Below are 57084 nucleotides of genomic sequence, written 5' to 3' on the forward strand. Positions count from 1 at the left end.
AACCAGCGCTTGTGTCTGTAGCGCTCGATAGAGCGACCCAGCAGCCAGTTCAGTACCGAGCCCAGTACATTACCCGTGGTGGCGACCGCCAGCAGCGCCCAGACCGCATAGCGGTCAGTCAGCAGCAACCCGACCAGCACCGCCTCCGACTGCATGGGTAGCAACGTGGCAGCACCGAAGGCAGCGAGGAACAGGCCGAAATAACCGGATAACTCCCACATCGGCTAGGCGTTCAGGCCGATCCAGCCGTGGAAGCCGACGTAAACCCCCACACCAATGATCAGTAGGCTGGACAGGTAAGGAGCGCGACGGGCCACAGCACCCAGCCAGGGCCAACGATTGGATGCCTGGCGTGCGCCGATAGCAGCGGCTGCACCAACGGTAACCAGAGTTATAGCCAGACCGATGCTGAAACACAGCACCAGGACGGCACCCAGGGTGACTTCTTTCACTTGCAGGCAGAGCAGCAGCACGGTGATCGCTGCCGGGCAGGGAATCAGTCCGCCAGTCAGACCGAACAGGATGATCTGGCCGGTGGTGACATTGCGATTGCTGAAGCGTTTACGGATGTCGTTGGCATGCGCTCGCTCATGGGCATCCTGGTAGCCCTCCAGCGACAGCTCTAGCCCCTCCAGCTCGGAATGATCATGCTCATGACGGTGGCTTTGCTCGCGGAACTCCAGGTCATAGTCGTGGGAGTGATCAGCATGGCCGAGGCTCAGGCGCGCAGTGAACTCATGGGGCTCGGGAATATCGTCCAGTGACTCTAGGTAGTCACACCGGTCGACGAAGCGAAACTGCTGGGCCAGGCCATCGGGGCGAGTCGTCAGCAAGCTTACTTCAGCAGCCGGCCAGGCATGACCACTCAAGGTCTTCAGCCGCCAGCGCGGAGGGGCGCCTTCTTCGAAGATCGACAGCTCGATACGCCCGTGCCCTGTGTCGATACGCTGCGTTTCATCGTGGTGGTGATGGTCGTGTTGATGCTCATCACCTTCCTCGAAGCGCCACATCTGCTCGCCACGCCAGGTGCGCCAGAGCATCCACAGGGCGATGGTGATAATGATTACGGCGGACGCTAGCTGGAAATAAGGCTCGGTAGTTTCGGCATCCAAATTCTGCCCCAGGTACATGCCGCCCATGGCCACCAGCCAGACTACGGCGGTGTGCGAAAGCGTTGCGGCAAGGCCTAGCAGAATGGCCTGCTTCACCGTGCCACGAATGGCCACGATAAACGCCGCCATCATGGTCTTCGAGTGCCCAGGCTCCAAGCCGTGCAAAGCACCCAGCAGAATGGCGCTGGGGAAGTACAGCCAGGCCTGCGAGCCCCCCTGTTGCAGCAATTCGGCGAAACTCGACATGGGAGGGGCCTAGAGGTACTTGGTGATTTGCTTGAAGTCTTCGAGTGAAGCGCGCTCGCCTACCGCAAGTGCTTCGACTGTATGTTCCAGACAGTGGTCGATATGGTCTTGGATAAGCACACGCTTGGCCTGGCAGACGGCTTTTTCCACGGCATGTAGCTGCTGAGCAATGTCGACGCAGGCCCGGCTGTCTTCAATCATGGTGACGATGCTGCGCAGGTGGCCCTCCGCACGCTTCAACCTTTTGATGATGTCGCCATGACTTTGGTGCTGGTGGCCGTGTTCGTGATCGCTCATGCCTTGAGTCTCGTGCGTCGATGAATTACGCTCCCATGCTATCCCCCTGGGGGGGATATGGTCAAACCGGCTACCTCTCCATAAAAGCCACTCGCTTAGGCATCGAAAGAACCACAACATGCTCAGCAATCCCATTAGCACCAAGGTGATTTTTGCCCTTGCTCTCGCCATATTGCTGGCTTGGGCCGGGCATACCTCTGCGCTGTTTATGGGATCGAGCCAGCCTTCCTTGAGTGGAAATGACAGTGCTCATTCGCATGCGCATGGTGATGAGACGCAGGCCTGTGCTGCGTACGGGGATCACTGCCACTCGCCGCTGACAGCCGACCACTTGCATGAAACACCGCATCTGACCGCGCTGCTGAGAATAAGCACGCTGCCAGAACGTGCGCAGCCGATACTCGCCCCTCGCTACTCCATTCCTCCAAGCCCGATCTTCCTGATCGAGCGGCCACCGCGCGCCACATTCGTGCTCTGACACAGGCCGCTGTGCGGCCCAAGCCCCCTTTAATTTAGGACTCAACCATGCATTCGCTATCTATGGGCGCAATGGACTCATCTGTCGTGCGTCCGAATCGCTCGTTACTACTGTTGCTGCTTTTCACGGCATTGCTGTTTCTAGGCATGCCTGAGGCGCTGGCCCACGCCGTTGCCGAGGGCGACAAGGGCTTTATTCAGGAAAGCTCCGGGGTGATGGTGCTGCCGTTTATCTACATGGGCGCTAAGCACATGATCACCGGCTACGACCACCTGCTGTTCCTCTTCGGAGTGATCTTCTTCCTCTACCGCCTGAAGGATGTTGGGCTCTACGTCACCCTGTTCGCCGTGGGCCACACAGTTACGCTGTTGTTCGGTGTGCTGGCAGAAATCAGCATCAGCTCCTATGTGATCGACGCCATCATCGGTTTCTCGGTGGTGTACAAGGCGCTGGATAACCTGGGCGCATTCCAGCGCTGGTTCGGCCATCAGCCGAACACCAAAGCGGCCACGCTGATTTTCGGCCTGCTGCATGGCTTTGGTCTGGCGACCAAGATTCAGGAATACGAGATCTCGGCAGATGGCCTGATCACCAACCTGATCGCCTTCAACGTCGGCGTCGAAATCGGCCAGCTCCTGGCCCTGAGCGCCATCCTGATTGTCATGGGCTACTGGCGACGCACCGCCAGCTTCTGGCGCCATGCATATACCGCAAACGTCGCCATGATGAGCGCCGGTTTCCTCTTGATGGGTTACCAGCTCACCGGCCTGATCGTCTCTCAGTAAGGAATTCTCAGCATGTTCAATACCAAGCTTCCGACCCAAAGCGAATTGCCTACCAGCCGCCAACTGTTGCGCTCCACTGTGATCGCCGTGGGCGTTGCCGCAGCCTTACTGGTCACTGTAGTGATGCCTTCGGAGTACGCCATCGACCCAACGGGCGTTGGCCGCTTACTCGGCCTGACCCAGATGGGCGAAATGAAGAAAACCCTGGCCGAAGAAGCGGCTGCGGATGCAGCGGTTCAACCCGCTGCGGCCCCCGTTGTGCAAGCCCCCGTGCCTGTTCGGCCGGTAGTTCAAGAGCAAGTCGCGGCAGTGCCTGTGGCTGAACCAGCCGCAGAGCCACAGCCAGCCCTGAAGTCTGACGAGATAACCGTCACCCTGAAGCCAGGTGAGGCCAGTGAAATCAAGCTGGAGATGCTGAACAAGGCCACGGTCAGCTACGAGTGGGCAACCAATGGCGTACCGGTCAACCACGACACTCATGGCGAGCCTTACAACGGCCCCAAGGGCTACTACCACAGCTACAGCAAAGCCAAGCAGATCAAGGGTGACAAAGGCGAGTTCACCGCCATTTTCGACGGCACACACGGTTGGTTCTGGCGCAACCGCAGCAACCAGGACGTGACCATCACGCTGAAGACCAAGGGCGAGTACCTGAGCGTCAAACGCGTTATCTGAGGCACATAGCCCCTGCGTCAGCCGGCACAGGGGCTTCTACTTTCATGATCGAAACAGAAAGGATTACATGATGAAAAGCACAACTACCCTGAGTCGCTCCCTGCTGTTGGTTTGTCTGCTTGGTCTGCTGTCGGCCTGTGGCGGCGGCGAGCCGGAAACCCAGTCCGAAGTCGAAAGCCACGGTCACGCTCACGACTAAGATCTGAAACGCTGTGTTGTCACGAGCGAGGAGCCTACTTGTTCGTGACAATCAGCAAATGCCTCTTCTTCTCGGCTACCGCTACATCATGCACTTTAGGTGTGACTGCTTTTGGCCGATTTCTGCCTGTCGTAACTGGCAGAAATTGGCCAGTTGCAGCTTGGCAGGGATACACGCCCGCTCGCTGTAATCTGCTTCTAACAAGTCGACCTTGTTCCGCTCAGGGTCAAGGCTGCCGTCGTCATCTATCGTGCATCCTTTGCATGTTATGTTTTTCTGCGATCCGTCGGTCATCTGATGCGAAGCTGGGTCACAGCGTGAGCCAGTTCGCCCAGTTTTCGTATATTTCCGACGGTAGAACGGTCTGAAATCGAATCCCGGGTGCTCAGCGATCGGTCACCATTTGGCTCTTACAAAGAAGAGAGCCTTCGTCATGAGCAAAGAAGCACAAACGATAGTCACCCTGCTGGATCAGCAGTACGAGCAGCTGCTTACGGACGCGAGATGCTTGGTAGCAAGCTATGTGGATACGTCCATGAAGCTGTACAAAAAGACCGGGGTCAAATCTGTTGTGGCCGGCGTATCAATCAAGCAGGTGAGCCCGAATGCGTATTCGATCTACTGGTGCAAACTGGTGCCGCTGCAAGGACAAAAAAACAAATTCGCGCCCTTGACTATTGCCAAGGGGAATGGCAAACATAAATACCCGGCTTCCTCGTTTGAGTTTGTTGAATACCCATACCGTCACCTCGTTCTGCAAGTTGAGGGGCGACTTGCAGAGATTCGCCGCGTTGCGAGCGAGAATCGTCAGCTACGTCGTACGTTGGTCGCTTATGAGAAGAAGCTGTCTAGATACCAAGCGCTTAATCATGGCGACCTCTATTCGGCAGGGTAGCGGCTGAGTACCTATAAGCAGTGCCTAACAGATTTGACCCGATTGTAAATCCCGAAAGCCCCGTGCAGCTTGGTCTGGCGGGGCTTTCTCGTATCAGCAGTGAACTACGGCGAGATACATTGCTGCGCTTGATCAGGGAAGGCGACGGGTTCGAGCTATAAGCAGTGTAGGGCGCTAAATCTACTCGCCGTCAGCCAGCAGGCCCATACAGGCAGGGGCGGAGGCCGTATTTGCTATTAGCAGTGACGCTTGCGACCAAGTCAGCCGGCCAGCTTTGACCTGTATTAGTAGTGAAAGGCTTCACTTTCATAAAATAAACATTGGTAGGTGCCGTTCCTGCTGGTACCTGTGTCGCGCAGCGGGTGGTGACGGTAACGCGCTACCCCTCGCTGCCTCGCTGCTGTTCGAATGCAATGCGGTTCATTACGCAGATGGGGATGGGGTAGCCCTGGATGTGGGTCGTGAGAGCCTCGTTGCCTGCGATCACCATGATGCAGGATAGGCCTCTGCGGAAGCGCATCCCTCGTCCCGAGTAGTTGCGCGGGATGATCTCCCATGATTCGTCGTCGTAGTAACAACCAACGATTTCTGACCAGCGTAATTGGATGCCCGCGCCCATGATGCCTACTGGGGCCAGGCAGAAAATTTCTACCTGGGTTTCCTGCCCAAGAGGTACAGCGTAAATCCGACCGTTTGGTGCAATAGGTGGGAAGTACTGCCCGTTACCAAGGTGACGAAATTCCATGATGCTGCTCCGGTTAGATGAGGTCGCTAAACACTCTCCGGTAGCTTTCGGAAAACCCAAGATGAGATGCTGCCCATGAGTCCGCGCACGGGTTTTAGCGTACTCGGCAAGCTAGCTCGCCACACGGAGGGCGTGCATGTTGCAGATCTAAACGCTTCGGCGCTCCGGTCACTTTCGCTAGGGTGCGGAAATTGACAGCCCTTCCGAAGTCATCCCATGACCTCATAGGCTTGGGAAAATACTGCGTATCGCAGCGGTAGTGTGCCTTGCCGATGGATTTGGGTAAGCGCCCGCTGCCAAGGGGCAGCGGACAGTTTGTTGCAGGTATCTGGCCGTTCCGCTGAGGGCTCAATCGTCGCCGTGCTTCTTGTCCAGGTACGCTGCGACCATATAGCCAATTACACCTGCGATAGTCAGCGCACTGATGACGGCAAGCACGGCATATACAAGCAATTCAAAACGATCCATACCCTGACTCCTTTAATTCGAGCTCTGCCAAGGTTAAGGGCGTCTGATCTAATCCCAAATCTGCTGTGTGATGGCTTAGCGATTGGTACCGGCGGCTTCCTTCCTCAGGTTGGCTCGGGCACCAACGTACGCATCAGTTTCCCAGATACGCATATTCCCGAGCTCGTAGGCGACGTGATTCCGGGCCTCCAGATCCTCATCTTGGGGAGCTTTGCCCCCAAGAATCGGGGCGTGGTGACCAGACAATCGCCAGTAGAGCTCGCAGGCATATGCCGCGCGACAATCATCAATGTTTAGTCCGTGAGAAAGTAAAAGCTCTTGAGCTGCAGGTAGGTTCTTTAATTTCCATGTACACCAAGCTGCTGGTGTCGCGTGGCTGCTGCCCTGAAGCTTTTGAAATGCCGCGGCCTTCTTCAAAATTAAAATTTGCTCAGGAGCAGAGATATTAATGATCCGATGCTCATGTTTATCTTTGCTGAACACATAAAAGATGTTTTCTTCTTCGGCGTCCTTGTGAGCATCTTCTGCGTCGAAGAAAAAAGCCTCAAGCAATGACATGCCGAGGTATCGAACTGACCTGATTAATGTTGCTAGCTGCTCTGAGTGGAGAGCCTGAATATCCACCATCGCGGTTTCAAACTTAGTACGGTCAAGACTGCGCGGTACGGTAATCCGTGCATAGCTTGGAAAGCCAAGACGGCTACCGACGTTAGCCGCTGCGCCTTTCCAGTGCCCATTAGTTGCGAAGCCCATCACTACATATACAGTCTCAAGCAGGCCCGACACGCTTTGTAGTGGGAGATTTCCTTGGTATGTCTGGATATAGAGCTCTTCCCCGTACTCCCTCACCAATTTTTTATTGACGAATTCCAAGATGTCTACCTCATGAGACTCGTTGGCATAAGCACTAAACTGCGCCCATTGCTGGTCGTGGATCATGGCCTCGTGCTGACTGAGAAGCCCGCGCCGGACTGCCTCCCTGAGAATTGCCGAACCGGCCTTGGTCAAGTCCCGATCAAAATGTGCGTGGAAACTCTGCTTCATGGTCATTCCTCCATTCAGCTCAGGTGCTGAGCTGCTGAAGGAAATGTTGAGCGAGGAAAAATATTCTGGGGTTCGGTTTCGGTCGCTTTCAGCGCCTGAAATTGACGAGCGCATCCGTCCAATAAACGGTCGTTTATGGCACACCTATTCCAGATGATCTTTTGGGCTTGGGATTTACCGCTTTCCTGTCACTTTTCCCGTACCGAAATCAGTGTGAGAAAAACGTATGGGAAAGCGGATTGGGTACGCCCGAGTGTCGACTGATGATCAGAATCTCGACCTGCAGCGTGATGCACTTGCCCTGACTGGATGCAACGCAGTTTACGAGGAGACCATGAGTGGTAAGTCAGCAGATAGGCCGGAGTTGGGGCACTGTCTCAAGGCTCTGCGCAGTGGCGACACTCTGGTCGTATGGCGACTGGATCGCCTTGGCCGCTCCTTGCCTGACTTGGTTGGGATCGTCAGTCGGCTGGAGCAGGAAGGGGTGGGGTTCGAGTCGATCAACGAGCGAATCGAAACCACCAGCGCCGCCGGCAAGCTGATCTTTCATGTGTTCGCAGCCCTGGCCGAGTTCGAGCGCAACCTGATTCGAGAGCGTACCCGCGCAGGGCTGGCGGCGGCTCGCGCTCGAGGACGTAAAGGTGGTCGTAAACCTGCGCTGGAAGAGGCTCAAGTCCGCGAAATAAAGGCTTTGCTCAAAGATCCACAGATTCAGGTTGGCACCGTAGCCAAGCGATACGGGGTATCGAGAACAACGCTGTATCGATACGTCGGTAAGACCGGGCCGAGATAACTTGCACCTGGCAGCACACGAAACTGCGACCAGGGGATTATGAGCGTCCTAGAAGCGCTGTAAGCCAGTGAGCAGATACAGTGAGCTAAACGTAGCGTCGTATATGGCTTTTGGGGTGGTTGAGCAAAAACTGTACAACCTGAGCACTCTACCGTCAGTGTCCCGTGTTGTTGCCGGGAAACGGTCTTAGGTAGCTTCGGGTTTAAAAGCTTCGCCAGGCAGCTATTGAGCATCAGGGGCACGAAGGTTGACAGATACCATAATTTGCACAAAAATGCCGGTTGACAGTATCTATGTTTTGCACGCTTTTATGGAGAGGCCCATGCCCCCGATCCAACACCCGAGTGAGCTGGAACCGAAGCTGAAGCCGGAACACGTCGAGCTGATCTGCAATAACGCTCTGGATGCGGCTTACCGTGCGTTGGAAGTCACCTCTACTGATGACGATACCAACTGGACTATGGGAACACTTCCGTATGGCCGCGTCCACGGCCGGTTCAAACGCCTGCACGGCGATCCGGCCCTTCCGTGGCTGCTGCTCACTAACCGCACCATGGACTTCACTCTGAGTGTGAATGGCGTGCTGATGCAGGTGGTAATGGACGATCCCGAGGTCAGAAAGAAAGGGTATCGACTGCAATCCAACCGAGTTGAGCTTTACCAGGCTAGCCTGCTGGGGCCTGCGATCGACAAGAACATTACCTGGCGTTTGTATGTCGATACTGACGGCAACTTTGACGGGCCGACGCTGACTGCTTCGATTCTGGGCTTCGATACCAACCGGAACCTCGTATGTAAGTGGGTGCATGACTACGTGCCTCTGTTTGCTCCTCGTACCACCGAGCTTCCACAAGAGGTGGCAATCGATGATCCATTAGTCGCTCGTCGGGACAAAGATGCAGACCAGAACGCAACACGAGATGCTGATCCAGTAAATGAATGACAGAACAGGCTTTCTGCCTCTTGGCGACGAGTTTTCGCCCGACAAGCTCCGTCTCGCTAGATGCGCGGCGGGGCGTTCGCTCGCCGATATCGGAGAGCTCTTGGGCGTTACCCGGCAATACGCGCACAAGCTGGAAGTCAATGCGATTCCTTCGGGCACCCAACTCGCCCAGCTATCTGAAGCCTTGGGCGTGCGCGAGAGTTTTTTCTTCACGCCACGACGCGGTTCGGTGGAGTTGGAGCAATGCCATTTTCGAAGCGTCCGATCCTCCTCGCAGACTCTCAAAAAGACCATTGCGGCTCAGGTCGAGATGTTTGAGCTGCTGATTGACGAGTTGGATAAGGAAGTTGCCTTTCCTGCAGTGAGTTTCAGCATGCTTGAGGAGCCGGTATCCGGTATCAACAAGATCGAGCAAGTTGCTGAAAAATTTCGCCGTGAGCAAGGCCTGGGGATTGGCCCCCTGTCTAGTGTGACCAAGCTGGCCGAAAAAGTTGGTGTGCTGGTGGTGAATCTGGCCGAAGCCGATGACAAGGTCGATGCGTTCTCGCTGTCCAACAAACGACCGTTGATCGTGAGGAACACCGCAAAGGTGAATCCATGCCGGCAACGTTTCGACCTTGCTCATGAAATGGGCCATTTGGTGATGCACCAAGGCATTGAGACCGGTTGCCGCCTTACTGAGGATCAGGCTAACCAGTTTGCCAGCGCTTTGTTGATGCCCCGGGCAAGTTTCGCATCAGAGTTTCCCCCTATGCGAGGCAAGTACCTGAACTGGCCGGCACTCAAGGAAATGAAGCTTCGTTGGAAGGTAAGCTTCAAGGCGCTCATTTTCAGGGCTCACACCCTTGATCTGCTTACTGCCGAGCAAGCTAAATCGGGCTTCACGTACCTCAATCGAAAGGGTTTCACGAAGCACGAGGAGTTTGACGAGTTGATCCCTATGGAGTCGCCTATGCTGGTACAGAGGGCGATCAATCTCCTGGATTACAGTACCTGGAAGCGGGTGTTGACAGCTGCCGGGCTTACGGCAGAGATGGTGACCAGGCAGTACATGCTGGATGTACCGTCATCTCCTTTGCGACTGGTCGAGGCTAACGTAGGTTAAGTCGCGCTGAAGCTGTCCACTGCAACCCGCATGCCGGCACTCACATGGATGCCGCGTATGCCAGTCGCGGGGAAGACCTTATGGGGGAGGCGCATATGGCACTGTGGGTGCGTGGGCATTCACATACAGCCGTCGACTAAGAAGTGGCGGGCACGCGTATGGTCTGCAACCCTCGGGGATATCCGGGCGAAGAGACTGGCTTCCGCCCGGATTTGATCATCACTATTTAGCCGTTGCGCATACCCAGCGCCTCAGCTGACCAGGCGAGCCGTTTGTGGGTCATACGCTACACCGGTAATAGACCCATCCCGAATGCGCTCAACCGCTTCATCAATCACATGCAGCGGCACTAGGAACCATTCCCTTGGCTTAACCGGATTGCCGAAGCGGTCTTCGATGGTTAAGTCCAGCTGCGCTGCGCCAAACAGGCGGTGGAAGATGTTTTCCAGCCGGGTACGGTTCAGGTTGTGAAGCTTGTAAGTCGCGACCACTTCCACATCGGCCAGCAGGTAGGTGGCATCCTTCGCGGCCGCCGCGATACGGGTTTCCACTCGGCCGCCGGTTACGCCGATCTTGTGGATCAGCTCGCGGTGCTCGGCTACGAATGGGTGGCTGGACTGGCTGCGCAGCACATAGATAGTGCCAGTCTCGATGTCGTCCGGCTCGGTTATGTCGCTGAATAGCGGGCCGGAATCTACCTTGATGAGCCGAGACCCGGCACGGCCGTCACTGTCTTTGTAGAGCGCCCGCTGCAAGGACCGTAATAGCAGATCGCTTTCCGTCTCATTGGAGTAGATGACGCGCAAGCGCCCATTTGTCTCCGCATTCGGCGTCCTGTAGGTGTCGCCCACTTCGGCAACATAGGCGATCAGTCCGCTCAAAATGAAGAAGTCCCCTGCTTCGATGCTGGCGTTCTTGCCAAAGGGCTTGGTTACCCACGATTTTTGTTTGAGGCCCGCTTCCACCTCATCAAACAGTGGCTTAAACCTCTCGAAGTCTTTACACGGGTTCCGGGCGGCAATTTCTTCTGCCGCCTTTATTGCCGCACTGGATCGCACATGCCGCAGCACGGTGATGTCGTCCTGATCGACGGACTCACTGCCGATGCCGAGCTCAGCGAGTAATGCGTCCTCATCCAGGTCGTCCACATTTACTGCGGCGGCCGCAGTACCTGACAGTAGGCCGTGACTATCAAAGCCTGCCAGTAGGGTTTGTGCCTCCGGCAGCTTGCGCAGCTGATCCAGGCGCACGGCATACAAACGCTCGAAGATGTCGCAATCCTCGCCATGCAGTGGGGCGCGGCCGTGGGTTTGATAGAAACGCTGAATGTCCTCGAAGCCAGCGATGATGCGTTCTTCGCGAGGGGTTCGGGTTGTTATCTTGAGTGAAGGGACTTCTATCCCCAGCGCATTCAGCAGCTCGTCATCGTTCATTTCAGCCATTGGCAGAGCCCTCCTGTGCCTTCGCTTGGGCACGATAGCGTGCGAAAGCTACCATGCCCTCGGCGATAGTCTTTTCCCAGGCGTCGGCGGAGTTGATGTCAGGCAGGCGGCCACGCTCGTTCTTGAACTGCAGGGCACGTTTTGCCAGGTCTCGTGCTTCGTCTTCGGGAATGCTCACCTTTTTGGCCGCAATGCTGGCCTGAACCTGACGCAGGGACTTTTCGTCCATCGCCTTCGCCAGTACCGCATAGGCGGCGTCGAAGGGGTTGATGCGGTCGATTAGATCAATGTCCAGCTCGCGTACGTTAATGAACTTGCGCACGCCATCCAGCAGAGCAGTGCTGCCTTGTAAGGTGTCACTCCCGTTGGCGTCGGCCTGAGCCAACATCAACTTGGCCTGCTGGGTAATGTTCATTGCGGCGATAGCGTGTTGGCGGATGGCTTCCTGGTCGACGTCGCTCAAATCGGGGTAACGCTCGCGCACGATTTTCCCCATGCGCAGTTGGGTCAGCTCTTCCGGCAAGGTATTTTCCTTGTCGAATAGGCCGCGTTCCAGCACGGTTTTGTCCTGCAGGAAGCTAGTCACTACTTCGTTCAAATCTTCTTTGCAGATGCGCGTGGCTTCAGTGCTTTGCGGCGTGGTCAGGCCATTGATCTCAACATGGAACTGGCCTGTGGTTTCATTCACGCCCAGGTTGGTGCCGCCCGGTTGATAGCCTTCACCATCGTTGTAAACAAAGCCCTCTTTCTCCCCGTGGTTCCTCGGGGTGAATTCATAGCGCGGAGCAAGCACCTGTTCCATCAGCAGGCTGGCGGAAATGGCTTTGAGCATATCGTTCACCGCCTCGGCAACGGCAGCTTGATCGGCCATAGGCTCGGCGATCAGGTTGGTGAAACGCGAGCGCTCCTTACCCTCGGCATCCCGCGTGGCACGGCCAATGATTTGTACGATTTCGGTCAGGCTCGAACGGTAGCCGATGGTCAGCGCATGCTCGCACCAGATCCAGTCAAAGCCTTCCTTCGCCATGCCCAGCGCGATGATTACATCCACGTTGTCGCGGTTGTTCTTCTGTGCCGGATCTTTCAGTGCGCCGAGCACTTTGGAGCGTCTGGCCGCGTCGCTGTCATCTACCAGGTCGGCCACTTTCAGCGTGCGGCCGTCCTTGGCTTTGATCAGGTGGAAGCCGGTCGCCGGGTCGACACCCTGCCAATCGCCCAGCGAACTCATGATCTCGTTGACCTCGCGTTCCTTGTCTTTGAGGCTCTCGCGGGCATTTACGTTTGGAATGTGGACGATGGTTTTCAGCGCCGGGTCCAGCACCTTGGCGACCGCATCCACGTACCTCCCAGTGTAGAAGAAGTAGCCAATATCCAGCGACTTGAGCCAGCGATAGCCGTTTAGCTGCTCGTAGTAGGTGTACGTCACCGTCTCAAACTTGTTCTCTTCCGACGGGGCCAGCACGGCCGCGCTGTCGCCACGGAAGTAGGAGCCGGTCATGGCAACGAGGTGTACCTTGTCGCGGTTGATGAACGCGCTCAGTTGGCTGCCCAGTTTGTTGTCTGGGTTGGCAGAAACGTGGTGGAACTCATCGATGGCAATTAGGCGGTTGTCGAACGCGTCGATGCCCAACTCTTCCACGGCAAAGCGGAAGGTGGCGTGGGTGCAGACCAGCACCTTGTCGCTGCTGTCTAGGAAGGCGCGCACGGCGTCCACCTTGGACTTGGCCACACGCGGCTCATCGATGCCTGGGGCATTGCACAGGTTCCACTGCGGAGCCACCACCCAGTCCCAGTAGAAACCATGCTGGCTCAGCGGCTCATCGGCAAAGCTGCCGCCAATGGAGCGCTCGGGCACTATGACGATGGCCTGTTGCAGGTTCTGGTTATGCAGCTTATCCAAGGCGATAAACATCAGTGCGCGAGACTTGCCCGATGCGGGGGGCGATTTGATCAGCAGGTACTGTTCGCCGCGCTTGGTATAGGCGCGCTCTTGCATGGTGCGCATGCCCAGCTCATTTGCCTTGCTGGATGCCCCAGTGTGCGCTGTAGCAATGGATACCGACGGCACCGTGTAGCTGTTGGTCGGGTTGGTGGTGTTCGTCACTGTGATTCGTCCTCCATGAGGGTGCCGTCGCCCGCCAGTTCACGTTCGATCTGTTCAATGCTGGGCAAGCTGGTTTGCAATTCTGCAGGCAGAGATTCGAGCAATTTGTACTCGGCAATGCCCATGGGCTGGGTCTTATCGCCCAGCGCATATTCCGCCACGATCTTGTTTTTGCTCTTGCAGAGCAAAAGGCCGATGGTGGGGTTGTCGTGTTCATCTTTGACCTGGCGATCCACCGCAGTCATATAAAATCCAAGCTGGCCCAGGTGCTCGGGCTTGAACTTGCCGGCTTTGAGCTCGATCACCACATAGCAGCGCAGCTTGAGGTGGTAGAACAGCAAGTCAATGAAGAATTCGTCGCCGCCTACATCCAGCACTACCTGCCGCCCGACAAACGCAAAGCCTGCGCCCAGCTCCAACAGAAACTCGGTGACGTGTTTGACCAGGGCGTGTTCGATTTCGCGTTCCTGCGCCTCATCGCGCAGGCCGAGGAAGTCAAACCGATACGGATCTTTCAACGACTCGCGGGCCAGGTCCGACTGCACCTTGGGCAAGCTGACGTCGAAGTTAGTGACCGCCGTGCCACTGCGCTCCAACAGGCGGGTTTCGATATGGATGTTCAGCACATTGCGTGACCAACCGTGCGCAATCGCGCTCTGGGCATAGGCCAGGCGCTGCTGTGAGTCTTTTAGCCGGGTCAGCAGTACCAGGTTGTGCCCCCAGGGCAATTGTCCAACAGCCTGTTGGACAATTGCGGCATCCGGCCAGGCCTCGGCAAAGGCGCGCATATACATCAGGTTGGCGCGGGAAAATCCCTTCATCTCAGGAAAGGCGGTGCGCAGGTCATGGGCCAGCCGCTCGATCACCTTGGCCCCCCAGCCCTGCTGTGCCTGCCGGGTCAAAATATCGTTGCCGATCTGCCAGTAGAGCAGCACCAGTTCGCGGTTTACCGCCAGCGTGGCGCGCTGCTGGGCGCTATGGATGCGGCCTTTGAGGTCTGCTAACCACTCGCCGTAGCCCTCGGGTGGTGTGGTCAGGCTAGCAGGGGTGTCGTTCATGCCATTTTCCCTCGTAGCTTCTTCGGCGTGGCCTTTGCTGTGTCTGCTGTCATCTTGGTGTAGAGATCAAACAGCTTCTCCAGTCGTTCGGTGTCGTTCTTGAAGCGACGACCGATATAGATACGCTCCAGCACTTCATCGTTGTGCTCGTGGGCACGGCGAAGGTTCTCAGGCATGGTGTCTGGGTCATACAGGTCGGCGATGGTGGCGGGGAAGTGTGCTTCGCGGGCCAGCAGAATATCTTCAGCGCAGCGGGTCAGGTCGACCTTGTTTTGCTCTGTGAGCCTCGGCACTGGGAAGGTGTTCCAGCCAAGTGTGTTGGAGTAGCGGAAGTCCGTTTTCATTTTTCCGCAGACGGTGCCAATCCAAACGAGGTGCAGGCGGGAGGCGATGAGGGCCATGTTCCAAAGTGGGGCGTCGTAGAGGGCAAGTGCAAGATTTGAGACGCGCACGTCACTCGTCAGCAAACCGCAAGGGAGATAAGCGCGGCGCTCCGACGAGACGCTTGGAATGATGATGGTGTGGTCGTTTCCGATGATAGTCCGTTCAAACTTGTAGGGTGTGTCGAGGCCGGCACGGCCACGTTCACTGCCATGCAGACGATATTCTCGTATGCGGTCAAGCCTCGCCTTGATGGGCGGAATTGAAAAGGCGATCTGCGCTTGTTCGTCAGTTATCCAGAGACAGTACCGTTCTAGGCCATTGATGAACTCTTTGGAGCCAAGGATCGGCTTTATTAGAGGCGCTGCCTCAGGATAAGAGTCCAGCAAATCCCTTGCCTCATCGGGCGTGAGCAACAGATTTCCCTGATCTCTCGGGATGTTCCCGCCAAACATGGTCGATACACCAGAGATGGGATCATTCGCCCGCTCGACGATGATATTTTTGCCGGGCGCGAGATATAAGTTGATGCTTTCAACTTCTTTTCGCTCTTCACCGTCGAAGATGTATTTCTGTTTGACGCCTAAATTGGCCACGCCAACAATTATGCAGGTGACTTGCGCGTTCCTAGCAGCGTTGTTACCCCAGAGAAAAGCTTTGTGGCCAAAGAAAATCTCTTGCCCCGCCATGACTATTCTCGGCCACACCAGCGGAACCTGAACACCTTGGCAGATAGAGTTCGTAGAAACGAAGGCGAATCGGCCTCCGCTGCGAATGTAGTCTGATGCTTTCCAAAGCCACCCAGTGATGTAATCGACAGCGCGCACGTCTTTTTTGGTAAGGCTTTTTATGTCGCTCTTCTGCTCTTTCGATTGATATTTGTCGCCAATATACGGCGGGTTACCGCAGATGTACGTCTCGCCTCCTTCGTTTTCGAAGGCGATTTCAGATTGGTCCAATGGCACGTCGAACAAATCGTTCGCTGCCAGCTTCACGCTAGTCCCCGTCGGCGGGCACACCGCCAACCAATCCAGCCGCAGCGCATTGCCGCAGACAATCCAATTCTGTGAGTCTAACGGTAGAAATTCAGCTAAAGCATCCTGCTGCCCGCGATACAACACATCGCACTGAAACTCAGCAATGATAAGGGCCAGTCGGGCAATTTCTGCCGGAAAGTCGCGTAGCTCGATGCCGCGGAAATTGGTCAGCGGTATTTCGGACTTATTGTGAGCTTCGCCCCGGCGACGATTGATCTCCGCCTCGATATCGCGCATCTGCTTGTAGGCAATGACCAGGAAATTGCCGGAACCGCATGCTGGGTCAAATACGCGGATGCGCGCCATACGCTTGCGCAGGTTAAGCAGCTTGGCCTTGTTGTCGCCCGCTGCCTCCAGCTGAGCACACAGATCATCCAGAAATAGTGGGTTTAATACTTTCAGGATGTTGGGCACGCTGGTGTAGTGCATGCCCAGTGCGCCGCGCTCTTCATCATCGGCCACGGCCTGAATCATGCTGCCGAAAATGTCTGGGTTGATTTTTTGCCAGTTCAGGTTGCCGGCGTGCAGCAGGTAAGTACGCGCCATGCGCGTAAAGCGCGGTACTTCAGTGCTTCCAGAGAACAAGCCGCCATTCACATACGGGAATTTGTTGGCCCAGCCAGGCAAGCGCGGTTCTGCACCGGCACGCTCGGCCAACTTGAGGTTCATAGCGCGGAAGATTTCCGACAGCACCTGGGCGGTGTTGGAGCCGTCGCGCTCGCTGTAGTGCTCAACCGTCGTGGTAAACAGTCCGTCGCCAGTGAAGATATCTGTGTCTTCAGCAAAAAAGCAGAACACTAACCGAGACATAAAATGGTTCATGTCATGGCGGCGTTCGGTCTTGGCCCAGTCCGGGTTCTCGTTCAGCAGTTCGACGTACAGCTTGTTCAGGCGGCTGGTGGCACGCACGTCGATGGGGTTGTCTTTGATCTCCTTGATGGTGGAGATGCCGGCCAGCGGCAGCAGGAAGCCGAAGTGGTTGGGAAAGTCAGGGTAGTCGCAGGTGATGGTTTCACCCGTGATCAGTTCTTCGGCCTCCAGCGTTTGCCCGTCGGTGGAGAGGATGAACTTGGCTTTAGCTTTTATGGTGGCCGGGCTGGCGCGCAAGGCCTTGAGCGTTTCGCCCACGGTGCCAGGCTCGCATGCGGCGATATGAATGTTGCTGCGCAGTAGTACGCCGCCAGGTACATCCGAGGCGTTGTTGTTGCCAGCGCGCAGGCGCTTGAGCGCGGTTTCCTTGTTGCCGAATGCGGCCAGGAAGGTGAACGGGAACTCCGCCGCGTCAAAGGGCTCTAGGGCCAGGTCCGAAATGGCGGACTCAATTTCTACTGCATTCATGGTTTACCACTGTCCAGATCGCTGATGCGCGAAGGCGGCGATTTTAGCCGCTAAAATTTTTGGGCGAGGGTCACATCCCGGCCGGCACATGCCGCTCTGTCGGCCTGGCGTCAGCATCGCAACTCAGCTCTGCTCAGTCGCCTCGGTTTATGCTGGATGCCACTGGATTCGACAGCCGAGCGCCCTGAGCCAGTGAATGGGGAATCAATCATTACACGATGCCGGGGATGATAAAGGAAGGCGCTTCTGCAATGCGAAAAAGCGGCAAATGGGCTGGTGGGTTTCGTCGAATCGAGCTTACGGTAGCTGCCCGTAACCCAAAATGGCTTCGGGGCTTTCACTCAGGAGGTTGCGTCGCCCCCAGAACTACTCTTTTTTATTTTATCTTTCTTTTTAGCGGCTCAGCCTGAGCTGTATTCCAACGCGACGGAGCTCTAGGTGAGCTCCATCCAGATGGTACACAGCTCAGGTTGATACGTGTCACTCTGAGCTGTGTATAAGATCACCACGGCGATTGAGGTTTCTACGCAGCGTTTCTCGAATGCCGGCTGGCAGTCGATCTAGGTCGGTGTGCAATGAGCCTAAATCGATCTGGGAATTACCACCTGCCAGATTGATTTGTATATTCAGACGCTCGATATTCAGTGTTCGCGTACTTGCGAGATCGCCAGCGATCATGGCTTTTTTAAGCTCAGTAACGGTCTGCTGGGCGCGGTCCGGCACGTAATCCCAGGTTACTACGGTATGTGGTAAGCCGGCCTCAGTGACCTGGACCTTTTCGCGTAGCATGTAGTGATTGGATCGGCCGAACTTTTTCTTTGCAATGAAACCTGCTTTTTCGAGAACCCCTAATGCCCGTTTGACCTGTGCCTGACTGACTCCAGACTGTTCGGAAATCCGTTGGATGCCCGGTTTCGATAATCCATGGTCGAAATTGGCGTGTGCCTTGATGACGGCATAAACCGTAAATGCATGGGGCCCGATTCGGGCGACATCACCCTGATCGATCATGGCCCTAAAGACATGAAACCACTGAGTCTGTGCGCGCAGTGGGGCGGAGGTGTTAGTCATTGTTATGCCTCCCACGTAACTGTACGCGCGGCCGGCTCAGGATCCAGGCAGATATCTCCGTGCTGAGCCAGCCAACCGATCTGCTGCTGCCTAGATCATATGGAGCAGGGAATTTTCCCGCTGCTATGTCGCGATAGATCGTGGATCTCTTTTTCCCGACAGCGAGTTCAACCTCGGGCAGGCGAAGGAAGCGCGGTTCCTCTGGGCTGGGTGCAATAGTTTGTGCTGACATTTAACTGGTGCTCAGGCGGTGGCGTTGCAGCGGTCCTCAAGTACTGCAATACGCATATGTGTTGGGAGTGGCGCTCGGATTTTCCTACTGCAAAGCAGGGATGTTTGTCGGGCCTCGTGTTACGGGCCTCCGAGGTTTATTGCCGGCTTCAGCTGTGCGCATGACAGCTGAAGCTGTGTCTTTGGCGTGGGGGAGAGGAAAGACCCTGCTGGTACGGAATAGGAGTCCATACGTTTCTTTAGCAGCCTTGTTGCAGGCGAGCAGGCGCAAAAGGCCTGCGAGATGCTGGCGATACCCCGATGAGGTACCCAGAAAGTCCATTTGCTAACAGCAGATGGACTTCGGATTCTTAACGCCGTAACTGGGGCAGCGTGACGATCCCATGGAGTCCTATGAACGTCCGAGGGATGCCTGATTTTTACCAAGCGGGAATCGGTATTGCAAGCCCAGGCAGTGAGCTCAGGCCTTGATCGCATCTAGGTAATCTGACCAGCGCTGCATCATGTCGCGTCGTTCTGGCAGAAATGACGTTCGGTCGTACGCCCGTCCCAACGGATTTTTTACCGTGTGAGCAAGCTGATGCTCCAGGAGATCGGGGCGAAATCCCAGCACCTCAGCACCTATGGTTCTCGCTGTTGCACGAAAGCCGTGCCCAGTCATTTCGTCGCCGCTGATGTCCATGCGGCGTAACGCGCTGAGAACGGCATTGTTGGACATCGGTCGGTCGCCTCCTCGGGCCGAGGGGAAGGTATACCGATGCCTGCCGGTGAGCGGTTTCAGTTCGCGTAGAACAGCGACTGCTTGTTGGCTGAGGGGAACCAGGTGATCTGGGCGATCCTGTTTGGTAGCAGTTAGCCCTTTCATCTTGTGACCAGGAATCAACCACTCGCCAGCATCCAGATTGACCTCCGACCATTCCATATGTCGAAGGTCTCCGGGCCGGCAGAACAGCAACGGGGCCAGTTTTAAGGCACAACAGACAGGCATTGTTCCGCTGTAGCTATCTAGTGCTTTAAGCAGTGCGCCGAGTTTTTCAGGATCGGTCACGGCAGCAAAATGTTTCACCCGCTTGGCTGGGAGCGTACGTGAGAGATTGCCAATCTGGTTGGGTGGGGTGATACCGGCAGCTTCGGCGAACTCGAAAATCTGTTTGTAGATTTGGGCTACACGACGTGCCGTCTCGCGAGCACCGCGCTTGATGATGCGCTGGAGGTTTTCGACCAGCATGGGCGTGCTGATGCTGCTGATCGGAAGTTTTCCCAACCAGGGGTAGGCATTGAGCTCAAGGCGCTGCCTTACTGTGCGGGTGTACTCCGGATCCCAGGAGGATTCGCGAACAGTGAGCCATTGCTTGGCGACCGATTCAAAGGTGTGCTGGTGATCGAGCTGGCTGACCACTTTGGCCATGCGTCTTTGCAGCGAAGGGTCTTGGCCGCCGGCAAGCTGAACACGAGCGTCATCACGCTTGCGACGAGCATCCTGTAAGCCGACCTCTGGGTAAACGCCAAGAGCAAGGCGTTTTTCCTTGCCCAGAAAGCGGTACTTCAAGCGCCAGTAACGGCCTCCATTAGGCTGCACTTCAAGATACAAACCCTGTTCGTCATACAGCCGGTAGGGCTTGTCCTGGGGCTTGGCGTTGCGGCAGTTGGTGTCTTTCAAGGGCATTGGGGGCACATCCTCTCCGAGCGAGCTGATGAGCGTTTTATGCCCCCATATGTGCCCCCGTCAACCGTGGGATGCCCTGGGATTAGATAGCAAAACGTGGGCAATAAAAAAGCCGTAAAGCTTTGATTTCTCTGGGCTTTACGGCTTTTCTGGGTCTTCCTGGGAAGACAAAATGGTGGAGCCGGGGGGATTTGAACCCCCGTCCGCCAGCTCTCCACTGTCGGTACTACATGCTTAGCCAAATCTATTGAGTTAACTCCGCGCCGCCCGATTGGCAGGGTGCTTGGAGCGAGCTGCATGAGTTTTAGCCGTTACGTCTGCAGCGAACTTGGCGGCGATCCTGTTCTATCTGACAGTCATTTCGGGTTTACAGGCATCCCCTAGTGACCGCTGGCGCCGAAGCGACCAGATGAAGGTTAGGCGGCTAGCGCGTACCCTTCGTAGTTGTCGTCGTTGGCAACTATAAGTTTGCAACAGTGGATTTACGAGTTCTGTTACCAACTCGGCATGCACCTAGAGTTTTGTTACCGGCGTCGAATCCTAATCGGCCCCATGAGACGCATCGCGTGCTCATGTGCGGCGCAGTGTACGCCAGAGGATGAGCTACGTCGAACGCTTGATGGATTAGATGGAGGTGATCTGTCGGATTTCAAGGGGTAGCGAGGCCGCCGGGTGCGGCGGCCTTGCCCAGGCCACTCAGTTACCAGCGCCCGAGGCGGAGCCGGCGGTGCCGTTCGAGTCGGAGCTGCCAGGTCCTTTCAGTTCCTGCAGGGCCTTGGTGGTATGGGCGATGCAGGTTTCGGTATCGCCGGCTTGTTGAGCCTGACGAGCCTGGCCGACCAGCTCCTCTGCTTCGCTGCGTGCGGGCTCGCCGAGTGTGGCCTGGTTGGTGGCCATCAGGTCGTCGATCTCTTGCAGGTTGAGCTGGCAGAGGTTTTTGTCGGCAGCAAACGCAGCGGGACTGGCGATAAGGGCTGCGGCGGCAAGTAGGGCAAATTTTTTCATGAGCATCCTCCAGGGAGTTAACTTCCCGGCGGGCCTGCCTGATTCTGCAATTGCGCGGCGGCGCCGAGGCGGGTTTTCGGCCCAGTGTGTCGCCTGGGCTCTATTTGTCCGACTGCGGTTGCGCTCAAGCGTTTCATTCGTGCGTGTCACCTGGCTGCCGGCTGCTCGCTAGCTGACCGCCGCAGCCGCTCTGGCGCGGCTGTTTCGGTTCACCAGGTAAACGAGCCCGTGATAATCGATACCGCCATGCTGCGACAGGCCGATCTCGCAGGTGCGGCTGGTGGAGATGCCTTCCTCGCAGACCTGCACCGCCTCCTTGAGGCTGCGCAAGGCGTGTGCGTTGAGCTCGGGCGTGGTAAAGCCCTTGTCGCCGGCGAACCCGCAGCAATGGATGTCTTCGGGCACCACGACCTGCTTGGCGCAGCGACGGGCTATGTCGATCAGCGCCTGGGCTTCGCCGAGGTGTTGGGTGCTGCAGGTCACGTGGACGGCGATTGGGCTGTCCTGGGGTTCGAAGTCCAGCTTGTCGAGCAGGTGTGTGCGGATGAAACGCACGGGGTCGTACACCTGCAGGCGGGGTTCGCTCAGCTCTTGCACCAGCCTTAGGGTGCAAGGGCTGGTGTCGCAATAGATGGGGTCGAGCCCGCCACGACTGGCCTTGAGCAGTGCATCAAGCGTTTTCTGCCGTTTGCGTTCGGCCTGTTCCGCGTAACCTTTGGAGGCGAAGGGCTGCCCGCAGCAGAGGTTGTTGAGGTCGTCGGGAAAGACGACCTGGTAACCGGCCTTTTCCAGCAGCGCGCGGGTGGTGTCCAGCAGTGGCTCCTGCTCCTGGTCGCGCGCCGCTGGGCCCATGGCGCGCGAGACGCAGGCGGCGAGATAAACGACGCGGGGACGCTCGTCCTGATCCGCCGGTATGGGCACATGCAGTCGTTGCAGGGGCTGCGGCATGGCTGGCGTCCACTGCGGGACGCGGCCCTGGCTGGCTCGGGCGACTGCCGCGGACGTCTTGCCCAACAGGCGCGTGCCCATCATGAGGTGCGCACCGTTGGCAACATGCAACATGAAGCGCATGCCTTGCACGGCCGTGCTGAAATGGTCGGCCAGCCAGTTTGCCGCGCGGATATGGTCGGCTTGCTCTCCGCGAAGCTTGCGCACCAGATCGCCCGTGTTGATGCCGACTGGGCAGCGCTGGGCGCACAGGCCGGTCGCGGCGCAGGTCTCGATGCCGTGATAGGCGTACAGGCGCTCCAGCTCGGTGGTATCGATCCCGGCACGCTTGCGCGCCTGGATGTCGCGCCAGACCACGATGCGTTGCCGCGGCGTCAGGGTGAGGCCGTTGGACGGGCAGACCGGTTCGCAGAAACCGCATTCGATGCACTTGTCGACGATCTCGTCGGCGGCTGGCATCGGTTTGAGGTGTTTCAGATGAATCTGCGGGTCTTCGCTCAACACCACGTCCGGGTTGAGGATGCCCTGTGGGTCCAGCAGCCGCTTGATCCGCCACATCAGCTCGTAGGCCTCCGGCCCCCACTCCAGTTCGACGAAGGGCGCCATGTTGCGTCCGGTGCCGTGTTCGGCCTTGAGGGCGCCGCCGAACTCGACGGCGACCAGCTGGGTCACGTCCTGCATGAAGGCTTCATAGCGCGCGACTTGCTGCGGGTCGTCGAACCCTTGGGTGAAGACGAAATGCAGGTTGCCCTCCAGCGCATGGCCAAAGAGGATCGCCTCGTGGTAGGCGTGTTTATCGAACAGCTGGATGAGGCGATTGACGCCCTCGGCCAGCCGCTCGAGGGGGAAGGTGACATCTTCGATGATCACGGTGGTGCCGCTCTGACGCACCGCCCCTACCGCGGGAAACGTGTCCTTGCGGATCTTCCAGAGCTGGTTGTAGACGGTCGGGTCCTCGCTGAAATCGACCTGCTTCTCCACCGGAAAATGCGCAATCGACGTCATGATCTGGTTGATCTGCTCATGCAGCAGCGTCTGGCTCGCCGCGCGCGACTCGACCAGGAGTGCACAGGCGTTGGCCGATAGCGTCTTGACCCATTCGGGCATGCCAGCCTTGTTCTCCACCGAGCGCAGGCTGCGGCGATCAAGCAGTTCGACGGCCGATACCGGTTGCTGTTTGAGGATCGGTACGGCGAGGCAGCAGGTCTCTACATCGGGGAAAACGACCAGTGCGCTGGCCTTGTGCGGGTGGTCCGGCACGGTGTGGTAGGTCACCGCGCTGATGAAACCGAGCGTACCTTCGGAGCCGACCATCAGGTGATTGAGGATGTCGAGCGGGTCGTCGAAGTCGATCAGGGCGTTGAGCGAAAAGCCCGTGGTGTTCTTCAGTCGGTACTTGTGGCGAATCTTTTCCGCAAGCGCGGTGTTGGCGCGGGTGGCGCGGCCGAGGTCGGCGAGCTGGTCGAGCAGTTCGCTGTGGCTCTGGCGGAACGCCGCGACGCTCGCCGCATCTTCGCTGTCGACCAGAGTGCCGTCGGCCAGCACCAGGCGCAGGCCAGCGAGCGTCTGGTAGCTGTTCTGCGCCGTGCCGCAGCACATGCCGCTGGAGTTGTTGGCGAGGATGCCGCCGATCTTGGCGGCGTTGATCGAGGCTGGGTCCGGACCGATCTTGCGCTGCAGCGGGGCAAGGATGGCGTTGGCGTTGGCGCCGATGACGCCGGGCTGCAGGCGGATCTGCTCGCCGCCGTTGCGCAGTTCACGGCCGTTCCAGTTATCGCCCAGCACGATCAGCACCGAATCGGAAATCGCCTGCCCCGAGAGGCTCGTGCCCGCAGCGCGGAATGTCACGGGAATGCGAGCGCCTTGGGCCAGCTTCAGCAGGTCGATCACCTCGGCCTCCGACTCGACCCGCACCACCAGCTTGGGGATCAGCCGATAGAAGCTGGCATCGGTACCGAAGGCCAAGGTCGAGAGCGGGTCATCGAATAGCCGCTCCGACGGAATGAGGCGTTCGACGGCGGCGAGAAATTCGCCCGGTAGGGTGGCAGACGCGTTCATGCGGGCTCCGGTAGCAGGCAGGCCGCGTCGATGATCGCGCGGCGTCTCGGTGTAAGCGGTCAGGCCGGGTCGACGTGGCGGCTGGTCTGGTAGTGGTCCACCTCGCGCACCAGCGAATCGGTCGTTATTTCGCTGATGGACTTGGCGCCAGTGAGCACCATCGCTACACGCATTTCCTTCTCGATCAGGTTGAGCAGGTTGGTCACGCCCGCCTCACCATCGGCAGCCAGGGCATAGGCGAAGGCGCGGCCGAGCAGAACGGTGTCGGCGCCCAGGGCGATCATGCGGACCACGTCGAGGCCGTTGCGGATGCCGGAATCGGCGAGAATTTTCAGGTCGCCCTTGACCGCATCGGCGATGGCCGGCATGGCGCGCGCGCTGGACAGTACGCCGTCGAGCTGACGCCCGCCGTGGTTGGACACGATGATGCCATCGGCCCCGAAGGTCACCGCGTCACGTGCGTCCTCGGCATCGAGGATGCCCTTGATCACCATGGGGCCGTCCCAGAACTCGCGGATCCATTCCAGATCCTTCCAGGAGATCGAGGGGTCGAAGTTCGCTGCCAGCCAGCCGATGTAGTCTTCGAGTCCCGTCGGGTGACCGCGGTAGGTGGAAATGTTGCCGAGGTCGTGGGGCTTGCCGTGTAGACCGACGTCCCACGCCCAGAAGGGGTGCGTCATGGCTTGTAGCATGCGCCGCACATTGGCGTTCGGGCCGCTCATGCCTGAATGCGCATCGCGGTACCGGGCGCCGGGGGTGGGCATGTCCACAGTGAAGACGAGGGTGGTCACGCCGGCTGCCTTGGCGCGCTCGAGCGCGTTCTTCATGAAACCGCGGTCCTTGAGCACGTAGAGCTGGAACCACATGGGGCGCTTGATCGCCGGGGCGACTTCCTCGATGGGGCAGACTGACACCGTGGACAGCGTGAAGGGGATGCCCTTCTTGTCCGCGGCGCGAGCCGCCTGCACTTCACCGCGGCGGGCAAGCATGCCGGTCAGACCGACAGGTGCCAGGGCGACCGGCATCGACAGGGTCTCGCCGAACAGTTGGGTTTCCAGACTCAGTTCCGACATGTTGCGCAACACGCGCTGACGCAGGGCAATGCTGGCCAGGTCATCGACGTTGCGGCGCAGGGTGTATTCCGCGTAAGCACCGCCGTCGACGTAGTGAAACAGGAAAGGCGGAAGTTTGCGTTTCGCGGCGGCGCGGTAATCCGTAGAGGCAGAGATGATCATCGTGTGTTCTCACCGAGTGAACAAAGCCGGTCGGGACCCGATCTTCCCGGGTCATGCTCGAACCGAAGAGGCCCTGGACGCACACGGCGGCCGGGGCCAGTGTCGAACGCCACGGCCCGAGATGTTCGGCGCCGTGGATACAATTTGTCAGACGCCGACCAGCGGGTCCGTCACGCCCAGCACGTAGATCGCCAGCAGGCCGATCAGGCCGGTGGCCAGCACGTAGTACAGGGTAGGCCAAACGGTCTTGCGCAGGGTGATGCCTTCACGACCAAGCAGGCCAACGGTGGCGGAGGCAGCGACCACGTTATGGATCGCGACCATGTTGCCCGCCGCGGCGCCAACCGCCTGGATTGCAACGATCATGGCGCCGGAGATGCCTAGCGACTGGGCCACGCCAAACTGGAACTGGCTGAACATCATGTTGCTTACGGTGTTCGAGCCAGCCAGGAAGGCGCCAAGCGCGCCCACCGACGGCGCCAGCAACGGATAGATGCCGCCGACGCTGTCGGCCACATAGCGGGCCATGGCGATCGGCATGCTCGGCAGATCACCGGCATTCACACCGGAATTGATCAGGATGCGCACCATCGGCACGGTGAACAGCAGTACGAAGCCGGCGCTTAGCAGTACGCTACTCGACTCCTTGACTGCAGCCTTGAGTTCCGAGGCGCGCATGCCATGCATGAAGAAGGTGATCAGCACGACCGCAACCAGGATGCCGCCGGGCAGGTAGAGCGGCTCGATGCTGGCGCTGACGCCGGTCTCGCCGAGAATGTTCGCAAAGGCCAGGGACACGGATTTCAGCGCGGCGGACACCTGCGGGAAGACGCGGCTGATCACCAGAATCGCGCCAACCAGCACATAGGGCAGCCATGCGCGCAGGGCACTCATCGGGCACGCAGCGAGGTCGTCGAGTTTCATCTCGATGGTGCCGACCCATTCGGCCGGCCAATCCTTCGCCTCTGCGAAATCCCAGCGGGTTTTCGGCACCAGGAAATCGAAGCGAGCCGCGGTCGTGACGATGGCCAGGCCTACCAGGCCACCGAGCAGGGACGGAAATTCGGGCCCAAGGAAAATGCCGGTGGCGACATAGGGCAAGGTAAAGGCAAGACCTGCAAACAGCGCGAAGGGCAGTACCTCGAAGCCGGCTTTCCAGCTGCGCTCCTTGCCGAAGAAGCGCGTCAGCATCAGCACCATGACGAGTGGCATAACGGTGCCGACGATGGCATGGGTGATCGCGACGCTGCTGGTGATCTGCTGCAGGAAGATCGGCCAACTGGAGCCTTGGGCGGCCAGCTGCGCGCCGAGGGTCGCGGTGTCCAGACCGCTGTTCACGCCGACCACGATGGGTGTGCCGACGGCACCGAAGGACACCGGCGTGCTCTGTACCAACATGCCCATCAATACGGCGGCCATCGCCGGGAAGCCCACGGCGACCAGCAATGGTGCGGCGATCGCTGCGGGCGTGCCGAAGCCGGATGCCCCTTCGATGAAACAGCCGAACAGCCAGGCAATGATGATCGCCTGGATACGGCGGTCCGGGCTGATCGTGGTGAACCCGGCGCGAATGGCCGTGATTCCGCCTGAGTGCTTCAGGGTGTTCAGCAGCAGGATGGCGCCGAAGATGATCCACAGCAGGCCGAGGGTGATGACCAGGCCCTGCAGGGTGGACGCGATGATGCGCGTCAGGCTCATGTTCCAGATGAACAGCCCGATGGCCGCCGTGAACAGGAACACCACGGGCATGGCGCGGCTGGCTGGCCAGCGCAGGCCGATCAGCAGGACTGCGGCAAGCAGAATTGGAGTGAACGCGAACAGCGCAAGCAGACCGTTGGACATCTCAGGCCCCCCGAATCGAGTTGGGCTGTTGAGGAGCCGGTCGGGCCGGCACCAGGCGGATGAATCGAGACCGCATTGACTAGTCCTCTTCTTGTTGGATGTCCGTCGTGTAAATTGGTAATACCAATTTTCAGCGAGGTTTGGCCAGCGTAAGAGCTTGGCTGCTGCGACGTCAAATCGATGGTCATAGACTTTGGTCGCAGCGGCTCGGGTTGCGAGTCTCCTTCTGCCTGTCTAGTCTTGTCGTTCGCGTAGTGGTCAAACCAATTTGTGTGAGCGTGCGATGGAAGTGGGTGTGGTGCGCCAGCGGAGGCTGGCCGACAACATTGTTGAGCAGCTGGAAGCGATGATCTTGGAAGGCACGCTCAAGGCAGGGGCGCGCCTACCGGCCGAGCGTGTGCTGGCGGAGCAGTTCGGCGTGTCGCGCCCGTCGCTGCGCGAGGCGATTCAGAAACTGGCCGCCAGGGGGCTGATTGTCAGTCGGCACGGCGGGGGTAATTTCGTCGCCGAGTCGTTGGGCTCAACGTTCAGCGACCCGCTGCTGCATCTGTTGGAAAACAGCGCCGATGCACAGCGTGACCTGCTTGAGTTCCGGCATACCCTGGAAGGCAGTTGCGCTTACTACGCGGCAATCCGGGCGACTGACGTCGACCGGCAACGCCTCAGCGAAGCCTTCTCGACGCTGCAGGATTGCTACGCCCGTGGCGGGACCGTCAGCCGTGCCGAGGAGGGCGCAGCCGATGCGGGTTTCCACCTGGCGATCGCTGAAGCCAGTCATAACGCCGTCTTGTTGCACACCATTCGTGGGCTGTTCGATCTGCTGCGTCGCAACGTGGTGACGAACATCGGCGGCATGTATGCCTTGCGCAACGAGACGCGCGACATGCTGATGGCGCAGCATCAGGAGCTCTACGATGCGATCATGGCGCGCCGTGCGACCGAGGCGCGGGATGTGATTCATCGGCACATCGCCTACGTGCAGGAAGTGCTTGCCGAAGGGCAGCAGGAGGCGCAGCGGCTGGCGCGTGCGCAGCGTCGCCAGCGGCAGCTCGAAAAACCAGCGGAGGGGTAGGTCGGCAGTCTCGGCGAGGCGATACCTCGCCGGAAGGAATCAGTCTTCCTTGCCCTTGGTGCGCATGGCGCGTTGAATTTCCCGATCGGAGTCGCGCTCTTTTTCGGTGTGGCGCTTGTCGAATTCCTTCTTGCCCTTCGCCAGGGCGATGTCGCACTTGATCAGGTGCTTCTTCCAATAGATCGACAGGGCAACGCAGGCATAGCCCTTCTGCTGGACGCCACCGAACAGCTTGCCCAGCTCGCGCTTGTTCAACAACAGCTTGCGGGTGCGGGTGGGGTCGGCGACGACGTGGGTGCTCGCCGAGGTGAGCGGCGTGATGTGGCAGCCCATCAGCCAGGCTTCGCCGTCCTTGAGCAGAATGTAGCTGTCGACCAGCTGTGCCTTGCCGGCGCGCAGGCTCTTTACCTCCCAGCCGGACAGGACGAGGCCGGCCTCGAATTTCTGTTCGATGAAGTAGTCGTGCAGCGCCTTCTTGTTAAGCGCGATGGTCCCGGGGGACTGTTTCTTCTGTTTGGCCATAGGCTGCGCATTATAGGGAGTCGCGCGGCGGCTGGCGATAACCTGCACCCTGCGACGGCAAGAAACTTGAGAGGGGCGGGCTTATCCCAGACAATGACCGGCCAACCAGTACCTGGCGAGTTGTACACCTGCTCTGGTCCATTCCGTGCCGCAGGTTTGCTTGCGGCTACGACGGCTTGATGTCCGCCGCTGAAGAAGTAGAAGGTCTTGATGACGACACATATCCAACGCTCGGCGCTGTTGCCGTATCCGGCACAGGCATTGTTCGACATGGTCAATGACGTGGCCAGCTATCCCCAGTTCCTGCCCTGGTGTTCGGCGACCGAGGTCATTTCCAGTAGCGAGACCGAAATGCATGCCAGCATGACGGTGGCTAAGGCCGGTATCAGTCAGCGCTTCCTTACACGCAACGAACTGCAAGCCGGCAAACGTATCGAGATGCGTCTTGAGGAAGGACCTTTCAGCCATCTTCATGGGATCTGGGAATTCAAGGCGCTGGGGGAGAAGGCCTGCAAGATCAGTCTGGACCTGACATTCGACTATGCCGGGCCGCTGGTCAAGGCGACGCTCGGCCCGCTGTTCACCCAGGCGGCCAATACCCTGGTCGATGCTTTTTGCGATCGTGCGAAGCAGCTGTATGGATAATGCGGTGATAGCCATTGAAGTCGCCTATGCCCTGGCCGACAAGCAGAAACTGCTGCAGCTGACGGTGCCTGCGGGTACGACCGTGCGGCAGGCGGCACTGCAGTCCGGCATCGATGCGTTCTTTCCCGGGCTGGACATCGCGCATGCGCCCCTGGGGATTTTCGGCAAGGCCGTTCCCAAGCCTGATGAGCGTTTGGTGCAGGAGGGCGAGCGGGTGGAGATCTATCGACCCTTGATCGCCGATCCCAAGGAGGTCCGCAAGCAACGCGCTGCGAAGGCAGCCAGGAACAGGGCGGCAGATACCTCCGAATGAAAAAGCCCGGCGTGCCGGGCTTTTTCATGTTGGATCAGTCGGTCTCGATGCGTTCCGGGGTCGGGACCGGGACTGGTTCGGCAGCATCGACGTCGCGCTGGATCTCGTCGAGCAGTGAGCCTGGCTCGGCGGGTTGCTCGGATGAGGGGGCCGGTTGCCGAGGCGCGGATACTTCACCTGCAGGTGGCTGCGTACCGAGAATGGCTTCGTCGCGGCTGACGCCGGGCTTGAAGTCGCCTGCCAGGCCGGCAAGCTGGTCATTGCTGTTGAACACCAGGCTGATGCGCTCTTGCTGGCGTTGGCTTCCGCCCGGCTTGATGCTGTAGAGATAATCCCAGCGATTGGCATGGAACGTGTCGGTGATCAGCGGGTTGCCCATGATAAACCGTACTTGCGAGCGGGTCATTCCCGGGCGCAACTGGTCTATCATGTCTTGCGTCACGACATTGCCCTGTTGAATGTCGACCTTGTAAACCCCGGGGAATGAACAACCGGCGAGTGCGAACAGGCCCACCAGGGTGAGACTGGACAGCAAGAGCTTGGTGTTTTGCATCGGTAGGTGACTTCCACTATCTTGGCTGGGCAAAGACCCGGATCATACCCGCATTGAAGGAGGCTGCGAAACAGCAGCAGCGAGAAAGCCAACCATGGTTGAAAATAGCGAACTACGCAAAGCTGGGCTCAAGGTAACCCTGCCACGGGTCAAGATCCTGCAGATGCTGGATACCGCCGATCGGCGCCATATGAGTGCCGAAGACGTTTACAAGGCGCTCATGGAGGCTGGCGAAGACGTTGGCTTGGCGACCGTCTACCGGGTGCTGACCCAGTTCGAAGCGGCCGGGCTGGTGGTTCGGCATAACTTCGATGGTGGTCACGCCGTGTTCGAGCTGGCCGACAGCGGTCACCACGACCATATGGTGTGCGTCGATACGGGTGACGTCATCGAGTTCTTCGACTCGGAAATCGAGAAGCTGCAGAAGGATATCGTCAAACGGCACGGCTACGAGCTGGTCGACCACAATCTGGTCCTCTACGTCCGTAAGAAGGAAGGCTGATCGGCTGACCGGTCAAAGTGCGTGCTTTCCGAGTGCCGCCTGTACCTGTATATGAAGAAACCCCGCCACGTGCGGGGTTTCTTTTTTCCAATGTCGCAGTGCCGCTGACGCCTAGCTTTTAGGCGTCTCTACGGTGATCGTCCCTGTGTCGATAGGGGCGGCGGCCTTTGATTTCACGCCTGGGCGGAGGCGATCATCTGCCGTGCATGCGCCATGGCCTGTTCCGTGAGATCGACCCCGCCCAGCATGCGAGCAATCTCTTCCACGCGTTCGCTGCCGTCCAGTGCGGCCACCGCGGTATGGGTTTCATCCTGCCCGCGCGCCTTATGGACGAACAGGTGGTGGTGCCCCTGGGCGGCGACTTGGGGCAGATGGGTCACGGTCAGTACCTGGCCGCGCTCGCCTAGGCGGCGCAGCAATTGCCCGACCACTTCGGCCGTGGGGCCGCCGATACCTACATCTACCTCGTCGAATACCAGGGTCGGGATGCGGGATGTCTGGGCTGTGATGACCTGAATCGCCAGGCTGATGCGAGACAGTTCGCCGCCCGAGGCGACCTTCGCCAGGGGGCGCAGCGGTTGGCCGGGGTTGGCGCTGACCAGGAATTCGACCTGCTCGAGGCCATGCGGGACGGGGTCACCCTCGGCTGTTGGCTTGAGGGTCACGCTGAAGCGACCGCCGGGCATGCCCAAACGCTGAATTTCGCTTTCGACGGCACGCCCCAGTGTTTCGGCAGCCTCCTGACGGACCAGGCTAAGTGCCTCCGCTTTCTCGCGGTAATGTCGGGCATAGGCCGTCAGTTCCTCGGTGAGTTGTTCCAGTGCGTCATCGTCGGCGTTGAGACTTTCCAGCTCTTCCAGCAGGCGTTGCTGTAGCGCCGGTAGGTCGGCGGGTTGTACCCGATGCTTGCGCGCCAGGGTGTAGATGCTGTCGAGGCGCTCTTCGAGCCACTGCTGTCGCTGCGGGTCAGAATCGAAATGGTCGAGGAAGCGGTTCAGTTCGCCAACCGCCTCCTCGACCTGTATCTGAGCGCTGGACAACAGGTTGACCGCTTCCCCCAGTGCGCCGGGCTGGTTCTGGAACGCCGTCAGGCGGTTGAGGCTGGCGGTCAGCGCCGAAAGTACATTCCCCGCGTCGCTTTCACTGCACAGGTCCAGCACCTGCCGGCAGGCGCCAAGCAGATGCTCGGCGTTGGCCAGGTTCTTGTGCTCTTGCTCGAGCTGCTCGAGTTCATCTTCGCCTAGTGCGAGGGTTTCCAGTTCCTCGAGCTGATAGCTGAGCAGCTGGTGCCGCGCACGCTGTTCATCGCTGCTGTCGCTCAGGCGCTCCAGAGTCTGTCGTGTCTGCCGCCAGCGTTGTGCGGCAAGCTGCACCTGGCGAGCCAGCTCCTGGCTGCCGCTGTACTCGTCGAGCAGGCGCCGATGGGTGTCGAGCTTGAGCAGGGACTGATGCTCATGCTGGCTGTGGATATCGATGAGCAGCTCGCCCAGCGCCTTGAGGTCACCTTGCGGGCACGGGGTACCGTTGATGTACCCGCGCGAGCGCCCTTCAGCTGTGATGACGCGTCGCAGGATGCAGGGGCCGTCGTTGTCGAGGTCGCGCTCGGCCAGCCAGGCGCGGGCGTCGGGGATGTCATCCAGGTCGAAGCTGGCAAGAATATCGGCCTTGTCGGCACCGATGCGTACGATGCTGCTGTCGGCACGGTCACCCAGCGTGAGGCCCAGCGCGTCCAGCATGATCGACTTGCCGGCGCCGGTCTCGCCGCTGATCACGCTCATTCCGCGTTTCAGCTCGAGGTCCAGGTGTTCGACGATGGCGTAATTGTGGACGGACAGATGAACCAGCATGACGGGCTCCCGTGGTGTCGTGTCTGGCTATTTATACAGTGGTTTTCGTGGCGGCTACAAGCTGCTAGCTACCGACGGCATGTAAATAAAAGATGCAGGTCGCACCGCCGGTAGAAAGCCGCGACGTTGCGTTGCCCTCCCAATCTCTCAACCCGCCCTTGAAGCCAGCGTCTTAGCCCCCATATAGGCGCACAAGCGCGGGTCGACCGCCCGCTGACGTCTCGATGAGGAGGACCGCATGGCCGACGAGCAGAACCTGGACAACCAGACCCTGGAAGAGAACGAGCAAGAGCAAGCCGAAGTGGCTGATGACCTGGCTGCGCGCGTGCAATCGCTCGAGGAGCAGTTGGCAGCTGCACAGGACCAGTCCCTGCGGGTCGCGGCCGAGCTGCAGAACATCCGCCGCCGTGCCGAGCAGGATATCGAGAAAGCCCACAAGTTCGCGCTGGAAAAATTCGCAGGCGACCTGCTGGCGGTTGCCGACAGCCTCGAGCGCGGCCTCGAGCTCTCGAATCCTGATGACGATGCGGTCAAGCCGATGCGCGAAGGTGTCGAGCTGACCCTGAAACTGCTGATCGATACGCTGGCGCGCCACCACCTGGTGCCGCTGGATCCGCAGGGGGAGCCGTTCAACCCTGAGCACCACCAGGCTATGGCGATGGAGGAAAGCACCCATGCCGAGCCGGGCAGTGTGCTCAAGGTGTTCCAGAAGGGTTACCTGCTCAACGGCCGTCTGCTGCGCCCGGCCATGGTCGTGGTCAGCAAGGCACCGGCGGAAACCCCGCCTTCGATTGACGAGAAGGCTTGAATTTCGGCTGCCGACCCCCATCTGGTAGCCAAGCGTTTTTGTGTTACCCGCAGCCGGTAAACAGGCGCGGACCAATCAAAAGTTCGGAGAGAAGCATATGGGCAAGATCATTGGTATCGACCTGGGAACGACAAACTCCTGTGTCTCCATCCTGGAGAACGGCAAGGCCAAGGTCATCGAGAATGCCGAGGGCGGTCGTACCACGCCTTCGATCATCGCGTATTCCAGCGACGGCGAAACCCTGGTCGGCCAGTCGGCCAAGCGTCAAGCCGTGACCAACCCGCAGAACACGCTTTATGCGGTCAAGCGCCTGATCGGTCGTCGCTTCGAGGAAGATGTCGTCCAGAAAGACATCAAGATGGTGCCCTACAGCATCGTCAAGGCCGATAACGGCGACGCCTGGGTGGAAGTGAAAGGCCAGAAGATGGCACCGCCGCAGATCAGCGCCGAAGTGCTGAAGAAAATGAAGAAGACCGCCGAGGACTACCTGGGCGAGCCGGTCACCGAAGCGGTGATCACCGTTCCGGCCTATTTCAACGACAGCCAGCGTCAGGCTACCAAGGATGCCGGTCGCATTGCCGGTCTTGAGGTCAAGCGCATCATCAACGAGCCGACCGCGGCTGCGCTGGCCTACGGTATGGACAAGGCCAAGGGCGACCACACCGTGATCGTCTACGACCTGGGTGGCGGTACCTTCGACGTCTCGGTCATCGAGATCGCCGAAGTCGACGGCGAGCATCAGTTCGAGGTGCTGGCTACCAACGGCGACACCTTCCTCGGTGGCGAGGACTTCGACATCCGACTGATCGACTACCTCGTCGATGAGTTCAAGAAAGAAACCGGCATGAACCTCAAGGGCGATCCGCTGGCCATGCAGCGCCTGAAGGAAGCCGCCGAGAAGGCGAAGATCGAGCTGTCCTCCAGCCAGCAGACCGATGTCAACCTGCCGTACATCACAGCCGACTCGACAGGTCCGAAGCACCTGAACGTGAAGATTTCTCGTGCCAAGCTCGAAGCGCTGGTCGAGGATCTGGTGCAGCGCACCATCGAGCCTTGCCGTCTCGCGATGAAGGATGCCGGTATCGATGCGGCCAAGATCGATGACGTGATCCTGGTCGGTGGTCAGACCCGCATGCCGCTGGTGCAGCAGAAGGTCGCCGAATTCTTCGGCAAGGAAGCGCGCAAGGACGTCAACCCGGACGAGGCCGTCGCCATGGGTGCCGCGATTCAGGGCGCCGTTCTGGCCGGCGACGTCAAGGACGTGCTGCTGCTCGACGTTTCCCCGCTGACCCTGGGTATCGAAACCATGGGTGGCGTGATGACGCCGCTGATCGAAAAGAACACCACCATCCCGACCAAGAAGTCGCAGGTGTTCTCGACCGCTGATGACAACCAGAGCGCCGTGACCATTCACGTGCTGCAGGGCGAGCGCAAGCAGGCGGCGCAAAACAAGTCGCTTGGTCGTTTCGACCTGGCCGAGATTCCGCCGGCCCCCCGCGGCGTACCGCAGATCGAGGTGACCTTCGATATCGACGCCAACGGCATTCTGCATGTGTCGGCGAAGGACAAGGCGACCGGCAAGCATCAGTCCATCGTGATCAAGGCCAACTCCGGCTTGTCGGAGGAGGAAATCGAACAGATGGTGCGTGACGCCGAGGCCAACGCCGAGGAAGACCGCAAGTTCGAAGAGCTGGTCACCGCGCGCAACCAGGGTGATCAGTTGGTGCATGCGACCCGCAAGATGCTGACCGAAGCCGGCGACAAGGCGTCCGAAGACGACAAGGCCAGCATCGAGAAGGCGATCGGCGAGCTGGAAGTGGCCATCAAGGGCGACGACAAGGCCGAGATCGAAGCCAAGATCGCTGCGGTGTCCCAGGCTTCCACGCCGTTGGCGCAGAAGATGTACGCCGAGCAGGCCCAGGCAGCCGATGGCGAGCAGGCCGGAGCCAGCGGAAAGGCCGGTGACGACGTGGTCGACGCCGAATTCGAAGAGGTCAAGGACAACAAGTAAGCTGCGGCTTATGTCCCCCGCAATTGGGGGTACGGCGGTGGTCCTCGATGGCCCCGCCTTTCGCTCCAGCCTGTCTCGCGTATCGAGGCAGGTCTGATCGCCGCGCGGGGGCTTGCTCCCGCGTCGGCGTGTCTGGAGGGTACGAATTGAAGGTTCAGGATATTTATGGCCAAACGTGATTATTACGAAGTGCTGGGCGTCGAGCGCGGCGCCAGCGAGGCGGAGCTTAAGAAGGCTTATCGTCGCCTCGCGATGAAGCACCATCCGGACCGTAATCCCGGAGACAAAGCCTCCGAAGAAGCGTTCAAGGAAGCCAACGAGGCGTACGAGGTGCTGTCCGACGCGAGCAAACGCCAGGCTTACGACCAATACGGTCATGCCGGTGTCGATCCGCAGATGGGGGCCGGCGCGGGGGCTGCCTATGGTGGTGCGAACTTCTCGGACATCTTCGGCGACGTCTTCAGCGATTTCTTTGCCGGCGGACGTGGCAGCTCGCGTGGCGGCGCCCAGCGTGGCAGCGACCTGCGCTACACCCTGGAGCTGGATCTTGAAGAGGCCGTGCGCGGTACGACGGTAACCATCCGCGTGCCGACGCTGGTCGAATGCAAGACCTGCGACGGATCCGGTGCGAAGAAGGGCACCAGCCCGGTGACCTGTACCACCTGTGGCGGTATCGGTCAGGTGCGCATGCAGCAGGGCTTTTTCTCCGTTCAGCAAACCTGTCCCCGCTGTCATGGCAGCGGCAAGATGATCTCCGATCCCTGTGGCAGCTGCCATGGTCAGGGGCGCGTCGAAGAGCAGAAGACCCTGTCGGTCAAGGTGCCGCCGGGTGTCGATACCGGTGACCGCATTCGCCTGACCGGCGAGGGCGAGGCGGGGGCACAGGGTGGGCCGGCCGGGGATCTGTATGTCGTGGTCAACGTGCGTGAGCACCCGATCTTCCAGCGCGATGGCAAGCATCTGTATTGCGAGGTGCCGATCAGTTTCGCCGATGCCGCATTGGGTGGTGAGCTCGAGGTGCCGACTCTTGACGGTCGCGTCAAGCTGAAGATCCCGGAAGGCACTCAGACCGGCAAGCAGTTCCGCTTGCGTGGAAAGGGGGTTGCACCGGTTCGCGGCGGCGCTGCTGGCGATCTGCTCTGCCGGGTCGCGGTGGAGACGCCAGTCAACCTCAGCAAGCGCCAGCGCGAGATGCTCGAGGAATTTCGTGGCACCTTGCAGGGCGACACCTCCCACTCGCCCAAGGCCAGCGGCTGGTTCGAAGGCGTGAAGCGCTTTTTCGGTGATGTTTGAGCGGAAGCTGGAAGTCTGAAGCCTGACGTGTGTGTGCCAGGCCTGCTTCCAGCTTCGCCTTCCAGCTTGGAGCTTTGATCTATGCGACGTATAGCAGTAATGGGCGCCGCCGGGCGCATGGGCAAGACGCTCGTCGAGGCGGTGCAGCAGACAGGCGGCGTCGCCGGTCTGACGGCCGCGATCGATCGGGCCGACAGCACGCTGGTCGGTGCTGATGCCGGCGAGCTAGCCGCGATCGGGCGGATCGGGGTGCCGTTGATTGGCGACGTGGCCAAGGTAGTGGATGAGTTCGATGTTCTGATCGATTTCACTCACCCCTCGGTGACCTTGAAGAATCTGGATGTCTGCCGCCGCGCGGGCAAGGCGATGGTGATCGGGACGACCGGGTTCACAGACGAGGAAAAGGAACGGCTCGCGGCGGCGGCGCAGGAGATCCCCATCGTCTTCGCAGCGAACTTCAGCGTGGGCGTCAACCTGTGTCTGAAGCTGCTCGATACGGCGGCACGTGTGCTGGGTGACGAGGTCGATATCGAGATCATCGAGGCGCATCACCGGCACAAGGTCGATGCACCGTCAGGTACGGCGCTACGCATGGGCGAGGTAGTGGCCGACGCGTTGGGACGGGATCTGCGAAGCGTCGCGGTGTACGGGCGCGAGGGTCAGACCGGTGCACGCGAGCGGTCGACCATCGGCTTCGCCACCGTGCGTGCGGGCGATATCGTTGGAGATCACACCGTGCTGTTCGCCGCCGAAGGTGAGCGGGTGGAAATCACCCACAAGGCGTCCAGTCGCATGACGTTTGCCAAGGGGGCCGTGCGCGCGGCCTTGTGGCTCGAGCAGCAGCCGGCCGGTCTGTACGACATGCAGGACGTGCTCGGGCTGCGGTGAACGGGTCGTCCGGCGGATTTCGTCTGGACCTGAAACGGCATTTTCTGTAAGCTTCCCGCTTTAGTGTGTCCACTAAAAGTTGCGCAGAATGACTCAAACAAAAAGCGGGATGACCTTCACACGTCATCCCGCTTTTTTACAATCTGCGCCTGCTTCAGCCTTGATCTTCGGGAGGTCTCTTGACTAAGCCAGCCCTTACGCCAGCCATTTTGGCTCTTGCCGATGGCAGCATTTTTCGCGGCGAATCCATCGGCGCCGATGGGCATACCATCGGCGAGGTGGTGTTCAATACCGCCATGACCGGCTATCAGGAAATCCTCACCGACCCTTCCTATGCCAAGCAGATCGTTACCTTGACCTACCCGCACGTCGGGAACACCGGGACCACACCGGAAGATGCCGAGTCCTGGAAAGTCTGGGCGGCTGGGCTGGTCATTCGCGACCTGCCGCTGATCGCCAGCAACTGGCGCGACAAGCAGTCGCTGCCTGATTACCTCAAGGCCAACGGAACCGTCGCCATCGCCGGTATCGATACCCGCCGCTTGACCCGCATCCTGCGCGAGAAGGGCGCACAGGACGGCTGCATCCTGGCCGGCCACGATGCGACCGAGGAAAAGGCACTCGAATTGGCGCGCAGCTTTCCTGGCCTCAAGGGCATGGATCTGGCCAAGGAAGTGAGCGTCAAGGAGCGCTACGAGTGGCGTTCCAGCGTTTGGTGTTTGAAGGACGATGGTCATGCGGACATTCCGGCCAGCGAACTGCCTTATCATGTCGTTGCCTTCGATTACGGCGTCAAATACAACATCCTGAGGATGCTGGTCGCGCGCGGTTGCCGCGTGACGGTATTGCCGGCGCAGACAGCTGCCAGCGAAGCCCTTGCGCTGAATCCGGACGGCATCTTCCTGGCCAACGGCCCCGGCGACCCCGAGCCGTGCGATTACGCGATCAAGGCAATCCAGGAAGTGCTCGAAACCGATATCCCGGTATTCGGCATCTGCCTCGGCCATCAATTGCTGGCGCTGGCGTCCGGTGCCAAGACCGTGAAGATGCCCAACGGCCATCACGGCGCCAATCACCCGGTTCAGGACCTTGATACCGGCGTGGTGATGATCACCAGCCAGAACCATGGTTTCGCGGTGGAAGAGTCCAGCCTGCCAAGCAATGTTCGCGCGACGCACAAGTCGCTGTTCGACGGCACGCTGCAAGGCATCGAACGCACTGACAAGGCCGCTTTCAGCTTCCAGGGCCATCCCGAGGCCAGCCCCGGCCCACACGATGTCGCGCCGTTGTTCGACCGCTTCATCGCTGCCATGGCCAAGCGCCGTTAAGCCCGCCGAGCACAGAATTCGAGAGAGACCATGCCAAAACGTACAGATATCAAAAGCATTCTGATCCTCGGCGCCGGCCCGATCGTCATCGGCCAGGCGTGCGAGTTCGACTATTCCGGTGCCCAGGCGTGCAAGGCGCTGAAGGAAGAAGGTTTCCGCGTCATCCTGGTGAACTCCAACCCGGCCACCATCATGACCGACCCGGCCATGGCCGATGCCACCTACATCGAGCCCATCAAGTGGGCGACCGTGGCCAAAATCATTGAAAAAGAGCGCCCGGACGCCCTGCTGCCGACTATGGGTGGCCAGACCGCGCTCAACTGCGCACTGGACCTGGAAAAGCACGGCGTGCTGCAAAAGTTCGGCGTCGAAATGATCGGAGCCAACGCCGACACGATCGACAAGGCCGAGGATCGCTCGCGCTTCGACAAGGCGATGAAGAACATCGGCCTGGCGTGCCCGGTTTCCGGGATTGCGCACAATATGGATGAAGCCTACACGGTACTGGAAAAGGTCGGATTTCCCTGCATCATTCGCCCGTCCTTCACCATGGGTGGAACGGGCGGCGGTATCGCCTACAACCGTGAAGAGTTCGAGGAAATCTGCACACGCGGTCTCGATCTGTCGCCGACCAGTGAGCTGCTGATCGATGAGTCGCTCATCGGCTGGAAGGAATACGAGATGGAGGTGGTCCGTGACAAGAAGGACAACTGCATCATCGTCTGCTCCATCGAGAACTTCGACCCGATGGGCGTGCACACCGGTGACTCGATCACCGTGGCGCCGGCGCAGACCCTGACCGACAAGGAATACCAGATCATGCGCAACGCCTCCCTGGCGGTTTTGCGTGAGATCGGCGTGGAGACCGGTGGCTCCAACGTTCAGTTCGGCATCTGTCCGAACACCGGTCGTATGGTCGTCATCGAGATGAATCCCCGCGTGTCGCGTTCCTCCGCGCTGGCCTCCAAGGCCACCGGTTTCCCAATTGCCAAGATTGCCGCGAAGCTTGCCGTGGGTTATACCCTCGACGAGTTGCAGAACGACATCACCGGCGGCCGTACGCCCGCTTCGTTCGAACCAGCGATCGACTACGTCGTGACCAAGATTCCGCGCTTCGCCTTCGAAAAATTCCCCAAGGCCGATGCGCGCCTGACGACCCAGATGAAGTCTGTCGGCGAGGTGATGGCGATCGGTCGTACCTTCCAGGAGTCTGTGCAGAAGGCGCTGCGTGGCCTGGAAGTTGGCGTGTCCGGCTTCGACCCAAAACTCGACCTGGCCGACCCGGAAAGCGAAGGTACGCTCAAGCGTGAGCTCACCGTTCCGGGTGCTGATCGCATCTGGTACGTCGCCGATGCCTTCCGTGCCGGCAAGTCCGTCGCCGAAGTCTTCGACCTGACACGCATCGATGAGTGGTTCCTGGTGCAGATTGAAGACCTGATCAAGGAAGAGGAGCGGATCAAGACGCTGGGCCTGTCGAGCATCGACCATGACGTGATGTTCAAGCTCAAGCGCAAGGGCTTCTCCGATGCACGTCTGGCCAAGCTGCTCGGCGTGACGGAGAAGAACCTGCGGGCGCACCGTCACAAGCTCAAGGTGCTGCCGGTCTACAAGCGCGTCGACACCTGCGCCGCCGAGTTCGCCACCGACACCGCCTACATGTACTCGACCTACGAGGAAGAGTGCGAGGCGAATCCCTCGAGCCGCGACAAGATCATGATCCTCGGTGGCGGCCCCAACCGCATCGGGCAGGGTATCGAGTTCGACTATTGCTGCGTTCATGCGGCGTTGGCGATGCGCGACGATGGTTACGAAACCATCATGATCAATTGCAACCCGGAAACCGTATCGACCGACTACGACACCTCGGATCGCCTCTACTTCGAGCCGGTCACCCTGGAGGACGTGCTTGAGATCGTCCGCGTAGAACAGCCCAAGGGCGTGATCGTGCAGTACGGTGGGCAGACGCCGTTGAAGCTGGCGCGTGCGCTGGAAGAGGCCGGTGTACCCATCATCGGCACCAGCCCGGATGCCATCGATCGGGCCGAAGATCGTGAGCGCTTCCAGCAGATGGTCGAGCGCCTGAATCTCCGTCAGCCGCCGAACGCGACCGCGCGCAGCGAGGAAGAGGCGCTGGCCGCCTCCAAGACCATTGGTTATCCGCTGGTGGTGCGCCCGTCCTACGTGTTGGGCGGTCGGGCGATGGAAATCGTCTACCAGGAAGAAGAGCTCAAGCGCTACATGCGCGAAGCGGTGAAGGTTTCCAATGACAGCCCGGTGCTGCTCGATCACTTCCTGAACTGCGCCATCGAAGTGGACGTCGATGCGGTCTGCGACGGTGAGCAGGTGGTAATCGGCGCGATCATGCAGCACATCGAGCAGGCGGGTGTTCACTCGGGCGACTCGGCGTGCTCGCTGCCGCCGTACTCGCTGCCGGCCCATATCCAGGACGAGATCCGTGACCAGGTCAAGAAAATGGCCCTGGAGCTGGGCGTGGTCGGCCTGATGAACGTGCAGATGGCCGTTCAGGGCGAAGATATCTTCGTGATCGAAGTCAACCCGCGTGCGTCGCGTACCGTGCCCTTCGTGTCCAAGTGCATCGGTGTGTCGCTGGCGATGATCGCGGCGCGCGTCATGGCGGGCAAATCCTTGGCCGACGTTGGTCTGACCGAGGAAATCATTCCGAACTTCTATAGCGTCAAGGAAGCGGTGTTCCCCTTCGCCAAGTTCCCGGGTGTCGATCCGATCCTCGGCCCGGAGATGAAGTCCACCGGCGAGGTGATGGGTGTCGGTGATAGTTTCGCCGAGGCCTTCGCCAAGGCCCAGCTTGGCGCAAGCGAAATTCTGCCCAACAGCGGCTGCGCCTTCATCAGTGTGCGGGACGATGACAAGCCGGACGTGGCCGAAGTCGCGCGCGCCCTTGTTGGGCTCGGGTTCGATGTCGTCGCCACCGCGGGGACGGCCAAGATCATCGAAGCGGCCGGTCTGCCGGTGCGTCGCGTGAACAAGGTGACTGAAGGACGACCTCATGTGGTCGACATGATCAAGAACGATGAGGTCACCCTGATCATCAATACCACCGAGGGGCGCCAGTCGATTGCTGACTCCTACTCGATTCGTCGAAATGCCCTGCAGCACAAGATCTGCTGCACCACCACGCTCGCGGGTGGTCAGGCGATCTGTGAGGCGCTCAAGTTCGGTCCCGAGAAGACCGTGCGTCGCTTGCAGGATCTCCATGCAGGAATCAACGCATGACTACGAAATTTCCGATGACCGTACAGGGCGCGCGCGCCCTGGAGGACGAGCTCAAACACCTGAAAACCGAACTCCGCCCGCAGATCACCCAGGCGATCGCCGAGGCGCGCGAGTTGGGGGACCTGAAAGAGAACGCTGAATACCATGCTGCGCGTGAGCAGCAGGGTATGGTCGAGGCGCGCATTCGCGACATCGAAGGCCGGCTGCAGAACGCGCAGGTCATCGACATCGCCAACATACCGCACACTGGAAAGGTGATTTTCGGAACCACGGTCGAAATCGCCAATGTCGAGACCGACGAAAGCGTGACCTACCAGATCGTTGGTGATGACGAGGCGGACATCAAGGCCGGAAAGATCTCCGTCAGCTCGCCTATCGCTCGTGCTCTGGTCGGCAAGGAGGAAGGTGACGTCGTCACGGTGAAAACACCCAGTGGTGTCGTCGAGTACGAGATCGTCGAGGTTCGCCATATCTGACCATCAACCGATGCGCGCTGGCGTGATCAGTTGGCAGCTGGCCCAGACGTTCTGGGTCGGAGGCCTCTGGCTGCTGCAGTTCGTGGTGCTTCCCGCACTGGGCAAGTTCGGTCTTGCGCCGCTGCTGATCGACGAGATCGGCGCCAGCCTGCGCCCGCTACTGGTTGGGTTTGCCGCGTTCTGCGTGCTGCTCCAGGCATTGGTGCTGGTGCAGGCTCGCGGCTTGGCGAGCCTGCTGCAGGATGTCCGGGGGCAGTTGTTGGTCGCGGCACTCCTGCTGGCGGCCAGTTTTTTCGCCGTGCGCGCGGGTGTGTTCGAGTCCGCCTATTGGCTGGTATTCAGCTATCTGGTGATGGGCTTGTGTGGGCTGTTGCTGGTGCTGCAGCCCGCTCCGGGACGGGAGCGGTAAGGCGAGGTCAGGCCTGGTAGCGATGGATGTTGGAGAGCTGCTTGTTGACCTTCGGATTCTTGCGGTATACCAGCGCCATCTTTCCGATCGACTGGACGAGCTCACAGCCGCTGAGTCGGCAGAGCTCCTCGATCGCTGCGTGCCGGTCTTCGCGCTCACTGAGTCGCAACTGCACCTTGATCAGCTCGTGATCGTTCAATGCGCGTTCCAGTTCGGCCTGCACACCTTCAGTCAATCCGTTCTCGGCAACGATCAGAACCGGCTTCAGGTGATGGCCGATGGATTTGTACTGTTTCTTCTGCTCGTTTGTGAGCGGCATAATTCGACCCTTGCGTCAGAACCCTTGAAAAACGGCGGCTAGTGTAACCGACACGTCCTGAGCCGCACAGATGAGGTAACAGCTTGGCACGCTCCAAGACCAGTCAGCGTTGGCTGAAAGAACACTTCGACGATCCGTACGTGAAAATGGCGCAACGGGACGGTTATCGCTCGCGTGCGAGCTATAAATTGCTCGAAATCCAGGAAAAGGATCGTCTGTTGCGGCCCGGCATGACCGTGGTCGATCTCGGGGCCGCGCCGGGTGGCTGGTCTCAGGTCGCCAGTCGGGTGATCGGAGACCGGGGGCGATTGATCGCATCCGATATCCTGCCGATGGACAGCATCGCCGACGTCACCTTCGTACTCGGCGATTTCACCGAAGACGCGGTGTTCGAGCAGATACTCGAGGCGGTGGGCGATTCGCAGGTAGACCTTGTGATCTCCGATATGGCCCCCAATATGAGTGGTGTGAAGGTCGCTGATCAGGCGCGTGCGATGTTTTTGTGCGAGCTGGCCCTGGATCTGGCGATGAAGGTCCTGGCCCCGGGCGGCGATTTCCTGATCAAGATTTTCCAGGGTGAGGGCTTCGATGCATACCTCAAGGAGGTTCGTCAGAACTTCGACAAGGTTCAGATGCGCAAGCCTCTGTCGTCACGTGACCGCTCGCGGGAGCAGTATCTTCTCGCTCGTGGCTACCGTGGGCAGGCCGGCGGGGCGTAATGGCAGTGGCCGTGGTGTCAGAAATAGCAGGGCGGGCAACACCGCCGCGATTTTTACGGCTAGCATGTTTCATATGGGGTTACAGACCAGGCTGCCCGCCCCGCAGCGTTGTGTAGTAATTTAGGCGAGCGAACCATAGGCCGTCCTGCAGGTTCTCAACAGCGGGCCCGCTCCAGAGGGTAGTGAATTGAACGACATGGCAAAAAACCTGATTCTTTGGTTGATCATCGCCGCTGTCCTCGTGACGGTGATGAACAACTTTTCCAGCCCGACAGAGCCCCAGACGCTCAATTATTCCGATTTCATCGAACAGGTGAAGGAAGGTCGGGTCGAGCGTGTCACTGTCGACGGCTTCGTCATAACCGGCAAGCGCAGCGACGGGGAAACCTTCAAGACGATTCGTCCCGCGATCCAGGACAACGGCCTTATCGGTGACCTGATCAACAACAACGTGGTGATCGAAGGCAAACAGCCCGAGCAGCAAAGCATCTGGACGCAGCTGCTAGTGGCCAGCTTCCCGATCCTGGTGATCATCGCGGTGTTCATGTTCTTCATGCGCCAGATGCAGGGTGGCGCTGGTGGCAAGGGCGGGCCGATGAGCTTCGGCAAGAGCAAGGCCCGGCTCCTTTCGGAAGATCAGGTCAAGACCACCTTTGCTGACGTCGCAGGCTGTGACGAGGCGAAGGAGGAGGTCACCGAGCTGGTCGAGTTCCTGCGTGATCCCGGCAAGTTCCAGCGCCTGGGTGGTCGCATCCCGCGTGGTGTGCTGATGGTCGGCTCCCCGGGTACGGGTAAGACGCTGCTGGCCAAGGCGGTTGCTGGCGAGGCCAAGGTACCGTTCTTCACCATTTCCGGTTCGGATTTCGTCGAGATGTTCGTGGGTGTCGGTGCCAGCCGCGTCCGTGACATGTTCGAGCAGGCGAAGAAGCATGCCCCGTGCATCATCTTCATCGACGAGATCGACGCGGTAGGTCGGCATCGTGGTGCCGGGCTGGGAGGCGGTCACGACGAGCGCGAGCAGACCCTCAACCAGCTTCTGGTCGAGATGGATGGTTTCGAGATGAACGATGGCATCATCGTGATCGCCGCGACCAACCGTCCTGACGTGCTGGACCCTGCGCTGTTGCGGCCTGGCCGTTTCGATCGCCAGGTCGTCGTCGGGCTTCCGGACATTCGTGGTCGCGAACAGATCCTCAAGGTTCACATGCGCAAGGTGCCGCTGGGCGACAGCGTCGAGCCGGCCCTGATCGCCCGTGGCACGCCCGGTTTCTCTGGTGCGGACCTGGCCAACCTGGTGAACGAGGCCTCGCTCTTCGCCGCCCGCGCTGGTAAGCGTCTCGTCGAGATGAAGGAATTCGAGCTGGCCAAGGACAAGATCATGATGGGCGCCGAGCGCAAGTCCATGGTCATGTCCGAGAAGGAACGCCTCAACACTGCCTACCATGAGGCCGGACATGCGATTGTCGGTCGCGTGGTGCCCGAGCATGATCCGGTCTACAAGGTATCGATCATTCCTCGCGGCCGCGCACTCGGCGTCACCATGTTCCTTCCCGAGGAGGACCGTTACAGCCTGTCGAAGCGTGCGCTCATCAGCCAGATCTGCTCGCTGTTTGGCGGTCGAATCGCTGAGGAGATGACGCTCGGCTTTGACGGTGTAACGACAGGTGCATCGAACGACATCATGCGCGCTACCCAGTTGGCGCGAAACATGGTGACCAAGTGGGGGCTGTCCGAGAAGCTCGGTCCGTTGATGTACGCCGAGGAAGAGGGTGAGGTTTTCCTCGGCCGTAGCGCCGGTAGCCAGCACGCCAATGTCTCTGGTGACACGGCGAAGCTGATCGATCTCGAGGTGCGCAGCATTATCGATCACTGCTACGGTACGGCCAAGCAAATCTTGGCTGACAACCGTGACAAGCTCGATCTGATGGCCGAGACCTTGATGAAGTATGAAACCATCGATTCCGATCAGATCGATGACATCATGGCGGGTCGCACGCCTCGAGAGCCTCGTGACTGGCAGGGAGGGGCAGGCCCGACTGGAACATCTGTCCAGCCTGAACCGGGTCGGCCTCAAACGCCGATCGGTGGCCCTGCTGGCGAGCATTGATCGAGTCTCCATTCAATGACTGATGTGTTACACCCGGCCCGGCTGTCCTGTGGCAGCCGGGTTCTTGATTTATCGCGCCCACACGTCATGGGCATTCTCAACGTGACACCGGACTCCTTCTCCGACGGTGGGCAGCATGCCAACCTTGATGCGGCGCTGCGTCATGCGCAGGCTATGGTGGCGGCGGGGGCGACTCTGATCGACGTCGGCGGCGAGTCGACTCGGCCGGGCGCGCGCGTGGTGTCGCCGCTCGAGGAGCTGGAGCGCGTGGCACCGGTCGTTGAAGCGATCGCACGTGAGCTCGACGTCGTCATTTCGGTTGATACATCCACGCCGGCCGTCATGCGTGAAGCGGCGCGCCTGGGGGCTGGCATGATCAACGATGTTCGCTCCCTCGCGCGCGATGGCGCCTTGGACGCCGCCTCCGACAGTGGCCTGCCGGTGTGCCTGATGCACATGCGGGGCGAGCCGGCAGACATGCAGAATGCCCCTCGCTACGAGGACGTCACGGCCGAGGTTCGGTCATTCCTTGAAGCGCGCATGCAGGCCTGTGCTAGCGTGGGGATCGGGGCGGAGCGAATCGTGCTGGACCCCGGTTTCGGGTTCGCCAAGACCGTTGCGCACAATCTGAGTTTGTTCAAGCGGATGGAATCATTGCACGCCCTGGGGCGGCCGTTGCTCGTTGGTGTTTCACGCAAGAGCATGATTGGTAACGTCCTTGGGCGGGATGTAAATGATCGGTTGTACGGCAGCCTGGCATTAGCCGCGCTTGCGGTCGACAAAGGCGCGAGGATCCTGCGGGTGCACGACGTGGCCCAGACCGTGGATGTGGTAAGAATGATCGCTGCCGTCGAGGCGGCAGAATAGGAAGTTCATGATGAGCAGAAAATATTTTGGAACCGACGGCATTCGCGGGCACGTCGGGCAATTCCCGATCACGCCGGATTTCATGCTTAAGCTCGGCTGGGCGGCGGGTATGGCGTTTCGCAAACAAGGCAAATGCCGCATCCTGATCGGAAAGGACACGCGCATTTCAGGCTACATGTTCGAGTCTGCTTTGCAGGCTGGGCTTTCAGCCGCGGGCGCCGACGTCTTGCTTCTCGGCCCCATGCCGACACCTGCAGTGGCGTATCTCACCAGGACCTTTCATGCCGATGCGGGGATCGTGATCAGCGCATCCCACAATCCGCACCATGACAATGGCATCAAGTTCTTTTCGGGTCGTGGCACCAAGCTCCCCGATGAGGTCGAGCTGATGATCGAGGAGTTGCTCGATACGCCAATGACAGTCGTGGATTCGGTCCAACTGGGCAAAGCGTCGCGCATTAACGACGCTGCCGGCCGCTATATCGAGTTCTGCAAGAGCAGCGTGCCGACCAGTACTGATTTTGCGGGTCTGAAGGTCGTGCTTGATTGCGCGCACGGCGCGACCTACAAGGTTGCGCCCAGCGTGTTTCGAGAGCTCGGTGCCGACGTTGTGGTGACCGCGGCGCAGCCGGATGGCCTGAACATCAATGCTGACGTTGGGTCGACCCATGTCGGGCTGTTGCAGAAGGCTGTCGTCGAGCATGGAGCTGATCTCGGCATCGCGTTTGACGGGGATGGCGATCGCGTGATGATGGTCGACCATACCGGCGCGCAGGTGGACGGTGACGAGCTGCTGTACATCATCGCTTCGGATCTGCAGGACAGGGGGCGCCTCGAAGGGGGCGTCGTCGGCACCCTGATGAGTAACCTGGGGCTCGAGCTGGCATTGAAAGAGCGTGAGATACCCTTCGTTAGGGCCAAGGTCGGGGATCGTTACGTCATGGCCGAGATGCTCGAGCGGCAATGGGTGTTGGGTGGCGAGAACTCCGGTCATATCGTCTGTGCGCAACATGTGACGACGGGCGACGCGATTATTGCTGCGTTGCAGGTGCTATTGGCGTTGCGTCATCGAAATCAGAGCCTTGCGCAGGTTCGGCTGGCGCTCAAGAAGTGCCCTCAAGTCTTGATCAATGTGCGTTTTGCTGGCGATAAGGATCCGATTTCCGATCCTCAGGTACAGACCGTTTGCGACAGCGTTACAGAGCGTATGGCAGGACGGGGTCGGGTGTTGCTGCGCAAGTCAGGGACCGAACCGCTGGTGCGGGTGATGGTCGAGGGGGACGACGAAAAGCAGGTGCGCGGTTATGCCGAAGAACTGGCTGATGTTGTAAAGCAAGCATGTGCGTGATTCACGCTTGCCAGACGGAATTTCGTTGAGTACCATCTGCGCCCACTTTGACCGACGAGGTAAATCATGCGTCGCCCCCTGGTAGCTGGTAACTGGAAGATGAACGGTACCCGCGCCAGCGTCGCTGACCTGATTGCCTCGTTGTGTGAGCAAGATATTCCTGAGTCAGTCGAAGTGGTCGTGTTTCCCTCCTGTGTGCATGTGACGCAGGTAGTCGAAGGATTGAGTAATCGATCCATCGCTGTCGGTGCGCAAGATTGTGCAGGTCAGGTGGGGTACGGCGCATTGACTGGCGAGGATTCGCCATCGCAATTGGCAGACGCAGGTTGCGAATGGGTGCTGGTCGGTCATTCCGAGCGGCGTCTGGTTCTTGGTGAAGATGACGAGCAAGTGGCTCGCAAGTTCGCCGCGGCCCTCGAGTGTGGGTTGACCCCGGTGTTGTGCCTGGGTGAAACGCTTGAAGAGCGGGAATCGGGTAGGACGCTGGATGTTGTTGGTCGACAGCTGGGCAAGGTCCTTGAGGTCGCTGGCATTCAGGGGTTTGGTCAGGCTGTCGTGGCCTATGAGCCGGTCTGGGCGATTGGCTCCGGATTGACGGCAACGCCGGATCAGGCTCAGGAAGTGCATGCGGCGATCCGTGCGCAGCTGGCCGGTGAAGATCGCGACATTGCAGCCGGTATTCGGTTGCTCTACGGCGGTAGTGTCAAAGCTGAAAACGCCGCCGAATTGTTCGGGATGGCGGATATTGATGGGGGGCTCATTGGTGGCGCCTCATTGAACGCGAATGAATTCGGTTCGATTGTTCGGGCCGCAGGGAACTGATCAGATGTTGCAGACTGTTGTGATTGTGGTGCATCTGCTGGTTGCCATTGGTGTGGTTGCGTTGGTGTTGCTGCAGCAAGGCAAGGGTGCGGACGCAGGTGCATCCTTCGGTTCGGGTGCTTCGGCAACCGTATTTGGAAGCCAAGGTTCTGCTACCTTTCTTAGTCGAATTACTGCTATACTAGCTGGCGTTTTTTTTCTGACCAGTCTGGGGCTTGGCTTCTTCGCTGCTCAGCAAGCGGGTCGTTTGTCTCAGGAAGGTCTGCCTGATCCTGCGGTTCTTGAGGTTCCGGCACCTAATGCAGAAGAGGGCGACGTTCCTGTCCTCGAGTCTGCCCCTCCTACCGCTCCTGCAGGTGAAGTGCCGGAGGTAGAGGAAGGGAAGTAAGGGTTTTTGCCGAGGTGGTGGAATTGGTAGACACGCTACCTTGAGGTGGTAGTGGCCATAGGCTGTAGGGGTTCGAGTCCCCTCCTCGGTACCAAACAAGCAAGCCCGCAAATGCGGGCTTTCTTGTTTTCAGTGTTATTGGTTGACCTTTGGCCGAATGCAATCATATAATTCGTGCCCAGTTTGACGCGGGGTGGAGCAGTCTGGTAGCTCGTCGGGCTCATAACCCGAAGGTCGTTGGTTCAAATCCAGCCCCCGCAACCAGTAATGAGAAGCCCCTATCGAGGGGCTTTTTATTGTTCCGAGCCAGGTCGCCGGCATTTCTACAGGCGATCATCAGGGATGGGCGTTTCGCCCATTTTTCATTTTTACGGCATGCACGAGGGACTTCGATGTCGAGCAAGCTAGAACAGTTGCAGGCCTTGTTGGCCCCGGTGGTCGAGGCGCTCGATTATCAGTGTTGGGGTATCGAGTTCATCTCACAGGGCCGTCATTCATTGTTGCGTGTGTACATCGATCATCCCGAAGGCATACAGGTGGATGACTGTGAAAAGGTCAGTCGTCAACTGAGCGGCATACTCGACGTCGAAGACCCTATCACGACGGATTACACCCTTGAGGTTTCGTCGCCGGGCATGGACAGGCCGCTGTTCACGCTGGAGCAGTACGCGGCGCACGTGGGTGACCAGGTCAAGATCAAGCTGCGTTCGCCCTTTGAGGGGCGGCGTAATTTTCAGGGCCTGCTCCGCGGGGTCGAGGAGCAGGACGTGGTGGTGCTGGTGGATGATCACGAGTACCTCTTGCCTGTCGACATGATCGACAAGGCCAACATCATTCCCCGATTCGATTGAGCGCGGATCCGCGGACCCCAATGGATTGCGAAAGGCGAGGCGTACGATGAGCAAAGAAGTACTGCTGGTTGTGGAGTCGGTCTCCAACGAAAAAGGCGTACCGGCTGGTGTGATTTTCGAAGCGTTGGAGCTGGCGTTGGCCACTGCAACCAAGAAGCGGTTCGAAGATGAAGTAGATCTGCGTGTCGAGATCAATCGGCACAACGGAAGTTACGAAACGTTCCGTCGCTGGACGGTGGTTGAGGAAGAAGATTTCGACGATCCGGCTCATCAGCTTACCGTCGACATGGAGCAGGCTCGTGCGGCCAATGCCAAGGTTGGCGACGTGCTCGAAGAGAAGATCGAGTCGATCGAGTTCGGCCGCATTGCTGCGCAGACCGCCAAGCAGGTCATCGTGCAGAAGGTGCGCGAAGCCGAGCGTGCGCAGGTCGTGGAGGCCTACCGTGACCGTTTGGGCGAAATCATCTCCGGCACGGTAAAGAAAGTGACGCGCGACAGCGTGATCGTCGACCTTGGCAACAATGCCGAGGCGCTTCTCGCCCGCGAAGACATCATTTCGCGTGAAACCTTTCGGGTGGGCGCACGGGTTCGTGCCCTGCTGAAGGAGATCCGTACCGAGAATCGTGGGCCGCAGCTGATTCTGTCGCGCACGGCGCCGCAGATGCTGATCGAATTGTTCCGCATCGAGGTGCCGGAAATCGCCGAGGGTCTGATCGAGGTGATGGGCGCTTCGCGTGACCCGGGTTCGCGGGCAAAGATCGCGGTCCGCTCCAAGGACAAGCGTATTGATCCGCAGGGTGCATGCATCGGTATGCGTGGCTCGCGAGTACAGGCCGTTTCCGGCGAAATTGGTGGGGAGCGCGTCGATATCGTCCTTTGGGATGAAAACCCGGCGCAATTCGTCATCAATGCGATGGCGCCTGCCGAAGTGGCCGCGATCATCGTGGATGAAGATGCTCATGCGATGGATATCGCCGTTGGCGAGGACAACCTGGCGCAGGCGATCGGCCGTGGTGGTCAGAACGTTCGTTTGGCGAGCCAGCTGACAGGCTGGACGCTGAATGTGATGACCGAAGCGGACATCCAGACGAAGCAGCAGGAAGAAACCGGCGACATTCTGCGCAGCTTCATCGAAGAGCTCGACGTGGATGAGGAGCTCGCGCAGGTACTGGTAGAGGAAGGCTTCACCTCTCTGGAGGAGGTGGCCTATGTCCCGATGGAGGAAATGCTCGGCATCGAAGGTTTCGACGAGGACATCGTCAATGAATTGCGGACCCGCGCCAAGGACCGCCTGCTGACCAAGGCGATCGCGACGGAGGAGAAACTGGCAGACGCCCAACCGGCCGATGATCTACTCGAGCTGGATGGCATGAACAAGGAACTGGCGGTCGAGTTGGCAATGCGGGGCGTCATTACCCGCGAAGACCTGGCCGAGCAGTCGATCGACGACCTGCTCGACATAGACGGCATCAATGAAGAACGTGCCGGCAAGCTGATCATGGCCGCCCGAGCCCATTGGTTCGAGTAAGTATTTCAGCGGCCTGAGGAGAGAGATGCATGACGCAAGTCACGGTGAAAGAACTGGCCCAGGTGGTCGACACACCGGTCGAGCGCCTGCTGCAGCAGATGCGTGAGGCAGGACTGTCGCACACCAGCGCCGAGCAAGTAGTGACCGATAACGAGAAACAAGCCCTGTTGGCGCACCTCAAGAGCAGCCACGGTGCCAAGGTGGACGAGCCGCGCAAGATCACCTTGCAGCGCAAGACCACGACCAAGTTGAAAGTCGGCGGTAGCAAGACCATCAGTGTTGAAGTGCGCAAGAAGAAAACCTTCGTCAAGCGCAGCCCTGATGAAATCGAAGCCGAGAAGCAGCGCGAACTCGAAGAGCAGCGCGCAGCCGAAGAGGCAGCGCGTCAAAAAGCGGCTGAGGAAGCACGTCTGCTCGCCGAGGAAGAAGCCAAGCGTGAAGCCGAACGACGCGCCAAGGAAGAAACAGTGGTCGCCGCGACGCCTGAGCCCGTTGCGCAAGAGCCCGCCACGCCAGTGGTCGAGCCTGTTGCGCCTGCCGCGCCGGTCGAAGAACGCAAGAAGGAAGAACCGCGCCGGAGCGAGAAGTCGCGAAGCGATGATGATGAGCGCCGGGACCGCAAGCAGGCCCAGCATCGTCCTTCTCTCAAGAGCAAGGCGCCGCTGTCGCGCTCCGTGCGTAGCGGTGAAGATGACGCCGACGGCTTCCGCCGTGGCGGCCGCGGCAAGTCCAAGCTGAAGAAGCGCAATGCCCATGGTTTCCAGAGCCCGACCGGCCCGATCGTGCGCGAAGTCGCTATCGGCGAGACCATTACGGTGGCCGACCTGTCGCAGCAGATGGCCATCAAGGCTGCCGAAGTCATTAAATTCATGTTCAAGATGGGCAGTCCAGTCACCATCAACCAGGTGCTCGACCAGGAAACCGCGCAGCTCATCGCAGAAGAGTTCGGCCACAAGGTCAAGCTCGTCAGCGACAACGCGCTGGAAGAGCAGTTGGCAGAGATGCTGAAGTTCGAAGGTGAGGCCATCACCCGTGCACCAGTGGTGACGGTGATGGGTCACGTCGACCACGGTAAGACCTCGCTGCTCGACTACATTCGTCGTGCCAAGGTAGCCGCGGGCGAAGCGGGCGGTATTACCCAGCATATCGGTGCCTATCACGTCGAAACCGAGCGCGGCATGGTCACCTTCCTGGATACGCCCGGTCACGCGGCGTTCACCGCCATGCGGGCACGCGGTGCTCAGGCAACGGACATCGTGATTCTGGTGGTTGCGGCCGATGACGGTGTCATGCCCCAGACCATCGAGGCGATCCAGCATGCCAAGGCTGCGGGTGTGCCTCTGGTGGTGGCGGTGAACAAGATCGACAAGCCCGGTGCCGATCTCGATCGGATCCGAAGCGAGCTGTCGGTTCACGAGGTGACGTCCGAGGAATGGGGCGGCGATACTCCGTTCGTGTCGGTTTCCGCCAAGATGGGTACCGGTGTCGACGAATTGCTCGAAGCCGTATTGCTTCAGGCCGAAATTCTCGAACTGACCGCGACGCCATCGGCGCCTGGTCGTGGGGTGGTCGTCGAGTCCCGTCTGGACAAGGGCCGTGGTCCTGTCGCCACCGTGCTGGTGCAGGACGGGACGCTGCGCCAGGGCGACATGGCACTGGTGGGCTCCAACTATGGACGCATCCGCGCGATGCTCGACGAGAACGGCAAGCCGATCAAGGAAGCCGGTCCGTCGATTCCGGTCGAAATTCTCGGTCTGGACGGCACGCCTGACGCGGGCGACGAATTGACCGTGCTGGCTGATGAGAAGAAGGCCCGCGAGGTCGCGTTGTTCCGGCAAGGCAAGTTCCGTGAGGTCAAACTGGCCCGCGCGCACGCCGGCAAGTTGGAAAACATCTTCGAAAACATGGGGCAGGAAGAGAAGAAGACGCTCAATATCGTCCTCAAGGCTGACGTTCGGGGTTCGCTGGAAGCGCTCCAGGGATCGCTCAGCAACCTGGGCAACGACGAGGTGCAGGTTCGAGTGATCGGTGGCGGTGTCGGTGGTATTACCGAGAGCGACGCCAACCTCGCGCTGGCGTCCAATGCCGTGCTGTTCGGCTTCAACGTGCGGGCCGATGCGGGTGCGCGCAAGATCGTCGAGCAGGAAGGTCTGGATCTGCGTTACTACAACGTGATCTACGACATCATCGAAGACGTCAAGAAGGCACTTACCGGCATGCTTGGCAGTGATGTCCGGGAAAATATCCTGGGTGTCGCCGAGGTCCGTGACGTGTTCCGCTCGCCGAAATTCGGCGCGGTCGCTGGCTGTATGGTTCTCGAGGGCATGGTGCATCGCAATCGCCCCATCCGCGTGCTTCGCGACGATGTGGTCATCTTCGAAGGCGAACTGGAGTCGTTGCGGCGCTTCAAGGACGACGTCGCGGAGGTCCGTGCCGGGATGGAGTGCGGTATTGCGGTTAAGAGCTACAACGACGTGAAGGCTGGCGACAAGATCGAGGTGTTCGAGAAAGTCGAAGTCGCGCGTTCGCTCTAAACAGCAGCTGCGCAAACAGGCGGCAAGCTTCGAGGGGCAACCCTGGTCGCTTGCCGTTTGCCTTTGCAGCGCATTGATTTTCATTCCTGCAGCTTGCTGCTTGAGGCAGATTTATGGCCAAAGAATTCAGCCGGACCCAACGTATCGGCGATCAGATGCAGCGTGAACTGGCGCTGCTGATTCAACGCGAGGTCAAGGACCCGCGTTTGGGCTTGGTAACCATCACTGGCGTTGAGGTCAGTCGGGACCTGTCCCATGCCAAGATATTCATCACTGTCATGGGGCAGGATGACGACGAGGAAGCGGTCAAGAGCAACCTGCGTATCCTGAGTGACACGGCGGGGTTCTTGCGCATGCAGCTCGGCAAGGCCATGAAGCTGCGCACCGTTCCGCAATTGCATTTCCATTACGACGCCAGCGTACGGCGCGGTGTCGAGCTGGCGTCGCTGATCGAGCGCGCCGTCGCTGAAGACCGTTTGCATGGCGACAAGGGAGACGAGTGAGTGGCGCAGGTCAAGCGGGTTCGTCGCTCCGTCAGCGGCATCATTCTTCTCGACAAGCCTCGCGGCTTTACCTCCAACGCGGCGCTGCAAAAGGTCCGCTGGTTGCTGAACGCCGAAAAGGCTGGCCACACAGGTAGTCTCGATCCGTTGGCGACCGGTGTCTTGCCGTTGTGCTTCGGCGAGGCGACCAAGTTTTCTCAGTATCTGTTGGATGCGGATAAAGGCTACGAGACCGTCGCTCAGCTCGGTGTGACCACGGCGACCGCCGATGCCGAGGGTGAGGTGCTCGAGCGCAAGCCGGTCCAGGTGAGCGAGTCCTCTATCGAGGCGTTGCTGCCGCGCTTTCGCGGCGAGCAGCAGCAGATACCCCCGATGTATTCCGCGCTCAAGCGCGACGGTCAGCCGCTTTACAAGCTGGCGCGAGCGGGCGAAGTGGTGGAGCGCGAGCCGCGTTCTGTTACTATTGCGCGCCTGGAGCTGCTTTCTCTGGAGGCTGACAAGGCGCGGTTTGCTGTCAGCTGCAGCAAAGGCACCTATATTCGTACCCTGGTCGAAGACATTGGCGGCGAGTTGGGGTGCGGCGCGCATGTCGCGGAGCTTCGCCGGACCCAGGCGGGACCGTTCGACATCTCGCAGACAGTGAGTCTCGAGGCGCTCGAGCAAGCGCACGCCGAGGGCGGCGCGGAGGCGGTTGACGCATTCCTCAAGCCGGTCGACAGTGGGCTTGAACACTGGCCTCTTGTGCAGTTTTCGGAGCACAGCACCTTCTACTGGTTGCACGGACAGCCGGTACGTGCCCCGGAAGCCCCCAAGTTCGGCATGCTCAGGGTGCAGGATCACAATGGTCGCTTCATCGGCATCGGTGAGGTGACTGAAGACGGGCGTGTAGCGCCCCGTCGGTTGATTCGGTCGGAATGACCGATTCGCTCGTCACTCGCGTGGCGGGCGTTGCGAGGGTGGCTGTCGGCAGGCACGGTCACTTCTCTTATCCAACACGGGACATGTCCCGGCCTGTTCAGAAAAGGAGCCCATCATGGCACTTAGCGTTGAAGAAAAAGCCCAGATCGTTAACGAGTACAAGCAGTCCGAAGGCGATACCGGTTCCCCGGAAGTGCAAGTTGCACTGCTGACCGCCAACATCAACAAGCTGCAGGATCACTTCAAGGCCAACGGCAAGGATCACCATTCCCGCCGCGGTCTGATCCGCATGGTCAACCAGCGTCGCAAGCTGCTGGATTACCTGAAGGGTAAGGACACCACTCGTTACAGCACCTTGATCGGTCGTCTGGGTCTGCGTCGCTAAGACGCAGCCGCGCTGGAAGCCGGAAGCTGGAAGCCTGAAGTTGAACGCCGGGATACCCCGTGATCAGCTTCGGTCTTCCAGCTTTCGGCTTTCTTGCAGGTCGTAACGGGCCGATTCCCGTACGTTCTGCCTATTTCCCCAAAGGCAACAAAGAGAAGGAAGAACCGTGAATCCGGTAATCAAGAAATTCCAGTTCGGTCAGTCGACCGTAACCCTCGAGACGGGCCGCATCGCCCGTCAGGCGTCAGGCGCGGTCCTGGTCTCCATCGACGATGACGTTTCCGTGCTGGTGACCGTCGTCGGCGCCAAATCGGCGGACCCGAGCAAGGGGTTCTTCCCGCTGTCGGTCCACTATCAGGAAAAAACCTACGCGGCCGGCAAGATCCCCGGCGGTTTCTTCAAGCGCGAAGCCCGTCCTTCGGAAAAGGAAACGCTGACCTCGCGTCTGATCGATCGCCCGATCCGCCCGCTGTTCCCCGAAGGTTTCCAGAACGAAGTTCAGGTTATCTGTACCGTCGTTTCCACTAGCAAGAAGACTGATCCCGACATCGCCGCGATGATCGGTACCTCGGCGGCGCTGGCCATCTCCGGCATTCCGTTCAACGGCCCGATCGGCGCCGCGCGGGTGGCTTTCCACCCTGAGACCGGCTATCTGCTGAACCCGACATACGAACA

Annotated in this window: 53 protein-coding genes, 2 tRNA genes and 1 other RNA gene (2 of these 56 only partly in view); 35 read left to right on the forward strand and 21 right to left on the reverse strand. The window is 59.5% G+C overall.

The window, feature by feature from the left end; translation table 11 throughout:
* The 3 genes in view from MST27_RS10765 to mreA are tightly spaced (at most 9 nt apart) and all read right to left on the reverse strand, a layout consistent with a single transcriptional unit that may run on beyond the window.
* On the reverse strand, nt 1-221 hold the 5' portion of the coding sequence (locus MST27_RS10765; RefSeq protein WP_042924888.1) for a YqaA family protein. The gene continues 220 nt to the left of window position 1, outside the view; 221 of the gene's 441 nt are visible here — the first part of the coding sequence; it begins with the start codon at nt 219-221; its stop codon lies beyond the left edge, outside the window.
* A gap of 3 nt (nt 222-224) precedes the next feature.
* Nucleotides 225-1358, reverse strand: a complete 1134-nt coding sequence (locus MST27_RS10770; RefSeq protein WP_042924890.1) for a nickel/cobalt efflux protein RcnA — start codon at nt 1356-1358, stop codon at nt 225-227.
* 9 nt (nt 1359-1367) lie between these two features.
* Nucleotides 1368-1655, reverse strand: coding sequence for a metal-sensing transcriptional repressor MreA (gene mreA, locus MST27_RS10775; RefSeq protein WP_042924893.1), 288 nt, complete (start codon nt 1653-1655; stop codon nt 1368-1370).
* 118 nt (nt 1656-1773) lie between these two features.
* Here mreA and MST27_RS10780 point away from each other — a divergent pair, with 118 nt between their 5' ends.
* The 5 genes from MST27_RS10780 (at nt 1774) to mobI (ending at nt 4687) form a co-directional block, all read left to right on the forward strand.
* Nucleotides 1774-2133 carry a hypothetical protein gene (locus MST27_RS10780; protein ID WP_042924896.1) on the forward strand — a complete coding sequence of 120 codons (360 nt, stop codon included), beginning with the start codon at nt 1774-1776 and terminating at the stop codon, nt 2131-2133.
* A gap of 47 nt (nt 2134-2180) precedes the next feature.
* Entirely contained in the window at nt 2181-2918 is a 738-nt protein-coding gene (locus MST27_RS10785) for a HupE/UreJ family protein (protein ID WP_042924899.1), read from the forward strand.
* 12 nt (nt 2919-2930) lie between these two features.
* Nucleotides 2931-3593, forward strand: a complete 663-nt coding sequence (locus MST27_RS10790; protein ID WP_042924902.1) for a hypothetical protein — start codon at nt 2931-2933, stop codon at nt 3591-3593.
* 70 nt (nt 3594-3663) lie between these two features.
* Complete coding sequence (locus MST27_RS22430; RefSeq protein WP_256044860.1) at nt 3664-3792, forward strand: hypothetical protein; 129 nt, start codon at nt 3664-3666, stop codon at nt 3790-3792.
* Between the two features lie 433 nt (nt 3793-4225).
* Entirely contained in the window at nt 4226-4687 is a 462-nt protein-coding gene (gene mobI, locus MST27_RS10795) for a conjugative transfer protein MobI(A/C) (protein ID WP_045429914.1), read from the forward strand.
* Nucleotides 4688-5066: 379 nt separating this feature from the next.
* Here the strand turns inward: mobI and MST27_RS10800 are convergent, their stop codons facing one another.
* Both MST27_RS10800 and MST27_RS10805 read right to left on the reverse strand, forming a co-directional pair.
* Nucleotides 5067-5432, reverse strand: a complete 366-nt coding sequence (locus MST27_RS10800; protein WP_042926707.1) for a hypothetical protein — start codon at nt 5430-5432, stop codon at nt 5067-5069.
* Nucleotides 5433-5975: 543 nt separating this feature from the next.
* Nucleotides 5976-6944 carry a hypothetical protein gene (locus MST27_RS10805; RefSeq protein WP_042926705.1) on the reverse strand — a complete coding sequence of 323 codons (969 nt, stop codon included), beginning with the start codon at nt 6942-6944 and terminating at the stop codon, nt 5976-5978.
* Nucleotides 6945-7170: 226 nt separating this feature from the next.
* Between MST27_RS10805 and MST27_RS10810 the strand changes: the two genes are divergently transcribed.
* The 3 genes from MST27_RS10810 (at nt 7171) to MST27_RS10820 (ending at nt 9785) form a co-directional block, all read left to right on the forward strand.
* Nucleotides 7171-7737, forward strand: a complete 567-nt coding sequence (locus MST27_RS10810) for a recombinase family protein (RefSeq protein ID WP_042926704.1) — start codon at nt 7171-7173, stop codon at nt 7735-7737.
* Nucleotides 7738-8059: 322 nt separating this feature from the next.
* A complete protein-coding gene (locus tag MST27_RS10815) occupies nt 8060-8680 on the forward strand; it encodes a hypothetical protein (RefSeq protein ID WP_042926703.1) in 621 nt (206 codons plus the stop codon).
* Nucleotides 8673-9785: a helix-turn-helix domain-containing protein gene (locus MST27_RS10820; RefSeq protein WP_042926702.1), complete on the forward strand. Its 1113-nt coding sequence runs from the start codon at nt 8673-8675 to the stop codon at nt 9783-9785. The genes MST27_RS10815 and MST27_RS10820 overlap by 8 nt, the downstream gene beginning before the upstream one ends.
* A gap of 251 nt (nt 9786-10036) precedes the next feature.
* Here the strand turns inward: MST27_RS10820 and MST27_RS10825 are convergent, their stop codons facing one another.
* The 12 genes from MST27_RS10825 to MST27_RS10880 all read right to left on the reverse strand — a co-directional run bounded on the left by MST27_RS10825 (nt 10037) and on the right by MST27_RS10880 (nt 27201).
* Nucleotides 10037-11227: a GIY-YIG nuclease family protein gene (locus MST27_RS10825; protein WP_042926699.1), complete on the reverse strand. Its 1191-nt coding sequence runs from the start codon at nt 11225-11227 to the stop codon at nt 10037-10039.
* Nucleotides 11220-13331 carry a DEAD/DEAH box helicase gene (locus MST27_RS10830; protein ID WP_042926697.1) on the reverse strand — a complete coding sequence of 704 codons (2112 nt, stop codon included), beginning with the start codon at nt 13329-13331 and terminating at the stop codon, nt 11220-11222. The genes MST27_RS10825 and MST27_RS10830 overlap by 8 nt, the downstream gene beginning before the upstream one ends.
* The gene (locus tag MST27_RS10835) at nt 13328-14389 is read right to left on the reverse strand and encodes a PDDEXK nuclease domain-containing protein (RefSeq protein WP_042926695.1); all 1062 of its coding nucleotides are present in this window, start codon (nt 14387-14389) and stop codon (nt 13328-13330) included. Before MST27_RS10835 ends, MST27_RS10830 begins: the two co-directional genes overlap by 4 nt.
* On the reverse strand, nt 14386-17145 hold the full coding sequence (locus MST27_RS10840; RefSeq protein WP_042926692.1) for a class I SAM-dependent DNA methyltransferase: 2760 nt from the start codon (nt 17143-17145) through the stop codon (nt 14386-14388). The genes MST27_RS10835 and MST27_RS10840 overlap by 4 nt, the downstream gene beginning before the upstream one ends.
* A gap of 480 nt (nt 17146-17625) precedes the next feature.
* On the reverse strand, nt 17626-18216 hold the full coding sequence (locus tag MST27_RS10845) for a helix-turn-helix domain-containing protein (protein WP_042926691.1): 591 nt from the start codon (nt 18214-18216) through the stop codon (nt 17626-17628).
* On the reverse strand, nt 18209-18448 hold the full coding sequence (locus MST27_RS10850; protein ID WP_081262886.1) for a helix-turn-helix transcriptional regulator: 240 nt from the start codon (nt 18446-18448) through the stop codon (nt 18209-18211). Before MST27_RS10850 ends, MST27_RS10845 begins: the two co-directional genes overlap by 8 nt.
* A 459-nt stretch (nt 18449-18907) precedes the next feature.
* Complete coding sequence (locus MST27_RS10855) at nt 18908-20113, reverse strand: tyrosine-type recombinase/integrase (protein ID WP_042926690.1); 1206 nt, start codon at nt 20111-20113, stop codon at nt 18908-18910.
* A gap of 173 nt (nt 20114-20286) precedes the next feature.
* Nucleotides 20287-20665, reverse strand: a transfer-messenger RNA (tmRNA) gene (gene ssrA / locus MST27_RS10860).
* Nucleotides 20666-20809: 144 nt separating this feature from the next.
* Nucleotides 20810-21118 (reverse strand): hypothetical protein, encoded by a 309-nt coding sequence (locus MST27_RS10865; RefSeq protein ID WP_243605955.1) that lies wholly within the window; start codon nt 21116-21118, stop codon nt 20810-20812.
* A gap of 168 nt (nt 21119-21286) precedes the next feature.
* Complete coding sequence (locus MST27_RS10870; RefSeq protein WP_243605956.1) at nt 21287-24124, reverse strand: FAD-binding and (Fe-S)-binding domain-containing protein; 2838 nt, start codon at nt 24122-24124, stop codon at nt 21287-21289.
* A gap of 59 nt (nt 24125-24183) precedes the next feature.
* The gene (gene lldD / locus MST27_RS10875; protein ID WP_243605957.1) at nt 24184-25359 is read right to left on the reverse strand and encodes an FMN-dependent L-lactate dehydrogenase LldD; all 1176 of its coding nucleotides are present in this window, start codon (nt 25357-25359) and stop codon (nt 24184-24186) included.
* Between the two features lie 147 nt (nt 25360-25506).
* A complete protein-coding gene (locus MST27_RS10880; protein WP_243605958.1) occupies nt 25507-27201 on the reverse strand; it encodes an L-lactate permease in 1695 nt (564 codons plus the stop codon).
* Nucleotides 27202-27484: 283 nt separating this feature from the next.
* On the opposite strand from MST27_RS10880, the gene MST27_RS10885 reads away from it, so the two are divergent.
* A complete protein-coding gene (locus MST27_RS10885; protein ID WP_243605959.1) occupies nt 27485-28273 on the forward strand; it encodes a GntR family transcriptional regulator in 789 nt (262 codons plus the stop codon).
* Between the two features lie 39 nt (nt 28274-28312).
* Here the strand turns inward: MST27_RS10885 and smpB are convergent, their stop codons facing one another.
* A complete protein-coding gene (gene smpB, locus MST27_RS10890; RefSeq protein WP_243605960.1) occupies nt 28313-28795 on the reverse strand; it encodes an SsrA-binding protein SmpB in 483 nt (160 codons plus the stop codon).
* Between the two features lie 210 nt (nt 28796-29005).
* Between smpB and MST27_RS10895 the strand changes: the two genes are divergently transcribed.
* A complete protein-coding gene (locus MST27_RS10895; RefSeq protein WP_243605961.1) occupies nt 29006-29440 on the forward strand; it encodes a type II toxin-antitoxin system RatA family toxin in 435 nt (144 codons plus the stop codon).
* On the forward strand, nt 29433-29753 hold the full coding sequence (locus MST27_RS10900; RefSeq protein WP_243605962.1) for an RnfH family protein: 321 nt from the start codon (nt 29433-29435) through the stop codon (nt 29751-29753). The genes MST27_RS10895 and MST27_RS10900 overlap by 8 nt, the downstream gene beginning before the upstream one ends.
* A 34-nt stretch (nt 29754-29787) precedes the next feature.
* On the opposite strand, the gene MST27_RS10905 is transcribed toward MST27_RS10900, so the two are convergent.
* Nucleotides 29788-30306 carry an outer membrane protein assembly factor BamE gene (locus MST27_RS10905; RefSeq protein WP_243605963.1) on the reverse strand — a complete coding sequence of 173 codons (519 nt, stop codon included), beginning with the start codon at nt 30304-30306 and terminating at the stop codon, nt 29788-29790.
* 94 nt (nt 30307-30400) lie between these two features.
* On the opposite strand from MST27_RS10905, the gene fur reads away from it, so the two are divergent.
* Nucleotides 30401-30808, forward strand: coding sequence for a ferric iron uptake transcriptional regulator (fur, locus tag MST27_RS10910; protein ID WP_243605964.1), 408 nt, complete (start codon nt 30401-30403; stop codon nt 30806-30808).
* A gap of 173 nt (nt 30809-30981) precedes the next feature.
* On the opposite strand, the gene recN is transcribed toward fur, so the two are convergent.
* Entirely contained in the window at nt 30982-32655 is a 1674-nt protein-coding gene (gene recN / locus MST27_RS10915; RefSeq protein ID WP_243605965.1) for a DNA repair protein RecN, read from the reverse strand.
* 238 nt (nt 32656-32893) lie between these two features.
* On the opposite strand from recN, the gene grpE reads away from it, so the two are divergent.
* The 8 genes from grpE to MST27_RS10955 all read left to right on the forward strand — a co-directional run bounded on the left by grpE (nt 32894) and on the right by MST27_RS10955 (nt 43120).
* On the forward strand, nt 32894-33463 hold the full coding sequence (grpE, locus tag MST27_RS10920) for a nucleotide exchange factor GrpE (protein WP_243605966.1): 570 nt from the start codon (nt 32894-32896) through the stop codon (nt 33461-33463).
* A gap of 97 nt (nt 33464-33560) precedes the next feature.
* The gene (gene dnaK / locus MST27_RS10925; RefSeq protein ID WP_243605967.1) at nt 33561-35474 is read left to right on the forward strand and encodes a molecular chaperone DnaK; all 1914 of its coding nucleotides are present in this window, start codon (nt 33561-33563) and stop codon (nt 35472-35474) included.
* A gap of 165 nt (nt 35475-35639) precedes the next feature.
* Nucleotides 35640-36767, forward strand: a complete 1128-nt coding sequence (gene dnaJ, locus MST27_RS10930) for a molecular chaperone DnaJ (RefSeq protein WP_243605968.1) — start codon at nt 35640-35642, stop codon at nt 36765-36767.
* An 81-nt stretch (nt 36768-36848) separates the two neighbouring features.
* Nucleotides 36849-37655: a 4-hydroxy-tetrahydrodipicolinate reductase gene (dapB, locus tag MST27_RS10935; RefSeq protein WP_243605969.1), complete on the forward strand. Its 807-nt coding sequence runs from the start codon at nt 36849-36851 to the stop codon at nt 37653-37655.
* A 179-nt stretch (nt 37656-37834) separates the two neighbouring features.
* On the forward strand, nt 37835-38983 hold the full coding sequence (gene carA, locus MST27_RS10940) for a glutamine-hydrolyzing carbamoyl-phosphate synthase small subunit (protein ID WP_243605970.1): 1149 nt from the start codon (nt 37835-37837) through the stop codon (nt 38981-38983).
* Nucleotides 38984-39013: 30 nt separating this feature from the next.
* Entirely contained in the window at nt 39014-42235 is a 3222-nt protein-coding gene (carB, locus tag MST27_RS10945; protein ID WP_243605971.1) for a carbamoyl-phosphate synthase large subunit, read from the forward strand.
* The gene (gene greA / locus MST27_RS10950) at nt 42232-42711 is read left to right on the forward strand and encodes a transcription elongation factor GreA (RefSeq protein WP_243605972.1); all 480 of its coding nucleotides are present in this window, start codon (nt 42232-42234) and stop codon (nt 42709-42711) included. The genes carB and greA overlap by 4 nt, the downstream gene beginning before the upstream one ends.
* 10 nt (nt 42712-42721) lie before the next feature.
* A complete protein-coding gene (locus MST27_RS10955; protein ID WP_243605973.1) occupies nt 42722-43120 on the forward strand; it encodes a DUF4149 domain-containing protein in 399 nt (132 codons plus the stop codon).
* A 7-nt stretch (nt 43121-43127) separates the two neighbouring features.
* On the opposite strand, the gene yhbY is transcribed toward MST27_RS10955, so the two are convergent.
* The gene (gene yhbY / locus MST27_RS10960; RefSeq protein ID WP_243605974.1) at nt 43128-43439 is read right to left on the reverse strand and encodes a ribosome assembly RNA-binding protein YhbY; all 312 of its coding nucleotides are present in this window, start codon (nt 43437-43439) and stop codon (nt 43128-43130) included.
* Between the two features lie 83 nt (nt 43440-43522).
* Here yhbY and rlmE point away from each other — a divergent pair, with 83 nt between their 5' ends.
* The 15 genes from rlmE to pnp form a co-directional block, all read left to right on the forward strand.
* Nucleotides 43523-44158, forward strand: a complete 636-nt coding sequence (gene rlmE, locus MST27_RS10965) for a 23S rRNA (uridine(2552)-2'-O)-methyltransferase RlmE (RefSeq protein WP_243605975.1) — start codon at nt 43523-43525, stop codon at nt 44156-44158.
* A 196-nt stretch (nt 44159-44354) separates the two neighbouring features.
* Nucleotides 44355-46265: an ATP-dependent zinc metalloprotease FtsH gene (ftsH, locus tag MST27_RS10970; protein WP_243605976.1), complete on the forward strand. Its 1911-nt coding sequence runs from the start codon at nt 44355-44357 to the stop codon at nt 46263-46265.
* 15 nt (nt 46266-46280) lie between these two features.
* Entirely contained in the window at nt 46281-47132 is an 852-nt protein-coding gene (folP, locus tag MST27_RS10975) for a dihydropteroate synthase (RefSeq protein WP_243605977.1), read from the forward strand.
* A gap of 10 nt (nt 47133-47142) precedes the next feature.
* Nucleotides 47143-48480: a phosphoglucosamine mutase gene (glmM, locus tag MST27_RS10980; RefSeq protein ID WP_243605978.1), complete on the forward strand. Its 1338-nt coding sequence runs from the start codon at nt 47143-47145 to the stop codon at nt 48478-48480.
* A gap of 66 nt (nt 48481-48546) precedes the next feature.
* The gene (gene tpiA, locus MST27_RS10985) at nt 48547-49302 is read left to right on the forward strand and encodes a triose-phosphate isomerase (protein ID WP_243605979.1); all 756 of its coding nucleotides are present in this window, start codon (nt 48547-48549) and stop codon (nt 49300-49302) included.
* Nucleotides 49303-49306: 4 nt separating this feature from the next.
* Nucleotides 49307-49690 (forward strand): preprotein translocase subunit SecG, encoded by a 384-nt coding sequence (secG, locus tag MST27_RS10990; RefSeq protein ID WP_243605980.1) that lies wholly within the window; start codon nt 49307-49309, stop codon nt 49688-49690.
* A gap of 8 nt (nt 49691-49698) precedes the next feature.
* Nucleotides 49699-49784 (forward strand) — tRNA-Leu (locus tag MST27_RS10995).
* 93 nt (nt 49785-49877) lie between these two features.
* Nucleotides 49878-49954: transfer RNA gene (locus MST27_RS11000), tRNA-Met, on the forward strand.
* Nucleotides 49955-50082: 128 nt separating this feature from the next.
* Complete coding sequence (gene rimP / locus MST27_RS11005; RefSeq protein ID WP_243605981.1) at nt 50083-50541, forward strand: ribosome maturation factor RimP; 459 nt, start codon at nt 50083-50085, stop codon at nt 50539-50541.
* Nucleotides 50542-50587: 46 nt separating this feature from the next.
* A complete protein-coding gene (gene nusA, locus MST27_RS11010; protein ID WP_243605982.1) occupies nt 50588-52069 on the forward strand; it encodes a transcription termination factor NusA in 1482 nt (493 codons plus the stop codon).
* A gap of 29 nt (nt 52070-52098) precedes the next feature.
* Nucleotides 52099-54603, forward strand: a complete 2505-nt coding sequence (gene infB / locus MST27_RS11015; RefSeq protein ID WP_243605983.1) for a translation initiation factor IF-2 — start codon at nt 52099-52101, stop codon at nt 54601-54603.
* 113 nt (nt 54604-54716) lie between these two features.
* Entirely contained in the window at nt 54717-55106 is a 390-nt protein-coding gene (gene rbfA, locus MST27_RS11020; RefSeq protein WP_243605984.1) for a 30S ribosome-binding factor RbfA, read from the forward strand.
* Nucleotides 55107-56024 carry a tRNA pseudouridine(55) synthase TruB gene (truB, locus tag MST27_RS11025; RefSeq protein WP_243605985.1) on the forward strand — a complete coding sequence of 306 codons (918 nt, stop codon included), beginning with the start codon at nt 55107-55109 and terminating at the stop codon, nt 56022-56024.
* Between the two features lie 115 nt (nt 56025-56139).
* Nucleotides 56140-56409, forward strand: coding sequence for a 30S ribosomal protein S15 (gene rpsO, locus MST27_RS11030; RefSeq protein ID WP_243605986.1), 270 nt, complete (start codon nt 56140-56142; stop codon nt 56407-56409).
* 166 nt (nt 56410-56575) lie between these two features.
* A protein-coding gene (pnp, locus tag MST27_RS11035) for a polyribonucleotide nucleotidyltransferase (RefSeq protein ID WP_243605987.1) crosses the window boundary here: on the forward strand, nt 56576-57084 show its 5' portion. The gene runs 1597 nt beyond the window's last position; only the first 509 of its 2106 coding nucleotides appear in the window; it begins with the start codon at nt 56576-56578; its stop codon lies beyond the right edge, outside the window.

Origin of the sequence: Stutzerimonas marianensis, from assembly GCF_022810315.1 — a bacterium.
Taxonomy (GTDB): Bacteria; Pseudomonadota; Gammaproteobacteria; order Pseudomonadales; family Pseudomonadaceae; genus Stutzerimonas; species Stutzerimonas marianensis.

Excerpts from the sequence above, each read along its gene's own strand:
- MST27_RS10850 (WP_081262886.1), bottom strand. The coding sequence starts at position 18,448 with ATGTCAGCACAAACTATTGCACCCAGCCCAGAGGAACCGCGCTTCCTT.
- mreA (WP_042924893.1), bottom strand. The coding sequence starts at position 1,655 with ATGAGCGATCACGAACACGGCCACCAGCACCAAAGTCATGGCGACATC.
- MST27_RS10820 (WP_042926702.1), top strand. The coding sequence starts at position 8,673 with ATGAATGACAGAACAGGCTTTCTGCCTCTTGGCGACGAGTTTTCGCCC.
- MST27_RS10895 (WP_243605961.1), top strand. The coding sequence starts at position 29,006 with ATGACGACACATATCCAACGCTCGGCGCTGTTGCCGTATCCGGCACAG.
- MST27_RS10880 (WP_243605958.1), bottom strand. The coding sequence starts at position 27,201 with ATGTCCAACGGTCTGCTTGCGCTGTTCGCGTTCACTCCAATTCTGCTT.
- MST27_RS10885 (WP_243605959.1), top strand. The coding sequence starts at position 27,485 with ATGGAAGTGGGTGTGGTGCGCCAGCGGAGGCTGGCCGACAACATTGTT.
- MST27_RS10865 (WP_243605955.1), bottom strand. The coding sequence starts at position 21,118 with ATGAAAAAATTTGCCCTACTTGCCGCCGCAGCCCTTATCGCCAGTCCC.
- MST27_RS10855 (WP_042926690.1), bottom strand. The coding sequence starts at position 20,113 with ATGCCCTTGAAAGACACCAACTGCCGCAACGCCAAGCCCCAGGACAAG.
- dnaK (WP_243605967.1), top strand. The coding sequence starts at position 33,561 with ATGGGCAAGATCATTGGTATCGACCTGGGAACGACAAACTCCTGTGTC.
- MST27_RS10810 (WP_042926704.1), top strand. The coding sequence starts at position 7,171 with ATGGGAAAGCGGATTGGGTACGCCCGAGTGTCGACTGATGATCAGAAT.
- MST27_RS10785 (WP_042924899.1), top strand. The coding sequence starts at position 2,181 with ATGCATTCGCTATCTATGGGCGCAATGGACTCATCTGTCGTGCGTCCG.
- MST27_RS10770 (WP_042924890.1), bottom strand. The coding sequence starts at position 1,358 with ATGTCGAGTTTCGCCGAATTGCTGCAACAGGGGGGCTCGCAGGCCTGG.
- MST27_RS10815 (WP_042926703.1), top strand. The coding sequence starts at position 8,060 with ATGCCCCCGATCCAACACCCGAGTGAGCTGGAACCGAAGCTGAAGCCG.
- dapB (WP_243605969.1), top strand. The coding sequence starts at position 36,849 with ATGCGACGTATAGCAGTAATGGGCGCCGCCGGGCGCATGGGCAAGACG.
- fur (WP_243605964.1), top strand. The coding sequence starts at position 30,401 with ATGGTTGAAAATAGCGAACTACGCAAAGCTGGGCTCAAGGTAACCCTG.
- smpB (WP_243605960.1), bottom strand. The coding sequence starts at position 28,795 with ATGGCCAAACAGAAGAAACAGTCCCCCGGGACCATCGCGCTTAACAAG.
- MST27_RS10870 (WP_243605956.1), bottom strand. The coding sequence starts at position 24,124 with ATGAACGCGTCTGCCACCCTACCGGGCGAATTTCTCGCCGCCGTCGAA.
- yhbY (WP_243605974.1), bottom strand. The coding sequence starts at position 43,439 with ATGCCGCTCACAAACGAGCAGAAGAAACAGTACAAATCCATCGGCCAT.
- MST27_RS10790 (WP_042924902.1), top strand. The coding sequence starts at position 2,931 with ATGTTCAATACCAAGCTTCCGACCCAAAGCGAATTGCCTACCAGCCGC.
- MST27_RS10825 (WP_042926699.1), bottom strand. The coding sequence starts at position 11,227 with ATGGCTGAAATGAACGATGACGAGCTGCTGAATGCGCTGGGGATAGAA.
- MST27_RS10800 (WP_042926707.1), bottom strand. The coding sequence starts at position 5,432 with ATGGAATTTCGTCACCTTGGTAACGGGCAGTACTTCCCACCTATTGCA.
- MST27_RS10955 (WP_243605973.1), top strand. The coding sequence starts at position 42,722 with ATGCGCGCTGGCGTGATCAGTTGGCAGCTGGCCCAGACGTTCTGGGTC.
- MST27_RS10845 (WP_042926691.1), bottom strand. The coding sequence starts at position 18,216 with ATGACTAACACCTCCGCCCCACTGCGCGCACAGACTCAGTGGTTTCAT.
- lldD (WP_243605957.1), bottom strand. The coding sequence starts at position 25,359 with ATGATCATCTCTGCCTCTACGGATTACCGCGCCGCCGCGAAACGCAAA.
- greA (WP_243605972.1), top strand. The coding sequence starts at position 42,232 with ATGACTACGAAATTTCCGATGACCGTACAGGGCGCGCGCGCCCTGGAG.
- MST27_RS10780 (WP_042924896.1), top strand. The coding sequence starts at position 1,774 with ATGCTCAGCAATCCCATTAGCACCAAGGTGATTTTTGCCCTTGCTCTC.
- secG (WP_243605980.1), top strand. The coding sequence starts at position 49,307 with ATGTTGCAGACTGTTGTGATTGTGGTGCATCTGCTGGTTGCCATTGGT.
- rbfA (WP_243605984.1), top strand. The coding sequence starts at position 54,717 with ATGGCCAAAGAATTCAGCCGGACCCAACGTATCGGCGATCAGATGCAG.
- folP (WP_243605977.1), top strand. The coding sequence starts at position 46,281 with ATGACTGATGTGTTACACCCGGCCCGGCTGTCCTGTGGCAGCCGGGTT.
- MST27_RS22430 (WP_256044860.1), top strand. The coding sequence starts at position 3,664 with ATGAAAAGCACAACTACCCTGAGTCGCTCCCTGCTGTTGGTTTGTCTG.
- MST27_RS10835 (WP_042926695.1), bottom strand. The coding sequence starts at position 14,389 with ATGAACGACACCCCTGCTAGCCTGACCACACCACCCGAGGGCTACGGC.
- tpiA (WP_243605979.1), top strand. The coding sequence starts at position 48,547 with ATGCGTCGCCCCCTGGTAGCTGGTAACTGGAAGATGAACGGTACCCGC.
- ftsH (WP_243605976.1), top strand. The coding sequence starts at position 44,355 with ATGGCAAAAAACCTGATTCTTTGGTTGATCATCGCCGCTGTCCTCGTG.
- MST27_RS10900 (WP_243605962.1), top strand. The coding sequence starts at position 29,433 with ATGGATAATGCGGTGATAGCCATTGAAGTCGCCTATGCCCTGGCCGAC.
- MST27_RS10805 (WP_042926705.1), bottom strand. The coding sequence starts at position 6,944 with ATGAAGCAGAGTTTCCACGCACATTTTGATCGGGACTTGACCAAGGCC.
- carB (WP_243605971.1), top strand. The coding sequence starts at position 39,014 with ATGCCAAAACGTACAGATATCAAAAGCATTCTGATCCTCGGCGCCGGC.
- MST27_RS10905 (WP_243605963.1), bottom strand. The coding sequence starts at position 30,306 with ATGCAAAACACCAAGCTCTTGCTGTCCAGTCTCACCCTGGTGGGCCTG.
- MST27_RS10840 (WP_042926692.1), bottom strand. The coding sequence starts at position 17,145 with ATGAATGCAGTAGAAATTGAGTCCGCCATTTCGGACCTGGCCCTAGAG.
- grpE (WP_243605966.1), top strand. The coding sequence starts at position 32,894 with ATGGCCGACGAGCAGAACCTGGACAACCAGACCCTGGAAGAGAACGAG.
- glmM (WP_243605978.1), top strand. The coding sequence starts at position 47,143 with ATGAGCAGAAAATATTTTGGAACCGACGGCATTCGCGGGCACGTCGGG.
- dnaJ (WP_243605968.1), top strand. The coding sequence starts at position 35,640 with ATGGCCAAACGTGATTATTACGAAGTGCTGGGCGTCGAGCGCGGCGCC.
- infB (WP_243605983.1), top strand. The coding sequence starts at position 52,099 with ATGACGCAAGTCACGGTGAAAGAACTGGCCCAGGTGGTCGACACACCG.
- mobI (WP_045429914.1), top strand. The coding sequence starts at position 4,226 with ATGAGCAAAGAAGCACAAACGATAGTCACCCTGCTGGATCAGCAGTAC.
- rimP (WP_243605981.1), top strand. The coding sequence starts at position 50,083 with ATGTCGAGCAAGCTAGAACAGTTGCAGGCCTTGTTGGCCCCGGTGGTC.
- nusA (WP_243605982.1), top strand. The coding sequence starts at position 50,588 with ATGAGCAAAGAAGTACTGCTGGTTGTGGAGTCGGTCTCCAACGAAAAA.
- rpsO (WP_243605986.1), top strand. The coding sequence starts at position 56,140 with ATGGCACTTAGCGTTGAAGAAAAAGCCCAGATCGTTAACGAGTACAAG.
- recN (WP_243605965.1), bottom strand. The coding sequence starts at position 32,655 with ATGCTGGTTCATCTGTCCGTCCACAATTACGCCATCGTCGAACACCTG.